Below are 49,059 nucleotides of genomic sequence, written 5' to 3'. Positions count from 1 at the left end.
TTGGGACGGTGAACGTCCCAAATCCTCCACACTCGAGGTGTACCGGGTTCAGGGGCATGCCCCTGAAGTTCTGTTGATCAAGCTTCGCAACCGGGTGCGGCCCCGTGTCTATGAAGGAATTGGGACACTCAACGTCCCAATTCCTTCATAGACGTCGGCCTGCGCCATGACGAAGAGGTCCCCGACCTGCAGCATCCCGACTTTGCCCTCACAGTGGGAAAGGGGGCCTTCACGTACTTGACGACCACTCGGGACGGACCCCCCGAGCTGCAGAAGAACTTAAGGCGCGAATTTCAGACGCAGGACGCTAGCGCAGTGAAGGGGGCCTTCACCCACTCGCGAAGGTGTGAACGTCGAGTCCCCTCGGCTGAGCCGAGGGAAGGGGTCCTTCACGCGCCGCCGTTGTGACTGGTGGTGCCACTGAGCTCCTGATGACCTTCCGCGAGGAGCGAGGGGAACTTTGGGGGACCCTGGGTCCCTTAAGGAGTCCTTCACGGACCGGCCGCTACCCCGGCTCACCCACAGTAGGTACCCACACCCTTGGCCAAAATTCCCCAAATCACTCACGACCAGCGCGACAGCAAGGGACCTTTGCTCTCGCCGGGCCCGCTGACCTGCGGAAAGAGAGCAAGGGACCTTTGCTATCGCCCCGGCAGGTCCTCTTCGGCGCCGAGCAGGAGCAGCCCGCGCCGCAGCAGGTCCGCTGCCTCCTCGGAGCGGCCCTGGTCGCGAAGCAGCTCTCCCGCCTTGTCCACCGAAGCGGCCAGGACGCCGCGAGCGTCGCGAAGGGCGGCGACGTCGATGGCGTGCGCGAAGCGCGCTTCGGCTGCTTCGAGGTCTCCGCGCGCCAGAGCCAGCGAGCCCTGCTGGAAGGTGAGTGACGCGGAGTGCGGCGAGTCCGTCGGGATGGCTTCGGCCGCTTCGGTGAGCAGTGCGGCGGCGTCGTCGAGGCGACCGAGTTCGCGGCAGAGGTCGGCGAGTTCCAGGGTGACGGCGTGGTCGGGGGCCGCGGCCCGTGACGCGCGAAGGTCGGCGAGGGCGCCTTCGAGGTCGTCGGTTCGCCGGACCAGCGCCCGTGCGAACAGGCACCGGGCCAGCACCGGCCGCAGGGCGCGTTCGTGGAGGAAATCGTGCAGCACCGATACGGCGGCGACGGCGTCGGTCACCCGTCCTTCGCCGAGGTAGGTCTCGGCCAGCCGGCGCTGGTTCTCGCTGAGTTCGGTCAGGATCTCCTCATCCCCGCGAGCCAGCCGTAGCGCCTCGCTCGCGTGCTGCGCGGCCTGTGCGGTCTCGCCGAGGCGGAGGTGCCCTTCGGCGAGGTACGCGTGCAGGGTCAGCAGGAGCACCGGATGCGGATGGCCGTCGATGCTCGCGTCGAGCGCGGTCCGGAGCAGGTGCATCGCGTGGTGCGGCTCGCCCCAGCTCATCAGGACGTGCGCCCGCAGCGCGACGGCCAGTTCGCGGTAGGTCGGGATGTCGTCGCTGAGCGCGGTTTCGGCGGCGGCGATCAGACGCGGCCGGGTGTCGCCCTCGCTGTACCGCGCGAGCCACAGCCAGGCGAGCCCGGCCTGGCGCGTGCGGCCGATCCGCTCCGCCCGCCGCGCCAGCCGCCGCATCTTCGGAGCCGAGCCGTGCCCGGTGAGGAAGTCCGCCGCGGCCGCCGCGATGTCCAGCTCGAGCCGGACGTCGTCGCGGGGCGAGGTCACGCCGAGCAATTCGCCGGTGTCGACCCCGAGCCGGGCGGCGAAGTGGCGCAACGCGTCACCGGACGGGGTCCGCGCTCCCGTCTCGACGGACGAAACGTACGCGGCGGTGTAGTGCGGCTCGGCGAGTTCGCGCTGCGTGAGGCCACGCTCGGCGCGCAGCCGTCGCAGTCGTCCACCGATTTCCTCACCCATATCCGAGAACGATACGGCCGATCACCTGACTCAGCGGCCCTGCAGCCCCTTCACGTTCTGCCCGAACGTCCAGTTCCGCGAGCCGTCCCAGTTGATCGACCAGGTCATCAGCCCCTTGAGTGACGGAATGCTGCGCCACGCCTGCGAAACCAGGCTGGGCGACATGTACCCGCCACCGGCACCGGCTTGCGCGGGCAGCCCCGGAGCCTGCTTGTCGTAGGGAACGCGGATCGTCTGGCCCTGGATCACCAGACCCTTGTCGAGGCAATTCGTCTGCGCGACGAAGCCCTGAACCGTCCCGGCCTGATACGAATCGCCCGAGCAGCCGTACATGCTTCCGTTGTAGTACTGCATGTTCAGCCACCACAGTTTGCCGTTGTCCGCGTATTTCTTGACGATCGGCAGGTACGCGCCCCAGATCGACCCGTAGACGACACTGCCGCCGGTGACGTACGCGGTCTCCGGCGCCATGGTGAGACCGAAGTTCGCAGGCATCTGGGCGAGTACGCCGTCGATGATGCGGATGAGGTTGCTCTGCGACGGCGAAAGCGAGTTGATGTTCCCGTTGCCCACGAGACCGGTCTCGATGTCGATGTCGATCCCGTCGAAGTTGTACTTCTTCAGGATCGGCACGATGGTCGAGACGAATTTGTCGGCGACCGCGGTGGAGTTCAGGTCGATTCCCGCGGCGGCGCCGCCGATCGACATCAGGATCGTCGCGCCCGCGTCCTTGGCGGCGCACATTTCGGCGGGCGTCGCGACCTTCACAGTCGCGTCCATCCCGTCCTCCCATTTGACCGTTCCGTCGGACAGGATGACCGGAAAGGCGGCGTTGATCACGTTGTACCCGTTGGCTTTGATCCGCGCGTCGGTGATCGGGATCCAGCCCATCGGCGGATGGACGCCGTTCGAAGCGCCGTCCCAGTTCTCCCAGTAACCCTGCAGGACCTTGCCCGCGGGTTTCGACTTGACCGGGCAGACATCGGCGTCCACCGAGGCCTGCGCCGGAGTCAAGACGACGAGTGTGGTGACGGCGAGTACCGCCGCGCCGGTGATTGCGAGCAGCCGTGAGACGCGACCGAACATACCCAGCTCCCATCTCGAAAGCGGTTGTGAACGAACAGGAAGCGGCCGTTCGGCCCAACATAGGTCGCGGTGCCCGCACACCGCTACCGACGATCGGGTGGTCTAGACCAGATATCGAAAGGTTGTCCGGAATTCTTCCCCGTGAAAGCGCGAGGGCCATCTCACGAGGCCGGGTGTCCTCGTGAGATGGCCCTGGCGATTCAGATGGTCAGACGGTGATCGACCAGCTGTCGAGCGTGCCGGTGTCCTGGGCGTAGGCGTCGTAGAGCACGAGCGTCCACGTGCCGGATGCGGCTTCGCCGGTCACCGGGACCGAGTAGTTCCGGGTGCCGAGATCGGTGCAGGGCAGGGAACCGGTGGCCTTGACCGAATACGTGCTGCCGTCGGGGGCCTTCAGACTGATCCTCAGGTCCTCGGAGCAGGTGTGCGTTCCGGTGATCGTCACCTTCACCGGCGACGTCGCGGTGCCCGTCGCGGTGGAAGTGATCGGGCTGTTGACCGTGGCGTAGTCGTTCAACGCGTAGTCGGTGCCGTTGCTGAACGTGCGCACGCCACCGGAGCCGACGGTCAGCGTGTACTGCGCCGTGCGGTCCACCGAGGCACCGTCACCGGTCACCGTGATCGTGCTGGTGCCGTTGGGGGTGCTCGCCGACGTCGCGATGGTGAGCGTCGAGGATCCGCCGGATTGGACGGAGGCCGGGTTGAACGTCGCGGTCGCCCCGGCGGGAAGACCACTGGCGCTCAGCGAAACCGACTGCGCCGAACCGGACGTCGTCGTGGTGTTGACCGTGACGGTCGTCGACTGTCCTGCTTGGACGGTGCCGGACGTCGGCGAGAGCCCCAGCGAGAAGTCGTTGCCCGTCGGCGCGCTGACGGCGAGCTTCCAGAGCGCGTAGGCGATCGCGTCGCTGTTCTTCTCCAGCGGGGTGTCCGGGATGTTGGACAGCGTGTCACAGGCGCGGTGGTAGCAGTTGTCGAACGCGGCACCCGCGGTGCCGCCCCATTTCGCCCGCTGCGCGGTGGTCTTGATGTCCCCGGCGCCGGTCGCGAGGCCGCCGACCGGGATCCCCGCGCTCTTGAACGACGCGTGGTCCGAACGGCCGTCGCCTTCGGAGTCCCCTTCGGTCTGGATGCCGATCGAGGTGAAGTATTCGTCGAACACCGCCTTGACCGAGGCGACGTCGTCGTAGACGAAGTAACCCCAGTTGCTGGAGCCGATCATGTCGAAGTTCAGATATGTCTTGATCTTCGTGCGCTCGGTCGAGGGCAGGTTGCTGACGTAGTACTTGGACCCGCGCAGGCCCGACTCCTCGTCGGCCCACCAGCCGAAGCGGACCCGCTTGGCCAGTGTGGGGTTCTCGCGCGCCAGGGTCAGCGCGACTTCGAGGATGGAAGCCGATCCCGAGCCGTTGTCGTTGATTCCGGGGCCGGCGCTCACACTGTCGAGGTGGGCGCCGAGCATGATGACCTGACTGGCATCACCCTGCGGCCATTCCGCGATCACGTTCTGGCTCGAACCCGCGCAGGTCGTGCAGGTCTGCAGGGTCACGTTGTACCCGGCGGCCCGCAGCTTCTGCTCCACATAGGACACGGACGCCGGATAGCCGGGACGGCCGGAGGCGCGGTTGCCGCCGTTCTGGTTGGCGATCGTCTGCAGCGCGCTCAGATGCGCCTTGACGTTGGCGAGCGAGATGTCCGGTGCGGCGGTGATGGTCGCGGCCGTGACCGCTTGCGCGGGCGCCGTCACGACACCCAGTACGGCGGCCATGCCGACCACGGCCGCTCCTAGTCGCTTTCCCCACTTCATTGCCGGGGGTTTCCTTCCGGTAGTGGTCCGTGAAGGCCACCTTGAGGGACTCAGGGTCCCTCAAGGTGGCCTTCACGGATTGTTGGTGCGGAGGAACTAGAGGGTGATGGTCCAGCTGTCGAGCGTGCCGGTGTCCTGGGCGTAGGCGTCGTAGATCACGAGCGTCCAGGTGCCGGCGGCGACCTCGTTGGTCACGTTCACCGAGTAGTTCCGCGTGCCGAGATCGGTGCAGGGCAGGGAACCGGTGGCCTTGACCGAATACGTGCTGCCGTCGGGGGCCTTCAGGCTGATGCGAAGGTCCTCGGAGCAGGTGTGCGTCCCGGTGAGGGAGACCTTCACCGGCGACACCGCGTTGCCCGTCGCGGTCGACGTGATCGGGCTGTTGACCGTGGCGTAGTCGTTCAACGCGTAGTCGGTGCCGTTGGTGTAGGTCCGTTCGCCGCCGCCGGTGCCGACGGTCAGCGTGTACTGCGCGGTGTGCGTGCCGCTGGCCGCCGTGCCGGTCACCGTGATCGTGCTGGTGCCGTTGGGCGTGCTCGCCGACGTCGCGATGGTGAGCGTCGAGGACGCGCCCGACTGGACCGAAGCCGGGTTGAACGTCGCGGTCGCCCCGGCGGGAAGACCACTGGCGCTCAGCGAAACCGACTGCGCCGAACCGTTGACGGTCGTGGTGTTCACCGTGACGGTCGCCGACTGTCCAGGCTGGACGGTGCCGGAGGTGGGGCTGACACCGACCGAGAAGTCGTTGCCCTGCGGGGTGCACGAGGTCGGCTCACCGGTCGCCGCGGTGACACTGATCGCTTCCCACGCCGCCTTGGTGGTGTTGAACTCGGTGCAGGAACCCGGGTACAGCGCGAGCGCCGCTTCGAGGGTCGCCTTGCGGGCGGCCTTGTGGTTCCAGCTGGAGGTCTTCTTCAGCAGGCCGTTGTAGAAGATCTTCGCGGCCTTCTGGATGCCGAGACCGGTGATCGAGGTGTTGTTGCAGGTCGGGCTGGCGGGCTTGCCCGCCGGCGCGGTCCCCTCGGCCAGCAGGTAGAACCAGTGGTTCTGCGGGCCCGCGGCCGCGTGCACCTCGGTGTTCGGGATGGACGACGAGTAGCAGTTGGGGTTCCCGGAGATCTTGCTCGGCTGGTACATGTAGCGGATCGGGCCCTGGCCGACCAGGTTCACGCCCTCGCCGACCTCGTAGTCCGGGGTGTCCTTGGCGTTGTTGGCGTAGTGCTCGGTGATGGCGCCGAAGATGTCACCGGTGGACTCGTTCAGCCCGCCGTTCTCGTTGCCGCTGCCCGCGCCGCCCGGCGTGGTCTGGAAGATGGCGTGGCCGTACTCGTGCGCGACGACGTCCATCGAGGTGGCCTGGCGCTGGTTGTCCTGCGAGTGGCCGAAGGTGGTCGAGGAACCGTCCCAGTAGGCGTTGACCTGGTTGAGGCCGACGGAGGCGGGGAAGCCGCCGCCGCTGCCGTTGATGCCGTTACGGCCCAGCCACTCGCCGAGCATCTTCCACTCGGTCTGGACGCCGAAGAGCGTGTCGACACAAGCGGTTTCGAGGTTGGTGCCGGAACCGTTGCCCCAGTTGTCGTCGGGGCCGCTGTACACCGCGCCGTTCTGCGGCTTACAGCTGATGTTGGTGCGCTGCGGGTCGCGCATGGAGTAGGTGCCGCCGGAGTTCGTCGTGTCGATGGTGACGTTGCCGACGTAGTAGCTGTTCCCGGCGCCCAGGGTGCTGACGTCGTTCGACGTGCCCTGCGCGTGCGTGGGGAAGTTGGACTGCTTGACGTCGTCACGGGTATCGATGATCCCGCCGGTGACGCCGTCCACGAAGACGTGCAGGTTGCTCGGCGCCGATGCCTTCGTACCGGCGACGACCACCTCGTAGGCGAGCTTGGGAGAGTTCCCCGCCAGCACGACCAGCTTCGGCGCGGTGACCTTGTCCACTGTGGACAGCTGGCCGCGGGCGACCTCGGTCGCCTTCGCCGCGGAGATCTTGGCCTTGGTGTCGACCGAGATCGTCGCGGTCTCCGCGGCGCTGGTGCCGCGGACGCGTCCGGCGCCGTCGGCGACCACGACCGCGTCCCCGCCGACCACGGGCAGGCCACGATAGGTTCGTTCGTAAGCGGCGTAGAAGAGTCCTCCGCCACCTTGGGTCAGCCCGACGCGGCGGAAGCCCTCCTGGGCACTCTTGCGCAGACTGTCCACACCGGCTGCGGCGGCCTGGTCGGCCGCGTTCGCGGCCACGGAATCGGGGCTCGCGGGTTGGATGGTGGTGGTGGTCGCGTTCGCCGGGGTCACCGGGAACGTCAAGCTCATGGCAAGGCCGGCGATGGCCGCCAACCCTGTTCTGAGCCCTCGTTGAACGGTCATGGGGAACCTTCCATGGGCAGGACCGTGTACCCGGACGGCCAACGGCGCGGCGGGGAATGAGACCGAAGCGGGAACACGGCGGGGACGGGGAGCGTGTCCGCCGAAGATAACTGGAGTTATCCCGATGGACACGTCCGAGTAAAGGAGCCGGTAACCGGGGGAGTCAATGGGCCGGATGGCCTAGCCGGACAGTCGAAGATCATTTCGCGGGGAATAAAATCCCTGTGTAGTAAGGATTTTCCCGCCAGTCGCGATATATGGCGACTTTCGTATGGTTTTCAGTCCAGCGGCCCGGAATCGGACATAGCGGCCGCGCGAATGCCGCGCCGATAGGCCACTGACGCCTCTTCGATCAGCCCGCGGGCGCGCAACGTGTCACCCAAATGCAGCGAGGTCGCCACGAGAGCGCCGCGCAATTCCGACTTTTCCTGTGCGGTGGCGGCTTCTTCGAGCAACGCGGTCGCCTGCGGCAGATCGCCGCGCGCGCGGGCGATGAGTCCCAGTAAGCGGAGAACCTCCGCCTTGGCCTCGATGTCGGGGGATCGATCCAGAAGCGGGCGGATTCCCGCGGCCAGTTCGGCTGCCTCGTCGAGCGCGCCTTGACGGCGGCGGACGTCGGCGAGTTCGATCGTCGCGCCGAGCACACCTTCCCGGGACCCGGCTTTGGCCAAGAGGTCGCGGGCGAGCAGCAGTTCGGCGTGCGCGTCGTCGAGTTTGCCCAGTCGCCGCCAGAGGAAGCCGCGGGCCCAGCGGCTCCGGGCGGCGTCGCGGTCGTAACCGATGGAGGTGAACAGCCGCAGTGCTCGCGAAAGATCCTTTTCGGCGCGGTCGACCAGGCCGATCGCCTGCCACAGTTGGGCGGCCTGCCGGTGGTAGCGCGCGGAGATGTCCTTGCGGTGGGCGGAGGAGAGCGCGCGCCGCCCCTCCTCGGCGGCCCGCCGCGCACGGCGGAGCGCGCCCATTTCGATGAGCGGGTGGATGAGCGCGGTCACCAAGGCCAGTTCGGCGTCGGGATCGACGGGGCCGGTGGCGCGGAGTTCGGCGAGTGCGGTTTCGACGAGTGCGACCGAAGCGCCAAGATCACCCGATAGTGCGCGACAGGCGGCGACCCGGTTGATGATCATCGCGCGCAACCGCGGCGAAGCGGCTTCGGCGAGTTCCATCGCGTGCGCGAACCCCTCGGCCGCCGACGGGATGTCGTACCGCTGCCACTGGACTTCGCCGAGATAGAACCGCGCGTGGCACTGGACGTCCGGCAGCCGGTACGCGGCCGCCCGGCCTTCGATTCGGGCGAACTCCCGCTCGGCGGCGTCGAGGCCACCCTGCTGAAGCTCCCGATACGCCGTCTCGAGCGCGGCGGTGAGTACCTCGGCCGCGCCCGGCGGCCTGCCGAAGCGGAGTTCGTCCTCGGTCAGTCCGAGCCGCAGCGCGAGATGGGCCAGGACGTCGTCGGAGGGCACGCGGCTGCCGGACTCGACTTTGGCGAGGAAACCGCGGTCGTACCGGGGCTCGGCGAGCTCACGCTGAGTCAGCCCGCGCGCCTTGCGCAACCGCCGGATCCGCGCGCCGAGTGGTTCGGCCTCGGTTCGCAGGGACGCCATCGGTACACGGTAGACGATTTCTCGACGAGGTTCCGGAGTCAGCCGGAGAGGTGGGTGAGGAGTGCGGTGAAGCCGGTCGCGGAGACCACGAGGACTGGCCTGACCTCGGCCGGGAGCTCGCGCTGTTTGGTGTCGCGGATGCCGACGTGAGCGCCGTCGGTGCCGACTTCGACGCAGGCGTTCTCTTCGAAATGCGTATAGCTCGACTTGTGCCAGCCGGACAATCGCTCGTGCCAGGTGAGGGTCATCGGAACTCCATTCGGTCATCGGTCGGATACCCGCGAACAGTGCTTCGAACCCTGTGGCTTTCCCACGGGCAACCAAACCCTCCCGTCGGGTGAAACGGACATATTGACTCGGGGTGTCCCGCGGGCTAGCGTCTTGCGCCATAAAAAGGAAACTTTCTTAACTAATTACGAGCGGGGCGCCGATGATGGTGAGTTCCTGGTCCCGGGCGGTGGCCGCGGTTTCGGCACTGGTCCTCGGGGGTTTGACGGTGCCGGCGGTTTCGGCCGCGGCGGCGGTGCGAGGTGAGGTCCGGGTCGATCAGGTCGGCTACGGCATCACCGAGACCAAATACGCCTATCTCCTCTCCAGTGCGCCGGGGTCGTTCTCGGTGATCGACGAACGCGGCCGGACCGTCCATCGTGGACGGACCGGCGCCTCGCTCGGCGCGTGGAACGCGAAGTACCCGGCGGTGTACCAGCTCGACCTGTCGAAGGTCTGGCTGCCGGGCAAGTACCGGATCGAGGTCAGCGGCGAGACCAAGGCGACGTCGCCGACGTTCCGGGTGGACACGAAGCAGCGGCTCTTCACCCCGCTCGTCCGTGCCACCAACGAGTTCTTCCAGGCGCAGCGCGACGGTGACGACATCGTCCCCGGCCGTCTCGACCGCAAACCCTCGCACCTGGCGGACAAGCAGGCCACGGTCTACGACTGGCCGGTGTTCGCCGGCGAGGGTGGCGACGAGATCGCCGAACCGCTGAAGCCGATCGGCGGGCCGATCGACGTCGAGGGCGGTTGGGTCGACGCGGGCGACTTCGTCAAGTTCACCTCGAACACGGCGTACTCGCTCGCGGAAATGGGTTACGTCCTGCGTGAGGACTACGATTCCGTGCTGGCCAAGGAGGTCACCCTCGGCCTCGACTGGCTCGACAAGATGTGGGACGAGCGGACCAAGACGCTCTACGCCCAGGTCGGGATCGGCACGGGCAGCGAGAAGTTCGGCTTCCTCGGCGACCACGACGTCTGGCGGAACCCGCACGACGACGACCGGCTCGACGTGAAACCCGGTGACCCCGCGTACTTCGTCAAGCACCGGCCCGTTTTCCCGGCGAACCCCGGCGGGGCGGGGCTCAGCCCGAACCTCGCCGGCCGGGTCGCCGCCGCGTTCGCGCTCGGCGCGCAGGTGGAGGCGAGGCGGAATCCTTCGCTGGCCAGGAAGTACCTCGGCGAGGCGGCGTCGGTCTTCGCACAGGCCAAGACCGAGAACGTCGGCGAACTCGTCACCGCCTTCCCGCACGCGTACTACCCGGAATCGTCCTGGCGGGACGACATGGAACTCGGCGCGGCTCAGCTCGCCTTGGCGGGTAAGGCCTTGCGGGATCCGCGGGCGGCGGAATGGACGCGGCAAGCGTCGCACTGGGCGAAGGCGTACATCGACCTCGAAGAGAAGAGCACGCTCAACCTGTACGACACCAGCGCGCTGGCGCACGCCGAACTGGCGAAGCTCCTGCGGCACGGCGTCCCGGGTGCGGCGCTCGGGCCGAAGGAGCTGATCGGCGATCTCCGGCGTCAGCTCGACGAAGGTGTCGCGAACGCGGCGAAGAGTCCTTTCCGGACTGCGGTATCGGTGAAGGACTTCGACGCGGCGAGCAAGAGCTTCGGGTTCGCCGCGACCGAGCGGCTGTACGCAGAGGTCACCGGTGACCGCCGGTACGCCGCGTTCGGTTCGCAGCAGCGGAACTTCACCCTCGGCGCGAACGCGTGGGGCGTCTCGCTGGTCGTCGGCGTCGGCACGACGTCGCCGAAGTGCCCGCACCACCAGGCGGCCAACCTCGCGGGTGAGGAGAAGGTGCTCTACGGCGCGGTCGTGAACGGGCCGAACGGGGCGGAGCACTTCGCGGACCTGCCCTTCCCGGCGGGAGCGAAGGAGTGCACGAAGCCGTACGACGCCTTCGACACGACCGAGTCCCGCTACACCGACGACCTCGCCTCGTGGCCGAGCAACGAGCCCGCCATCGACTTCACCTCGACGGCCATGCTCGCGTTCTCACTGGCAGGCCGGTCCTAGCCGCTTTCGCGGGGCCCGCTCGCCGAGCGGGTCCCGCGTTCGCGTAGCCGACAACTTCTGTTCGCGGCGATGCTGCCACTCCGGACCGTGACGACGTCGTAGTCTTGGCGGGGTGAGTGAGACAAGCGAGTTCCCCGACGGCCAGTACCCGGAACGTCCGATCGAGCGCCACAAGGGCCCGGTCGTGCTGCGGCGGGATCGCCGTGACCAGGGCAGCACCACCGACCAGCGCCTGCTGGACTCACGGGGGCCGAGCGACTGGGTGCACACCGACCCGTGGCGCGTGCTGCGGATCCAGGCCGAGTTCGTCGAGGGCTTCGGCGCGCTGGCCGAGGTGCCGCGCGCGGTGACGGTGTTCGGTTCGGCGCGGACCAAACGGGACCACCCGGAGTACGAACTCGGCCGCAAGATCGGCGGCGCGCTCGCCAACGCCGGGTTCGCGGTGATGACCGGCGGCGGCCCCGGCGCGATGGAGGCGGTGAACCGCGGCGCCAACGAGGCGGGCGGGTTCTCCGTCGGCCTCGGCATCGAGCTACCGTTCGAGCAGGGCCTGAACCCGTGGGTCGACCTCGGCGTCAACTTCCGGTACTTCTTCGCCCGCAAGACGATGTTCATCAAGTACTCGCAGGCGTTCATCTGCCTGCCCGGCGGCTTCGGCACCCTTGACGAGCTGTTCGAGGCGCTCACCCTGGTGCAGACGAAGAAGGTCACGAAGTTCCCGGTCGTGCTGTTCGGCAGCAAGTACTGGGGCGGCCTGTACGACTGGATCGCCAGTTCGCTGCTCGCCGAGGGCAAAATCGGCCAGAAGGACCTCGAACTGCTGCACGTCACCGACGACATCGACGACGCCGTGCGCGTCGTGCAGGAGTCGTACAAGGCGTGGGAGGACACCCACTGATGGCGGCACCGCGCAGGGTATGCGTCTTCTGCGGCTCGTCGATGGGCTTCGACTCGCGCTACGCGGCCGAGGCCCGCGCGCTGGGCACGTTGCTGGCCGAGCGGGGGATCGGGCTCGTCTACGGCGGCGCGTCGGTCGGCACCATGGGCGTCATCGCGGACGCCGCGCTGGCCGCGGGCGGCGAGGTGATCGGCGTGATCCCGGAGGCGCTGGGCAGCGTCGAGATCGCGCACGCCGGCCTGACCGAACTCCACGTCGTCGCCGACATGCACCAGCGGAAGGCGAAGATGGCCGCGCTGTCGGACGGCTTCCTCACACTGCCCGGCGGGGCCGGGACGCTGGAGGAACTGTTCGAGGTGTGGACGTGGGCCCAGCTCGGGCTGCACGAGAAGCCGATCGGACTGGTCGACGTCGGCGGGTACTACGCGCCGTTGCTGAAGTTCGCCGACCACATGGTGTCGGAGGGCTTCCTGTCGGCGGGGTACCGGGACATGCTGCTGATCGACTCGGACGCTTCGGTCCTGCTGGACGGCTTCGCGGACTACGTGCCTCCTCCACGGCCTAAGTGGGCTAAGTAGGGCTTGTTTGGCGACGCCTCGGTCCGTGAAGGCCTCCTTGCCTACCTTGAGGGCGGGGTCCCGGCAAAGTCGCAGAGTTGCTGGTCAGTGCGGCTCTTGGTGGTCCGGATGTGGCATCGCTGATGCCCGCGGGGTCCGAGTGTGGAGGATTTGGGACGGTGAACGTCCCCAATCCTCCACACTCGAGGTGTACCGGGTTCAGGGGCATGTCCCTGAAGTTCTGTTGATCAAGCTTCGCAACCGGGTGCGGCCCCGTGTCTATGAAGGAATTGGGACACTCAACGTCCTAATTCCTCCATAGACGTCGGCCTGCGCCATGACGAAGAGGGTCCCCGACCTGCACGATCCCGACTTTGCCGGGCCCCTGACCTTGAGGGTAGGGAAGGAGGCCTTCACGGCATCTCGCCCAGGCCAGTCACGCCCGGAATGCGCCTAGTGTTGCCAAAGTCCGAATCGCGCGTGCAAGGAAAGGACCTTTCATTGCAGCGGAGAGGGCGAGCGCAGGAGCAAAAGGGAGCAAGGGACCTTTGCTACCGCCTACCGCTCAGGCAGCGCTCTGATCAGGGCGTTTGTGGTACGAGTCGACGTACTCCTGCCCCGAAAGCTCCAGGATCGCGTACATGATCTCGTCGGTCACCGAGCGCCGGATCGCCGGCGACGAGTCCTGTCCCTCGTACCGCGAGAAGTCCAAAGGCGAGCCGTAGGTGACGGTGATCTTCGCCCGGCGCGGGATCCGCTTCCCGGCGGGCTGCAGGTGTTCGGTGCCGGAGAGCGCGACGGGGACGACCTTCGCGCCGGTCGCCAGCGCCAGTGCCGCGACGCCGGTGTGGCCGCGGTGCAGCCGCCCGTCCAGCGAGCGGGTGCCCTCGGGGTAGATGGCGAACGCGCCGCCCGCGTCGAGCACCTTCCGCGCCGCCTCCAACGCGGCGAGACCGGCCTGCGCGTTACCGCGTTCGACCGGGACGTAGCCGAGGCCGCCCAGGAAACCGGCCATCAGTTTGCCCTTGAGCCCGCGGCCGGTGAAGTACTCCGCCTTGCCGAGGAACTTGACCTGCCGCATCGCCGTGAAAGTGATCACGCCGGTGTCCAGCGCCGCCCGGTGGTTGGGTGCCAGCAGCACCGGGCCCTCGGCGGGGATGTTCTCCACGCCGCGGATGTCGGGGCGGTACAGAGCCCTGACCAGCGGGCCCAGCACGAATCGGACGAGTAGCGGTAGCAAGGTTCCTCCATCGACAGGGTGTCGGACTCCAGCATGGCACGATCACTACTCATGAGTTGGTTCGAGCGGCGTACGTGGCAGAATCCCGATTGGACGCTCGACGACATCGTCGCTGCGAAGGGTGACCGGACGGTTTCGGTCGTGCTACCGGCACTCGACGAAGAGGACACCGTCGCCGAGGTCGTCGGCACGGTCCGGCCTCTGCTGGGCACGGTCGTCGACGAGCTGATCGTGATGGACTCCGGCTCCACCGACGCCACCGTCGAGCTCGCCGAACGCGCCGGCGCGCGGGTGGTGCACCGCGAGGACGTGCTGTCTGAGCTGCCACCGGTGCCGGGCAAGGGCGAGGTGCTGTGGCGGTCGCTGGCCGCGACGACCGGCGACGTCGTCGTGTTCCTCGACTCCGATCTCGTCGACCCGGATCCGGCGTTCGTGCCGACGTTGCTCGGTCCGCTGCTTTGCGAGGACGGCGTCCACCTGGTCAAGGGTTTCTACCGCCGACCCCTGCGCTTGGAGAGCAGCGGCGGCGGCCGGGTCACCGAGTTGCTGGCGCGACCGGTCCTGTCGGCGCTGCGCCCCTCGCTGTCCGGGCTCATCCAGCCTCTCGGCGGCGAGTACGCCGCGACGCGCGAGTTCCTCGAGTCGGTGCCCTTCGCGGCAGGGTACGGCGTCGAGATCGGGCTCATCCTCGACGCCGAAGCGCGCTACGGCCTCGAAGGGCTCGCGCAGGTCAACCTCGGCGTACGCAAGCATCGCAACCGTTCGCTGCTTCAGCTGGGCGTCATGGCGCGGCAGATCCTCGGGACGGCGCTGGCGCGTTGCGGCATCAAGTCCGACGACCCGGCCCAGCTCACCCAGTTCGTGCAATTAGAGGACGAATGGTTGCCGGAGGTCGCCGAGGTGTCGATCAGCGACCGGCCGCCGATGCGGGAAGTGCGCGGCCTAGAGGCGTAGGACCTCGTCGAACCCGGCCACCTGCGACTCACGATGCGTCACGAGGACGACGGTGCCGCGTGCGGCCGCGAGAACGTCGGCCAGGACGGCGTCGCCGTGTTCCGGGTCCAGTCCCTCGACGGGCTCGTCCAGCACCAGGATCGGCGGCGCGGCCAGCACCGCTCTGGCGAGCACGAGCCGCTGGCGCTGCCCGCCCGACAGAGCGTCACCGTCCGAGCCGACCTCACGGTCCAGCGGCAGGTCGAAACCCGCCGTCGCGCAGGCTTCGAGCAGTTCGGCGTCCGCGGCGCCGGGTTTCGCGAGCAGCAGGTTCTCCCGGACTGTCGTGTGGAAGACGTGCGCGTCCGCGAGCGCGCCCGAAACCACCGACGGCAGCAGCGCGGGGTCGTACTCGTCGAGCGGCTTCCCGTTCAGCTCGACCCTCCCGGACGTCGGCGCCACGAACCCGAGGAGCACGTTCAGCATCGTCGTCTTCCCGGCGCCGCTCGGCCCCAGGATCCCGACGCGCTTCCCCGGCGGAAGGTCGAGGTCGACCCCTTCCAGCGCCGGAGCTCGGCCCGGGAACCGCACACCGACGCCTTCGAGCCGCAGGTGTCCCGGTTCGGGCACCGAAGTTCCGCGTGCGGGAACGGGTTTGGTCAGCAGCGCGCGCATCCGTTTCGCCGAAGCCTGGACCTCGACCCAGCGCTGAGCCGCCGCGGTCAGGGGGAGGAACAGCTCGAACACGGTCAGCGCGCCGAGCGCCAGTGCCGCCGTCAGCGGCGTCGAAACCCCGGCGGTCAGCGCGATCGTGACGCAGGTCAGCAGCTGGACCAGCATCCCGGCGGCGGAGAGCAGGCTGGTCCGGTTCGCCGTGGCCCGGTCACGCGCGGCGAGGGCGTCGACGGCGGTGTGTGCCGCGTCCACAGTGGACTCGTGGACGCCGTACGCGATCAGCTCACGTCGTCCGGTGATCAGCTCGACCGCCCGTTCGGCGAGGTCGGCCCGTGCCGGAGCGCTCTTCTCCGCCGCCACGCGAGTGATCCGCACGCACAGCCACGGCAGCCCGATTCCCGCGACGGCGAGACCGAGCGCCAGCACCAGGCCCGCCATCGGGCTGACGATCAGCGCGACCGTGGTCGAGGCCAGTCCGACGAACGCGGCGACCCCGGCGGGCAGGAGACAGCGCAGGATCGCGTCCTGCACCGCGTCCACATCGGACACCAGCCGGGTCACCAGGTCGCCGCCGGAGTGCCGGGAGACCCGATGCGGCAGCAAGGAGGTGTACACCCGGGTCCGCAACGCGCCGAGGTAGCGCAGGACGACTTCGTGCCCGGCGAGCCGCTCGGCGTACCGCAGTCCGCCGCGCAGCAACGCCAGCGTGCGGACGGCGACGATCGCCACGGTCAGCGACGCCAGCGGCGGCTGCTCGGCCGCCTTCAGCAGCAGCCACGCGGCGGTGGCCATCAGCGCGAGCCCGGCTAGTTCGGCACCGGACGCGATCAGCCCGGCGCGGATCAGCCGGACCACATCCTTTGTGGACACTCCCCAGACGTTCACACCAGTTCCCGATCTCTTACGGTGCCGCCGCGGACTTCGACGACGCGGGTGGCCAGCGCGGCCATCGCGGGCCGGTGGGCCACGAGTACCGCCGTCCGGCCGACGAGCAGTTCACGGGTCGCGCCGAGCACGGCGGCTTCGGCCTCCGCGTCGAGCCGCGCGGTCGGCTCGTCGAGCAGCACCAGGCCCGCTTCGGTGCGGGCGAGCGCCCGCGCGAGGCCGAGCCGTTGCCGTTGCCCCGCCGAAAGCGGCGCGCCCAGCTCCCCGATCCGCGTCCGGTAGCCGTCCGGCAGGCCGCGCACGACGTCGTCGAACGCCGCCGCGTGCGCCGCCGCCTGGACGTCCGGCAGCCGGCCCATGGCGATGTTCTCCTCGACGGTCCCCGCGAACAACGTCGGCCGCTGCGGCACCCACGCCGTCCCCGCCCGCCACGGTCCGGGATCCAGTTCCCGCAGGTCTACGCCGTCGACCAGGACCCGGCCGGACGTCGGCGTGACGAACCCCAGCAGTACCGCCAGCAGTGTGCTCTTCCCGGAACCGCTCGGTCCGACGAGTGCGACCTGCTCGCCCGCCTCGATCGTCATGTCCACTTCGGACAGCACGACGTGATCGCCGTACGCCACGCTGACCTTCTCCAGCACGATCTCCGGCGCGCCGCACCGGGTGACCTGGGAATCACGGACGACCTCCGTCGAACGGACGGCGAGTGCCTCCCGCAGGGTCGCGAGTCCCTCCGCGCTGGCGTGGAATTTCGCCCCGGCCGCCCGCAACGGCAGGTAGGCCTCGGGGGCGAGCAGCAACACCAGCACCGCGGTGTGCACGGCCATTCCGCCTTCCAGCAACCGGAAGCCGATCGGCACCGCGACCAGCGCCACCGACAGCGTCGCCACCAGTTCCAGTACCAGCGCGGACAGGAACGCGACCCGCAGCGTGCGCATCGTCGCGTCCGTATGCGCGTCCGCCATCGCCCGCACCGTCATCGCCTGCGCCTCCGCCCGCCCGAACACCTTGAGCGTGCCGAGCCCGCGTACGACGTCGAGGAAATGCCCGCCCAGCCGGGAAAGCAGCCGCCACTGCTTGGCCGTCTCGGCCTTCGTGTGCTGGCCGACCAGGATCGCGAACACCGGGATCAACGGCAGGGTCGCGGTGATGATCAGCGCCGAAGCCAGATCCGCGGCGAACAGCCGGACGAGCACCGCGACCGGCACGATCGCCGACAGCACCAGCGTCGGCAGATAGCCGGTCAGATACGCGTCACCGGCGTCGATCCCTTTGGTCACCAAGGTCGCGACCTCACCGGGATTCTCCGCCTCCGCACCGAGAAGCCGTTTGCGCAGCCCGGCTTTGACCGTCGCCGCGAACCGGCCGCCGACGGAACCTTGGACGCCCGCGAGCAGCGCCCGGACCGCGATGGCGGCCACGAGCGTCCAGGTCACACCGCCGCCGGTGAGCAGCGTCGCGAGACCGTCCGCCTGGGCGAGAATCGCCACCGCGGTCAGCGTGCCGAGGACGGCCAAGACGCCGAAGTGGCGCCGCAGTCCGGGAAGGGGAGGCATCACAGGCTCCTAGAAGTGCAGCAGCGAGCGCTGGTCGACCCGACCGGCGTTGCGCCGCCAGGTCACCCACTGCACGGCGGCGATCACCACCAGCGCGGGCGGCAAGACGAAGGTGAGCAGGCCGAGCGTCTCGGTGCCGGTAGCGGCTTCGGTCAGGCTCAAGGAGAATCCGCCGTCCACAGAGGACACCAGTGCGTCCGGCAGGCGCAGTGTCCCGACGGCGAGCACCGGCGACGCCGACAGGACCATCGTGGCGACCAACGCCGACCTGTGCCGCCCCGCGCGCAAAGCCGCGGCCGCGGCCCCCAACGCGCCGAACGCCAGGACGATCGCGGGCAGCACGGTCCACGACGCGGTGGTCTCGAAGGTACCCCAGCCGACCGCCACGACCAGGAACGCGAACGCGGGCGCGAGCAGCGCCTTGGCCGTCCGGTTCGCGCGGGCGGTGAATTCGGACGGGGCCCGGACGGCGAGGAAAGCCGCACCCTGCAAGGCGAACAGCGCGACGAACCCGGCGCCCCACAGCAGCGCGTACGGTTCGAAGGCGGCGAGGACACCGCCGGTCGGCAGCCCCGCGGCGTCGAGCGGGAGCCCGAGGACGAGGTTGCCGAGGAACACTCCCCAGGACACCGCCGTCACCCAGGCGCCGACGGTGATCGCCAGCGTCCAGGTGCCGCGTCCGGCGTCCGGCCGCCTGCTGCGCAGCTGCACCGCCGCGGTGAACGTGACCAGCCCGAGCAGCAGGGTGACGACCGGTACGTACGCCCCGGAGAACACTTTTCCTTCCAGATGCGGGAAAGCGCCGAACAGGACGCCGACCGCGGCCACCAGCCAGACCTCGTTGGCCAGGAAGAACGGGCCGAACGCGCCGAGCACCCGCCGTCGTTCGCCCTCGTCACGGCTGAGCCTGCCGAGCAGCATCCCGACGCCGTAGTCGTAGCCGGCGAGCGCGAAATAGCCCGCCGTCAGGAAACCGAGCACACACCACCACAGGATCACCATGGGTCAGACTCCGCTCAGGACGGGAAGTGCGGTACGAGGCGCCGCCGCCTCTTCTTCGGGTTCCGGGCCGCGTTTGGCGACCCGTGACATCAGCACCCAGTCGGCGATCGCGAGTACCGCGAACAGCACCGTGAAAGCGATGAAGGAGAACAGGATCTGGCCCGCGGGAATCCCCGCGACGGCGTCGGCGGTGGTCAGCCGCCCGCGGATCAGCCAAGGCTGACGGCCGAACTCCCGCACCAGCCAGCCGAAGATGGCGGCGATGAACGGCAGCGGGATGGCCAGCACCATCACGTACAGCAGGGGCCGCACCTTGGTGATCCAGTTCCGGTACAGCAACAGCGTTCCGAGGATCGAGGCGAGGAAGGCGATGAACCCGATCTGGATCATGAATCCCAGCGGGGCACCGACCAGCGGCCCCGGTGACTTGAGCTTGTCGGGATGGTATTCACCGAGCGGCCCGAACTGCGCGAAGCCGAAGCCGATCACCATCGTGCTGCCGACCAGCGAGGTCAGCACACCGATCCGCATCGACCGCCGGAAGAACTCGATCTCCTTGGTGCGCTTGATGAAGTGGTACGCGCTGACGCCGACCACGAAGAAACCGCCGGTCATGAGCGCGGCGCTCAGCACATGCGGCAGCGACATCGCCAGCGCCGGGTTGGTGAACAGCGCGCCGAAGTCGTCGAGTTTCAGCACCCCGTTCTCGGCGTGCGTCCCGACCGGGTTCTGCAGGAACGAATTGGCCACCATGATGAACAGCGCCGAGGCGTACGCGGTCAGCGTGATCAGCCAGATCAGCGCGAGGTGGACCCATTTGTTCAGCCGCCCCCAGCCGAAGATCCACAGGCCGAGGAAGGTCGATTCGGCGAAGAACGCCACCAGCGTCTCGATGGCCAGCGGTGCACCGAAGACGTCGCCCGCGACCGTGGACAAACCGGTCCAGGTCAGTCCGAACTGGAATTCCATCACGATTCCGGTGACGATTCCCAGCGCGTAATTGATCACATAAAGCCTGCCCCAGAAACGTGTCATCCGCATCAGCTCGGGCTTGCCGCCGAGCGCGGAGCGTGTCTGCATCACCGCGACGAGTGTCACGAGCCCCAGTGTGAGCAGCACGAACAGGAAGTGGAACGAGGTCGTCGTCGCGAACTGGAGTCTCGCGATCGGGAGTGCGTCCATGTCGAGGCACTGTATACGTAGGCTGGCTACATGTAGCCACTAAATCTATGAAATCGGGGTGATCTAGGGGACATTCCCTGAGGTGCTTCCGGGTAGAACCCCAGTACCCTGATGATCGATGATGTGTAGACTGTCTATCTATGAAGGCCGACAGTCTGCGCGGGCACCTCGACGCGCTGCTCCTCGCCGTCCTCGACGGCCGGAAGCTGCACGGATACGCCATCATCGAGGCGCTCCAGCTGCGCAGCGACGGCGCGCTCGACCTGCCGACGGGGACCGTGTATCCGGCGCTCCGCCGGTTGGAGCGCGCCGGATACCTTGCCAGCGAGTGGGATGTGGTGTCCGGTCGCAAACGGCGTACGTACAAGCTGACCCGCTCCGGGCAGAAGGCGCTCGCCGCGGAACGGGCGGAGTGGCAGGAGTTCACCACCGTCATTGGTGGTGTCCTCGGGGGGAGCACGGCATGAGCGCGATCGAGCCTTACCTCTCGGAGCTGGACAGACGGTTGAGCGGGTCGGCAAGGGCAAAGGCCGATCTGCTCACCGAAGCGAGGGACGGTCTGCACGACGCGGCCGAGGCGTATCGCGAGGGCGGTGTCGAAGCGGCGGAAGCCGAACGACGGGCGGTCGCCGATTTCGGCCCGGTCGACCTGATCGCTCCCGCCTACCAGGCCGAGCTGGGACTTCGTCGCGACATCCGCGTGCTGTGGGAGCTGATTGTCGGTGTGCCCGTGCTGAGCCTCGCCTGGGATTTCGCCAGGGCGCTGAGCTTCGGTGACTGGTCGCGGTTCGGCGCCCCGCCGCCGTCGTGGTACCACCGCGTGATCGACGCGGCCGACATCTTGGTGGCGCTGTCCCCGGCCGTCGCGATCGCCGGGGTGATCGCGGCACGGTCGCTCTCCCGGCGCGGCGACGGCGCGCCAGCCGCCCGCGTGGTTTCGCTGGCGATGGCCGGGGCGGTGGGGGCGAACCTGCTCGCCGTCACGATGTACGGCGGCGCGACCGGGGTGCTTGAGCCAGCCCGGCTGGTCGTCAGCGTGCCGTGCGTGGTGATGTCCGCGGCGTGGATCCTGTTCAGCTTGCGGCTCACGGTCGCCGCGCGTCGCCACCGGCGGCCGGAAATGGCGATCGCGGCCTGACCGCGCGGAGTTTCGGGAGAACTACGGCATGACTGTGATCGAGGCCTATCTCGGTGACCTGCGCACGCGGCTTGACGGCCCGGCGTCGGCGAAGCGGGACCTGCTGCGCGAAGCGCGGGACGGGCTCAACGACGCCGCCGACGCCTACCGCGAGGGCGGCTGGAGCGAACAAGAGGCGCAGAAGCGCGCCGTCGACGATTTCGGGCCGGTGCACCTGATCGCGCAGGGCTACCAGGCCGAACTCGGGATGCACAGCGGCACCCGCACGCTCTGGAAACTGATCCTCGGCGTGCCGTTGATGCAGCTCACCTGGGATTTCGCCCGCAAGTGGACCTTCGGTGACTGGTCGCAGCTCGCGACGCCGACACCGGCTTGGTACAAGTACATCGCCCAGCTCACCCATGGTTCGGTGTTCCTCGTGCCGGTGCTCGGCCTCTTCGCGCTCGTCTGCATGCGCTGGCTCTCGCGGCGGATGGACGGCGTCCGGCTGGTCCGTACCGCCGGCGTGCTGATCGGCGAGGCCGTCGGACTGAACCTGCTTTCGGTGGCACTACTGGTGTTCGCCACCGGGTTCATCGACGCGTCGCGGCTGTTCCTGTCCGTGCCGTGCGGGATCCTGATGGTCCTCTGGGTGGTGCTCAGCGTGCGACTCGCCTTGCTGGCGAGACGATCGTGGCGTTCGTGTGCCACGATCGTCGCGTGACGACCGCCCTGATCTACCTCGTAGTCATGCTGCTGGTGGCCGCAGTGGTGTTTCTGCTGGCCGCCGTGGTGTTCGGCCGGGGTGAGGAACTGGCCCCGCTGCCGCCCGGCAGCTCGCCGACCAGGCTGCCCGCCGAGGACATCACCGCCGAGGACGTCGACGCCGTCCGCTATCAGATGGTGCTGCGCGGGTACAAGATGTCCGAAGTGGACTGGGTGATGCGGCGGCTCGGTGTCGAGATCGACGAGTTGCGGTCAAGGGTGGCCGAGCTGGAAGCCGAGCGCGAGGGCGCCAAGTGACCGATGTCGTCGTCTCCGTCGACGTCGCGGTACCGGCCGGGACGGCTTGGCTCGCGCTGACCGACTGGGAGCGCCAGGGCGAGTGGATGCTCGGCACCGACGTCAAGGTCGTCGAGGGCAACGGGCGCAGCGTCGGCTCGAAGCTGTCGGCCTTCACCGGCGTCGCGGGGATCGGGTTCACCGACACCATGGAGATCACCAGCTGGGAACCGCCGCTGCGCTGCGTCGTGCGGCATCTCGGCAAGATCGTGCAGGGCACCGGGGTCTTCCAGGTGATCGAGAAGGGGCCGCATTCGTCGACCTTCGTCTGGGCGGAGCATCTGCGGCCGCCGTTCGGCGTCGTCGGGCGGCTGGGCTGGCCGGTCGCGAAACCGGGATTCGAGCTGGGACTGAGGCTGAGTTTGCAAAGGTTCGCGAAATACGCGGAGGGGTACCGGGTTGGCTGAGGCGGGTCTGCTGGGTTCGGACGGGGTCAAGCGGTGTTCGTGGGGGAACTCCGCCCCGGACTACGTCGAATACCACGACACCGAATGGGGCGTCGAACTCCACGGCGACGAGGAGTTGTACGAGCGCCTGTGCCTGGAGTCTTTCCAGTCCGGGCTGTCCTGGATCACGATCCTGCGGAAGCGGGAGTCGTTCCGGAAGGCGTTCAAGCGGTTCAAGCCGAAGAAGGTCGCGGCATTCACCGACGACGACGTTTCCCGGCTCATGGAGGACGCGTCGATCGTGCGGAACCGGGCGAAGATCCTGGCGGCGATCAACAACGCGCGGGCGATCGAGGAGCTCGACGGTTCGCTGGACGACCTGCTGTGGTCGTTCGCGCCTGAGTCGCATGTCCGGCCTCGCACGATGGCGGACGTCCCGGCGATCACCGACGAGTCGAAGGCGATGGCGAAGGAACTCAAGAAGCGCGGCTTCGTCTTCCTGGGGCCGACGACGTGTTACGCGCTGATGCAGGCGACCGGGATGGTCGACGACCACGTGAAGGACTGCTTCCGGGCGAAGGGTTAGGAGCTGCTTCGGTGGTGGAGGTCGTCGGCCAGCCGCTCCAGCTTTCGGTAGCTGCCGTCGAGTTCGATCACGCCACCGTCACGCAGGTCGATGGCGCATCTCGCGACGTACGCGAGGGGGATGACGTGGCTGAACCGCAACTCGGTGCCCTGGTAACGCACTGAGCGGATTTCGGCCCACGTGATCGCGTGCCGGACCTTGCGTCCGTAGACCTCCGCGAAACCGCCGGTGAAGACGTAGAGGCCGCCGTCGAGACGTTTTCGCGTCGACACACACCACCACAGGAAGAGCGGCGGCCACACGAACAGCACTATGGCCAGCGCTCCCGTCAGGTCACCTTCGCGGATCCCGAGCGCCAGAGCGCCCGCGAGTGGCGCGAAGGCGAAGAAGGTGCTGAGCACCCCCGGCCGATGGCGGTAGCGACGAAGGCAGTCGCCAAGGTCGTGTTCCGCGGCTTTCGCCTTGAGATGGGGCGGGGTCGGGATCACGCCAGGACGCTAGCCGCTCCTGTCCGGTATCGGTCCCGAGAGTGCTAGGAAAGGTCCTTTCCTCGCAAATTTTGCAAGGAAAGGACCTTTCATTGCACGCCGTGAGGGGTTACTTGCCCTGGAAGTTCGGCTTGCGCTTACCCACGAACGCCTCGACGGCCTCCGTGTGGTCGGCCGTCGCGCCGAGCGCGGTCTGGGCCTCGTCCTCGGCGGCCAGCGCGGCTTCGAGGGACGACTCGGCCGCCACCGACAGGACGTTCTTGATCTTCGCGTACGCGACCGTCGGGCCCGCCGCGAGCTTCGCGGCGACCTTCTGCGCGCGAGCCGCCAGTTCCTCGTCGGGGACTACCTCGCCGACCAGGCCCAGCGTCAGCGCCTCGGCCGAGTCGACCGTGCGCGCCAGCAGCATCAGCTCGGCCGCGCGGCCGAGGCCGATCAGCCGCTGCAGCGTCCACGACGCGCCCGAGTCCGGGCCTAGGCCGACGTTCGCGAACGCCATCAGGAAGTTCGCCGACGTCGCCGCGATCCGGAGGTCGCTCGCGTAGGCGAAGGCCGCGCCAGCGCCCGCCGCGGGACCGTTCACCGCCGCGATCACCGGCTTCGGCATCCCCACGATCGTCTTGACGATCGGGTTGTAGTGCTCCTTGACCGTGTGTAGCGGGGCGGGATCACCCGCTTGCAGCAGCCCGACGTGCTCCTTCAGATCCTGCCCGGCGCAGAACGCCTTGCCCGAACCGGTCAGCACGACCGCGCGGACGCTGTCGTCGGCCGCGGCTTCGGTCAGGCCCGCCAGCAGCAGCTCCTTGAGTTCGACGGTCAGCGAGTTGTACGCCTGCGGCCGGTTCAGCGTGAAGGTGCGCACGCCATCGGCGTCGGCGGTCAGCAGAACGTCGGATGTGGTCACGGGATCTCCTAGTCGGCGAAACTGCGGTCTGGGGGAAGTCTTTCAGCCTCGCGAGCCGCATACCAGCACCGATACGGCGGCAAAAGATCGGTCCGCGTTCGCGCTCGGCCGCTGATGAGGGACAATGGACAGTAGACCCGGCTGGCTTTGACGAGCGCGACCCGGGCGCGCCGGTTGAGACGGAGGGAGCACGCTATGGCGGCCATGAAGCCCCGGACCGGAGATGGTCCCCTCGAAGTGACTAAGGAGGGGCGGGGCCTCGTGATGCGCGTACCACTCGAGGGTGGTGGGCGCCTCGTCGTCGAACTCTCCGCGGAAGAAGCGAAGGATCTCGGCGCGGCCCTGCAGGAGGTCACCGGCTGAGCCGGACCGCACCTACGTTCAACCACCCGCACCCCGGTCTCCCTTCGGAGGCCGGGGTCGCGGTTCATCTGCGCCCGGAGGTCGCTCACTGTGCGTAACCCGCTACCCCCCGTTCCGGGGAAGCTGCTCGAACTCGAGGTCTCGGCCGATCCGCGGCGCGGTACCCCGCTGGCCACGCTGATCGCGGCGCCGTCCGAAGAGGACGGTGACGCCGGCCTCGAGGAGATCGGCGGCGTGCGGCCCACCGGCAAGGCCGGTGACGTGCAGACCGTGCCGACCGGCGGCACCCGCTGGCTGGCCGGCGTCGGCGAGGGCGAACCGCGCCACTACCGCAAGGCCGGTGCCGCGCTGGTCCGCGCCGTCTCGGCGGCGCTGGACGAAGACGTCAAGGCGGGGCAGAAGGCGTTCCGCGCCTTCGCCGTCGAACTGCCCGAAGACGCCGGTGCCGAGCACGTCGAGGAGTTGGCGTTCGGGCTGCTGCTCGGCGGCTACCGGTTCGCGGTGACGGCCGACGAACCGAAGCCGAGCCCGCGGACAGTCCGGTTGCTCACCCGCCACGAGCGCGCCGTGCCCGCGTACGAGAAGGCACTGGAGCGGGTCCGCGAACTCGCCGCGGCCGCCTCGTTCGCGCGCGATCTGGCGAACGCGCCTTCGAACGTCAAGACGCCCGCCTGGCTCGCCGACACCACCGCCCGCGTGGCGGGCGGCATACCGAACCTGACCGTTTCCGTGCGGGACGAGAAGTGGCTGGCGGAGCAGGGCTTCGGCGGCGTCCTGGCCGTCGGTGGCGGCTCGGCCGCGCCGCCCCGGCTGATCGAGCTGGAGTACCGGCCGCGCGGGGCGACGACGCATCTGCTGCTGGTCGGCAAGGGCATCACCTTCGACACCGGCGGTCTCTCGATCAAACCTGCCGACGGCATGCACCTCATGCGCACCGACATGGCGGGCGGCGCGGCGATCATCGCCGCCGTCCGCGCGATCGCCGCGCTGCGCCTGCCGGTCAAGGTGACCGGGCTGGTGCCCGCCGCGGAGAACCACGTGTCCGGCTCGTCGTACCGGCCCGGCGACATCGTCCGGCATTACGGCGGCAAGACGACCGAAGTGGGCAACACCGACGCCGAGGGCCGCATGGTGCTGGCCGACGCGCTCGTCTACGGCATCAAGAAGCACAAGCCGGACGCCGTGATCGACGCGGCGACGCTGACCGGTGCGATGAAGGTTTCGCTCGGCGTCCGCACCGGCGGCGTGTTCGCCACCGACGACGCGCTCGCGGAGCGGGTCACGAAGGCGGGCGAGCGGGTCGGCGAGGCGTGGTGGCGGATGCCGCTGCTGGAGGACCTGGCCGAGACCGTGCAGGGCTCGCTCGGCGACGTCCGGCAGGCGCCCGGTGGCCCCGGCGGCATCGTCGCGGCGCTGTTCCTGCGGGAGTTCGTCGGTGACGTGCCGTGGGCGCATCTCGACATCGCCGGACCCGCGCGGGCCGACAAGACCTACGCGGACGTCGTGCCCGGAGCCACCGGTTTCGCGGCGCGGACGCTGGTCGAACTGGTCGCTTCCTACGCCTGACCTGCGGTTACCTGCGGGGCGGGAGCAAGGGACCTTTGCTATCGCCCCGCACCGGCACCCGCGGTATGGGCTGGGTCGGGGCGTCACCCGCGTGCGCGGTGAGGCGGCGGGCGAGCCCGGTCGCGGGGCCGGTCAGGAACCGGATCACGAGCCACGCCGTCACCGCGCCGAGCGCGAATCCGGCGAGGACGTCGTGCGGATAGTGCGCGCCGACGAACACCCGGCTGAAGCCCATCAGCAGGGCGCCCGAGAGCACCCACGGCGCGAGGCGCCGCCAGGTCAGTGCCAGTCCGACGGCGGCGGCCGCGGCGATCGTGGAGTGATTGCTGGGGAACGACCAGTCGTCGAGCGGCGGGCAGTGGACGAGCGTGACGAGGTTCCGGCAGGGCCGGTCCTCCTGGAGCACGCTCTTCACCCCTTCGCTGATCAGGTACGCGATCGCGGTCGCGGCAGGCGGCAGCAGCGCCACGGCGATCCGCACAGGCGAAGTGCGCGCCCTCCACGACATCCAGGCGAAGAGCGCCACGAAGGCGAGCAGTCCTGCTTCGGTGAACAGGATCGCCGCCGCCTTGAGCCAGCTGGGGCTCTCACCCGCCAACTCCACGATGTCGTCGTACATTCACCCGAAGTTAGCGAAAACGTCGCGCCCACGGGATGGACGAACGGCAACCATCGACCCTGACGATCGTCACCGGGGCTGAGCGCGGACCCGCTCCCGGAATCGCGCGACCGCCGGTGGCAGGACGACGTCCTTGCGCCACGCCAGTCCGATGGTCCGTCCGACCGGCGGCACCAGCGGGACCTCGGCGACGCCCGCCGGGCTGCCGGGTTCGAAGCGGGGGAGCAACGCCACCCCGAGCCCGGCCGCGACCAGTCCGCGCACGGTGTCGGACTCCTGCCCTTCGAAGGCGATCTTCGGTTCGAAACCGGCCGCGGCGCACAGGTCGTCGGTGATCGTCCGAAGGCCGTAGCCGGTCTCGAGGAGGACGAATTCCTCGTCCTTGAGGTCTTCGATGGCGGCGCTCGGCTGGTCGGCGAGACGGTGCGACGTCGGAACGGAGAGGAAGATCTCCTGCTCGGCGAGTACGGCGGTGTCGAGGAGCGGGTCGTCGACGGGGGCGGGCGCGAGCAGCGCGAGGTCGAGTTCGCCGCTGGTCAGCCTGTCGACCATGTCCTGCCGTGAGCCTTGGACCAGTGTGAAGCGCACGTGCGGGTGGTCCGCGCGGTAGCCGCGGAGCAGCGTGGGGACCAGCGACCGGCCGAGCAGGTGCAGGAAGCCGAGGACGATGTGGCCCGATTCGGGGTCGACCTCTTCCCGGGCTTGGCGGACTCCGGTGTCGACGGCGGCGAGGGCACGTTCGGCGGCGTCGGCCAGCAGTTCCGCGGCGCGGGTGAGCCGGATGCCGCGGCCGTCGGGGACGGTCAGCGGGGCGCCGAGCGCGTCGCCGAGCGCCGAGATCCGGCGGCTCACGGTGGGCTGCGGGACGCCGAGCAGTTCGGCCGCGCGTGTGACGTTCGTCGTGCGGCGGAGTGCGGTGAGGAGCGCGAGCTGAGGAGCTAGCTGGGCAGTCATCCTTTCATTCAGCATGGTATCGATTGTGACAGATGAACGTATTAGACGTATTGGTTAGCAAGACTTAGCTTCGGGAACGTGCCTGCAACCGGAACCACACGCCGCGTGACGATCGCCGTCGCCGCGGCCGGGATCTCCTCGTTCGCCCTGCTCTACGCGCCACAGCCGGTGCTGCCGCAGCTGGCCGAGCAGTACCACCTCGATCCCGGCGGCGCTTCGCTCGCGGTGAGCGTCGCGACCGGCGCGCTCGCGATCGCCGTGCTGCCCATCGCGGCGCTTTCCGAGGTCGTGGGGCGGCGTCCGGTGATCATCGCTTCGGTGGTCGCTTCGGTCGTGTTCGGTTTTCTGCTTCCGCTGGCGCCCAGCTATCCGGCGCTGCTAGTGCTGCGGGCGCTTCAGGGCGTCGCCATCGCGGGGTTCCCCGGAGTGGCCGCGGCCTACCTCGCGGAACGGCTCGGCAAGGCCGGGCTCGCGGCGGCCGTGGGCGCGATGATCGCCGGGAACACCGTCGGCGGGATGGTCGGCAGGCTCGCGGCGGGGTTCACGGCCGGGCCCTTCGGCTACCACGGCGCGCTGATCGTCGTCGCGGTGATCGGGCTGATCTGCACGGTGGTCACGGTGCTGGCCCTGCCGCCGGGGGAGCAAGGGACCTTTGCTATCACTTCTGGGGATCGTCGCAGGTCAGCGGTGCTGCGCGAGCAGGGCAGGACGGTCCTGGCCGGGCTCGGCGCGGCCGTTCGCAGGCCGGTCCTCCTGGTCCAGTACGCCGTCGCGCTCCTGGCGATGGGCTCGTTCGTCGCGCTCTACAACGCCGCCGGATTCCGGCTGACCGGCGAGCCGCTGGACCTCTCACCCGCGATCGCGTCGCTGGTCTTCCTCGCCTACGCGATGGGCTCGGTCTCGTCGGCGACCGCGGGCAAGCTCGTCGGCCGCTTCGGACGTCGCCGGTCGCTCGCGGGCGCTTTGCTGCTCACGATCGCCGGAGCGGCGCTGACGCTGCCCGATTCGCTGCCGCTCGTCATCGCCGGGTTCGTCGTGCTGACCGGTGCCTTCTTCGCCGCTCACGCCGTCGCCAACGGCTGGGCCGCCGCGGAGGCGCCCGAGAACGCCCGCGGTCAGGTCGGCGGGCTCTACACGCTTTCGTACTACCTCGGCAGCAGCGTCGGCGGTGCGGCCGGGGCGACCGTCTACGGGCACGCGGGCTGGACCTGGCTGATCGCCCTCACCGCCTGCTGGCTGGCGCTCGCGGTGGCCGCCGTGGTCGTGGCGGTCCCCAGGTCCGTGAAGGCCTCCTTCCCTACCCTCAAAGTCAGGGTCTCGGCAAAGTCGCGGTCTTGCAGGTCAGGCGACTATTCCTGCACTGTCACGGGCCGCGCACCAGTGGCGGAGCTTGATCAACGGAAGATCAGGGACACTCGATGTCCCCGATCTTCCGTTGATCAAGGTCGAGCCGGGGTAGGGCAGGCCTGATCCTGGACACTAGCGGGCTTCAGTGTCCACAAGGGACACCGCCAGCCGATCGACTGTCCGATTGATGCCGCTATATACGTTTCCGTGCGGAGTCGTGAGTGTTAATGAGGGTTATTGAGGGGTAAGGCAAAGGTGGCGTGGTGGGTGGTAAGTCCGTGAAGGCCTCCTTGAGGGACTCTGGGTCCCTCAAGGAGGCCTTCACGGACTTCAAGACGGGACGTTGATGTCACAGCCGTCCCACTGTCACCAGGGATCACGCCTGACGGTAGTGAAGGGCTCCTTCACTACCGTCAGCGTAGGCAAGGAAGCCTTCACCACCAGGGAAACGCGTAGGCAGCAGCGACCACAGCCCGCGACACGACACGTTTGACTTACCCCTCAATAGAACGACCCACATCACTCACGACCCCCTCGTCAAACCCCGCAACTCGCCCAAATCGGGCACGTTTGTCCCGAGAAGTGTCCCTTATGGACAGTCGGGAGCCAGGTGAGGCCCCTTTTACGTGAACCCGCTCCCGCCGGGTCCACCACGACACGTTCGCCTTGACCCGCGCTAGTAATGGAGCCGACCAGCAGTTATGCGACTTTGCCGGGACCCTGCCTTGATAGTAGGGAAGGAGGCCTTCACGGAACGCGTCTGAGGGCGATAGCAAAGGTCCCTTGCTACGCGATCGCGGCGACCAGCAGCCCGCCGCCGACCGGCAACAGCGCCGGAACCAGCCGCTCGTCCTCCCGGAAGGCCCGCGCGACCTCGCGCAGCGCCAGCGTGTCCGGATCGCGCCGTGAGGGATCCGTCACCCTGGTACCCGAGACGTTGTGGAACGCCAGTATCCCGCCGGGCCGAAGCAGCGCGACGGCCTTCTCGTAGCAACTCGGGTACTCGATCGGCGCCGAGTCGACGAACACCAGGTCGTAGCCGCCGGGGGTGAGCCGGGGCAGGACGTCGAGCGCGCGGCCCATGATCAGCCGCGTCCGCCCCGGCGGATAGCCCGCCTCACGGAACGCCGCCCTCGCCGCCCGGTGGTACTCCGGTTCGATGTCGATCGAGGTCAGGATCCCGTCGTCGACCATGCCCCTGAGCAGGCACAACCCGCTCACTCCCGCCCCGGTCCCGACCTCGACGACGGCCTTCGCGCGCAACGTCGTGGCGAGGAAACGCAAGGTCGCGCCGGCGCCCGCGCTCAGCGGACCGCACCCCAGATCGGCCGACCGCGCCCGCGCGGTGGCCAGAACCTCGTCGTCGGGGTGGTACCCATCGACGATGAGGCCGACGTCGGCGGTCTCGGCAGGCGAGCCCGCATGCGTCCCGGAATTCACACGCGGAGGTTAGCGCTGCTTATCGACAAAAGAGCGAAGACTCCCTGGTACCGACTTCTCAGCCTCCTCTCAGTCCAGTCTCACTAGAAACATAAGCAGGCCGGACAGACTGGTCCTCGACAACGGGAACACCGTGCACATCGCCCGCGTTGGGTGGAGTAGTTGGGAGAGACGCTGATGGAGGTGCCTACTTCCCCGATGCAGGAAACGATGCAGGACCAGCACGCGGACCAGGTCACACCGGTGACCGTGGACGAGGCCGCATGGACGCCGCCGTCGTGGGACGAGGTCGTGCGTGAGCACGCCGACCGCGTGTACCGGCTGGCGTACCGCCTGACCGGTAACGCCCACGACGCCGAGGACCTGACGCAGGAGACCTTCATCCGGGTCTTCCGCTCCCTCGCGTCCTACAAGCCCGGCACGTTCGAAGGCTGGCTGCACCGCATCACCACGAACCTCTTCCTCGACATGGCCCGCCGCCGCTCGCGCGTGCGGATGGAAGGCCTCCCCGAGGACACCGACCGCATCGTCGGTGACGACCCGAGCCCCGAGCAGGTCTACTCGGACACGCACCTCGACCCGGACCTGCAGGCCGCGCTCGACGAGTTGCCGCCCGAGTTCCGTGCCGCGGTCGTGCTGTGCGACGTCGAAGGTCTCTCGTACGAGGAGATCGGCGCCACCCTCGGTGTCAAGCTCGGCACCGTGCGCAGCCGGATCCACCGTGGCCGCCAGGCGCTTCGCGCTTCTTTGGAGCGTCGTCGCGCCGCGGCGCAGGAGTCTGCGAAGGTGGGGGTATGACCGCACCGCGAGGTTGGGGGCTCCCCGAGTCGCATCTGCTTCCTGACGCCATCGTCGCCTTCGTCGACGGCGAGCTGTCCCTCGGCGCCCAGGACAGGGCGTCGGCACATATCGCCCGCTGCCAGTCGTGCGCGGCCGAAGTCGCGGCGCAGCGGCAGGCCGTCACCGCCGTGCGACAGGCCGGCGCCCCGTCGATGTCGGCGGGTTTCCTGGCGAGCCTGTGCTCCATCCCGCAGAACACCGAACTTCCCAGCGCGCCGGACAATCTGGCGATGACCGCGGACGGTCAGCTGGTGGCCATCCAGCGGCCCGACAGGGTCGCCGGGCTGCGCGACACCGGCGCATTGGGCGGCGGCGGGGTCTTGGGAGGCAGTGGGGTTTTGGGAGGCCGAGCGCCGTTGGGATCATCGGCCCCACTGGGCCAGTCGCCGAACGTCCTCGGCGGCGGGCGTTTCGGCCTCGCGCGGCGCAAGTACGCGCAAGGCGCCGGCGTCGTCGTTTCGGGTCTGGTGCTGAGCGCCCTGGCCCTGGTCGCGACGTCGGGTGACGGCACCGAAGACCAGCAGGGTCCCTCACCGGTGCCCCCGCAGGGCGTCAACGCCGGTCTGCTGCCCGCGCAGCTGGGCGGCGGCCGCTCCGAACCGCCGCGCAGCCCCTCGCCGAGCCCGAGCACGTCGACCGCACCCGTGCCTGTGTCAGCCCGCTGATCTGCTTCGTCAGGGTTTGACGAAGCAGATCGTCGCGCTCTTGAACTGCGTAGTCCCGTAGCTGGCGTAGGAGATGACCTCCTTGGTGCCTTCCGCGCACGGACTGGTCGCCACGCTCATCTTCGGGAAGACCTCGCTGATCCTCAGTCGCGCCGAGCCACAGTCCTTCAGCGGCGGCGGTGTCTTGGTGTTGATGTCGTCGAAACACAATCCGACCTTGGCGTTGATCGCCAGGCACAGGGCGACGCCGTCCCCGCGCACCGGCCTCGGGACGGCGTACTTGTAGAAACCGTCCTTACAGTCCCAATCGCCCTTGTCGATGCCGGTGAGGCTCACCGCGTAGGGCGCTTGCGGCGAGTCACACGGTGTCTTGACCGCGTCGGCCTCCTTGCCGGATCCGGTCAGCACGACGCAATCGCCCTCGGTGAGGCTTTTGGCCTGCTTCTCCGGTCCGGCAGCCGCCTTCATCACCAGGATGAGGCCGATCCCGCCGCCGACCACGACGAGCGCGGCGACGAGCAGCAACACTTTCACCTTGGTGGACAAGCCCTTTTTCTTGGGCGGCTGCTGCGGCCAGCCCTGCTGCTGGGGCCATTGCTGCTGCTGTTGCCACTGCTGTTGAGGCGGGAATTGTCCCCCGTGATTCTCCGACATGCCCGTTAGACTGCCAGACGTGGGACACGGTTGCCTAAAGTGTCACACTTGTTGGCCGATCCGGGGAATCAACGCGCACTTCACCGTGGTCACGGCAGAATCAAGGGCGAGGCTTGGCGTACTCTCGCGTCCGGCCAACCAGATCTCAGCCCCGGGGAATGATGACCGAGCAGCCGAACGCGAATCCGCAGCAGCCTGGTGACCCGGCGGGGGATCGGCTGGCGCCGCGCCCGCTGGCCCGGCCCGCCGTCGATCCGGCGCAGGCGGCCACGTTCGGCAGGCCGCACGGCGTCGACGGTGCCTTCGACAAGCTGTATCAGCCCGGAACGAACGGGCAGGCCACGCCGGGCCTGAACCTGGCGCCGCCCACCCCGGAATCGCTCGCCGAGGCCTTCCGCCGCCCACCGGGCGCCGAAGGTGTCGTGCTGGAGCGGCCGCACGGGTCCAATGGCTCCGAACCGTCCGGCAACGTCGCTGAAGGCCCGCTCTGGACCACTACGTCGGATCCGTGGCGTGACCCCACCTCCGGCGCGGTACTCGCCGGTCCCGCCGTGCAGGCGGACTCGGAGGAGGAGAAGGACGCGAAGCGCCCGCAAGGCGCGCTGTTGAGCCTGCCGGAAGTCCTCTTCGGGCGGCGGGTGCAGACGAAGGCGCTGGCGATGCTCGCGGCCGTCGCGCTGGTCATCGGCGCCGCCGGCGGGCTGATCGGCTGGTGGTTCGCCGACACCGGCACCGAATTGACCGGTGAGGCCAGTATTTCCGAGGCCGACGCCGCCAAGGAGCGTCCGGCGGGCTCGATCGCGGACATCGCCCACCGGGTGGCGCCCGCGGTGGTCTCGCTCGAGGTGTTCAAACCCGGCGCCGACGCCGGTCAGCAGGGCTCCGGCGTCGTCATCGACACCCAGGGTTACGTGCTCACGAACGAACATGTCATCTCGGCCGCGACGGCCGACTCGGCCACCAAGATCACCGCCGTCTTCGTCGACGGCAAACGCGTCGAGGCGAAGGTCGTGGGCTCCGACCCGAAAACCGACCTGGCCGTGGTGAAGGTCAACGTCGAGAACCTGACGGCGCTGCAGGTCGGGAAGTCGTCCGACCTGGCCGTCGGCGATGCGGTGATCGCCGTCGGTTCGCCGCTGGCGCTGCAGAACTCGGTCACCGCCGGCATCGTGAGCGCGCTCAACCGCCCGGTGACCGCGGGTGGCGACGGCGGCAGCGCGCCGGTGATCTACGAGGCCATCCAGACCGACGCCGCGATCAACCACGGCAACTCGGGCGGCGCGCTCGTCGACGCGACCGGTGCGCTGGTCGGGATCAACTCGGCGATCCGCTCGTCCAGCGCCGAGGGCGGCAGCATCGGCATCGGCTTCGCGATCCCGAGCGACTACGCGGTGAAGATCGCGAAAACACTGATCAGGGACGGAAAGGTCGTCCATCCCGACATCGGCATCAACGCTTCGTCGACCGTCGCGGGGTCCAACACCATGGGCGCCCAGGTCCGCAACGTCGCCCCCGGCGGCCCCGCCGCGGCGGCCGGGATCAAGGAAGGCGACGTGATCACCGAGGTCGGCGGGCGGCTCGTCCGCGACTCGGCGGAACTGCTCGTCGCGGTCCGCGCGCGCGATGTCGGCGAAGTGGTCCCTGTCCGGCTTGTCCGGGATGGGTCGTCACTCGTGGTGGACGTGAAACTGGCCTCGGACTAGCCGGTCCAGCCGGGTACCCTGAACGGGGAAGACGCCGAGGCGGAGGTTCACACAGGTGTTCGAGAGTGTCGGCTGGGGCGAGATCCTCATCATCGTCGTCGCGGGTCTTTTCATCCTCGGTCCGGAACGGCTGCCCGAAGCGGCGTCGTGGCTGGCCAAGAGTGTCCGCAAGGTCCGTGATTTCGCGACCGGGGCCAAGACGCAACTGCGTGAGGAAATGGGCCCGGAGTTCGACCAGTTGCGCAAGCCGCTGGAGGATCTGCGAGGCCTGCGGAACTTCGACCCGAAGCGGGTCGTCACCCAGCACCTGTTCGACGGTGACCCTGATCCGTTGGGGCTCAAGGACGTCAACGGCACCAACGGCACCGCCAATGGCGCGAACGGTGCCAACGGCGCCGCCAAGCCCAACGGCTACCCGGCGACCACCGCGCAACCCGAGCCGCTGAAGCCGGGAGAGCGCCCGCCGGTCGACCCCGACGCCACCTGACCCTGACGCCCTACTTTCCGCGTTTAGTCCTCTAAATGCGTTCCTTGCACGCGCAACTACCGCAGTTAGTCCTCTACTCGCGTGGCTTGCGCCCGCAAGTAGAGGACTAAACGCGTGAAGAGGGGTCAGCGGCCGGCGGGAGTGACGTTCAGCATCATCCCGGCCAGCCCGCGTGCCCGGACGGTGAGCTTCTTCGCCGTCTCCTTGAGCACGAGAGACGCCGGGGCGTCCGGCTCCGCCAGCACGATCGGCGTTCCCCCGTCGCCGTGGGTCACCACGCGCGGGTCCATCGGCACCTGGCCGAGCAGCGGCACGGGCGAACCGACCGACTTCGACAGCGAGTCGGCGACGGACTGCCCGCCACCGGAGCCGAAGATCTCCATCCGCCCGCCGTCGGGCGTTTCGAGCCACGACATGTTCTCGATGACGCCCGCGATCCGCTGCCGCGTCTGCAGCGCGATCGCGCCCGCGCGTTCGGCCACCTCGGCGGCCGCCTGCTGCGGGGTGGTGACGACCAGGATCTCCGCGTTCGGGATCAGCTGCGCCACCGAGATCGCGATGTCGCCGGTGCCCGGCGGCAGGTCAAGCAGCAGGATGTCCAGATCGCCCCAGAACACGTCGGCGAGGAACTGCTGCAGCGCGCGGTGCAGCATCGGCCCGCGCCACACGACCGGCGTGTTGCCCGGGGTGAACATGCCGATCGAGATGACCTTCACGCCGTGCGCCTGCGGCGGCATGATCATGGTGTCGACCTTGGTCGGCTTCTCGTGTGTGCCCAGCATCCGCGGCACCGAGTGGCCGTAGATGTCCGCGTCCACCACGCCGACGGAAAGCCCGCGCTCGGCCATCGCCGCCGCGAGGTTCACCGTCACCGACGACTTGCCGACGCCGCCCTTGCCGGACGCGACGCAGTAGACCCGCGTCAGCGAACCCGGCTGCGCGAAGGGGATCACCGGTTCCGTGGCGTCACCACGCAGTGATTTTCGCAGTTCCGTGCGTTGCTCGTCGTTCATCACGTCGAGCTCGACCCGGACGTCGTTGACGCCGGGGAGCTTCGCGACGGCGTCGGTCGTGTCCTTGGTCAGCGTCGCCTTCAACGGGCAGCCGGCGACCGTCAGGTAGATCCCGACGGTGACCACACCGTCCGAGCCCACCTCCACGCCCTTGACCATGCCGAGGTCGGTGATCGGTTTCTTGATCTCCGGGTCGTACACGGCCTTCAGCGCGGTGCGGACATCGTCGACGCTGGGGAGTTGCTGCGTACTGGTCACACGTCCATGTTACGTACCGGTAGGGCGCGGTCGGGTTTGGCCTTGCGCGGCTTGGCGTCAAGATCCTGTCGGAGACGGTCGAGTTCGCCCCGCAGGAAGTCGCGGGTGGCGACCTCGCCGAGCGCGATCCGCAGCGACGCCAGCTCCCGCGCGAGGTATTCGGTGTCCGCCTTGGTCTGCTCCGCCCGATTCCGGTCTTCCTCCAGCGAGACGCGGTCGCGGTCGTCCTGCCGGTTCTGCGCCAGCAGGATGAGCGGCGCGGCGTAGGCGGCCTGCGTCGAGAACGCCAAGTTCAGGAGGATGAACGGATACGGGTCCCAGCGCAGTGACACCGCCGCGATGTTCAGCACGATCCAGACGATGACGGTCAGTGTCTGCCAGAACAGGTATTTGCCGGTGCCGAGGAACCGCGCGACCCGTTCGGTGAGCCTGCCGAAGGTGTCCGGGTCGATGTTGACCCTGAACCGGCCTTGGCCGCGGGGCTGGTCCAGCCGTCGCCCGGACGTCAGTTCAGGCACGTTCGGCCTCCTCGCTTTCTTCGATGGTCTCGCCGGTGACGTCGTGCAGCCCGGTCTCGCGCCAGTCCTCCGGCAGCAGGTGATCGAGCACGTCGTCGACGGTGACCGCGCCGAGCAGGTGGTCCTCGGCGTCCACGACCGGGCCGCAGGTGAGGTTGTAGGCGGCGAAGTAGCGGGTGACCTCGGACAACGTCGCCTTCGGCCGCAACGCGGGCAACTGGGTGTCGACAGCGCTCGCCACCATCTCCGCGGGTGGTTCGCGCAGTAGCCGCTGGAAGTGGACGACGCCGACGAAGCGCCCGGTCGGCGTCTCCGTCGGCGGACGGCTCACGAAGACCATGCTCGCCAGCGCGGCGGGCAGGTCCGCGTTGCGGATGTGCGCGAGCGCCTCCGCGACCGTGGCGTCCGGCGTCAGTACCACCGGCTCGGGTGTCATCAACCCGCCCGCGGTGTCGGAGGAGTACTCCAGCAGCCGTTTCACCGGCGCGGACTCCTCGGGTTCCATCAGCTCCAGGAACCGGCTCTGCTCGGCGGGCGCCAGTTCGGCCAGCAGGTCGGCGGCGTCGTCGGGGTCCATCGCTTCGAGGATGTCGGCGGCCCGTTCCTCGGCGAGGTAACCGAGCAGTTCCTTCTGGTCGTCCTCGGGGAGTTCCTCGATGACGTCGGCGAGGTGCTCGTCGTCCATCGCGTCGGCGACCTCGTGCCGCCGTTTCAACGGCAGATCCCGGACGGTGGCGGCGACGTCCGCCGCGCGCATGGTGTCGAACAGCATCAGCAGCTGCGCCGCGCCCTGGGTCTGGCCGGTCAGGTCGGTGAGCCCCAGCCCGGACACCTCCGCCCACGGCAGCACCTGCATCGGCGCGCGACGCCTGCCGAGACCGAGCCTGCTCGACCGCTCGCGGATCGCGAGCTTCGCGAGCACCCAGTCCCGGGTCCGCGTCGGCTCCATGGCGGCGTCGACGACGGTGACGCGGGTTTCCGAGCCCGCGAGCGTGGCGTGCGCGTCGAACAGCTGCCCGACCACCAGTACTTCGTTGGGGCGCTGATGGAACCGGCGCATGTTGACCGACCCGGTGGCGAGCGTGATGGCGGTGGGCTCGATCGAGGTCACGCGCAACATCGGCACGAACACGCGCCGTCGCGTCGTCAGCTCGACCACGATGCCCAGGATCCGCGGCGGCTGCTGGTCGAGCCGGAGGCCCGCCACCAGATCCCGTACCTTGCCGATCGATTCGCCGTCAGGTCCGAAAACCGGCAAACCGGCCAGCTGAGCTGCGAATACCCTGTTCACGGCTGCCATGTCCGAAGGTTATCGGCTCCCGGGCCGGGGGACGATTCGTGTGATCATCGCAATGCCCACGCGGCGATCTCCGGGACGGTGGCGTAGGCCGGATCTTCGGCGATGCTCTCCGGCGGGGTGCCCTCGGCGAGGTCTTCGTGCAGCCAGATCCAGTTCTGCACCGCGCGGACGAGCGTCCACGCCCGCGTGCGTTCGGCGTCCAGGCCGGCCGCCGCGGTGAACCAGCTGATCTTGTCGTCCATTGTGGACTCGTTCGCGCGGTTCCAGAGTATCGAGATCGCGCCGAATTCGAGGTCGCCCGAGAGCGGCTTCGGGTCGATCACCAGCCACGGCTCGCGTTCGCCCGCCAGGACGTTCTCGAAGTGCAGGTCCTCGTTCACCATCAGCTCACCGGCGTCCGGCCCGAGGTTCACGCAGATCTCCACCGCCGCGTCGAGGAACTTCCGCTCGAACGGCTCGCCGAGTTCGCTCCAGGTCTTCGGGAGTTCGGTCACCAGTTCCTCGGCTTCTGCGCGAAGGGATCGCCGCAGCGCTTCGGGGGCCGGGACGGCCAGCCGTCGCGCGAGCGCGCCGACGGTCTCGACGGCCTCCTGGATCGGCTCGGTTTCGAGTGAGCGGGTGGCGTCGAGCCGCTCCAGGAGCAGGACGCCGTCCTCGGGAACGTTGTCGTACATCAGCACGGCACCCCGACCGGCCCATGTGGACAGTGCGAGCGGTTCGTCGTCGGATTCCTCGTGCGGCCAGCCGAGTTTGAGGATCGCGGGGCTGCCGTCGGGCCGCCGGACGGGCTGGGCAACGCCGACGAAGCCGTGCATGGCCTCGCCGTCGTAGCCGAGCTCCCATTTGCGGGTGTACTTCTCGGCGAGGAAGGGCAGGGAGTCGAGCCATTCGGCGGCTCCGGGGCCGAGGTCGGCGGCGCGGTCGAGGAACTTGGGCGGGATCTTGAAACCGGTCACGGACTCACCTTGGCAGGCCTGTCCAGCCTGTTTCTTCTGTGACCTGCCGGGCGTACCGTGAAGAGCGAGAACAACCCCGGGAGCAGCCATGGTGGTGGAGATTCTCAGTGCGGTCGTCGTCGCGGGCGGTGCGTGGCTCGCGGCCAGCCTTCGTGTGGTGAAACAGTACGAACGCGGCCTCGTGTACCGGTTCGGGCGGGTGCGCCCGAACCTCCGGCAGCCGGGGCTCGCGCTGCTGGTGCCGTTCGCGGACAGACTGCAGAAGGTCAACATGCAGATAATCACCATGCCGATCCCCGCGCAGGACGGCATCACCCGCGACAACGTCAGCGTGCGGGTCGACGCGGTCGTGTACTTCAAGGTGATCGATCCGGTGCTGGCCGCGGTGAACGTGCAGGACTACCGCTCGGCCGTCGGCCAGGTCGCGCAGACTTCGCTGCGGTCCATCATCGGCAAGAGCGAGCTGGACGACCTGCTGTCCAACCGCGAACGGCTCAACGAGGGCCTGGAGCTGATGATCGACAGCCCGGCGCTGGACTGGGGTATCCACATCGACCGCGTCGAGATCAAGGACGTCGCGCTGCCCGAATCGATGAAACGCTCGATGTCACGCCAGGCCGAAGCCGAACGCGAGCGGCGTGCGCGGGTCATCTCGGCCGATGGTGAACTACAGGCGTCGTACAAGCTCTCGCAAGCGGCCGCGACCATGGCCGACACCCCGGCGGCGATGCAGTTGAGGCTGCTGGAGACGGTCGTGCAGGTCTCGGCGGAGAAGAACTCGACGCTGGTCCTGCCGTTCCCGGTGGAGCTGCTGCGCTTCCTCGACGCGAACACGCCGAAGCAGGGGGCGCCGCCTTCGGCCGCTTCAGGTGCTTCGGCTTCGGAGGCCAACGGTCAGGTCGCGCCGGCGCCTCGCGAACCGGACGACGCGGCACCGCGCCCCTGAGGCGATAGCAAAGGTCCCTTGCTCTCTTCCCGCGGGTCCGCCGCGGTCAGTCCAGCTGGCCGTTCATGCCGAGGATGATCAAAGTGCCGAAGAAGCCCGCGTACAGCGCGATGACGACGTAGGCGATGATCACCGCCGCGAGCGCCATTCCGCGTCCGCCCGCCTCGCCGCGGTTCGCCTTCGCCAGCCCGATGTGTCCCAGGATCAGCCCGACGATCACGGTCACGAACGAGCAGATCCCGACGAGCGAGCACACCAGCCCGGCGATCGCCATGCCGTTGTCCTGCGAGCGGCGGGGCATCGATGCCGCATACGGGTTGTACGGCGGGTAAGAGACCATCGGCGGAGGCGCGGGCGCGTACTGAGGCACAGGCGCGTACACCGGAGAAGCCGAAGTGTCCGGAGCCGCGAAGGCGGGCTGGACCGGTTCGGCGGTCAGCGGGTCGATGGCCTGCGCGTACGGCTCCGGCGGAGCGGGAGGCGGTTCTTCGGCGGGCTTGGCCTCGAACGGTGCGGGCGGCTCGAACGGCGGGGGCAGCTCGAAGGGCGCGGGCGGCTGGAACCGCTGTGGTTCCGCGGACGACGGGCTCGACACCGTTTCGGACGCGGAAGTCGGATCCGAGAACGCGGTCGAGTCGGTGTAGGACGACGTCGAGTCGTTCGTCGACGGAGTGTCCTGCGAGTCGGAACTGCTCATCCGGTTGGCCCCCTGGTTCGTGCGGGACACCACCGTATCCGGGAACGGCTCACGAGACGCCCGCGGCACCGATCGCCAGCACCACGAAAACGAACCACAGGATGACCGGGATCAGCCACAGCGCGGTGACCACGTAACCGACGACCATCCCGGCCTGCGCCAGGCCCTGGCCGCCCGCTTCACCGCGCTTGGCCTTCGACAGCGCGATGTGCCCGAAGACGATCCCCAGTATCGCCGGGAAGCACATGACCAGCCCGATCAGCGAGCACACCAGCGACGCCACCGCCATGCCCTGGTCCGGCGGCCGCAGTGCGCCGTAGGGCTGCCCGTAGTACTGCTGCGGAGGCTGATACGGCTGGAGACCGTAGGGCTGCTGCTGCCCATACGGGTCGTGTGGATTCGTCATGCGGGTCCCCTCGTCGGCTCCGGACCGTACCGTCAGGGGAACAGACGCCTGGAAGCGCGCGGGCGTTTCCTGTTCAGCGGAAAGCCCCGTGCTTCGCGGTAGTGCCATGGCCACGGATGGCGTACGCGTGACTGCGCTCATAGCGAGGTCCCCGGCCAGGCGTCATACTCACCGGTAACCCAGCGCCGGGAGCCCGGTGCGCGCGAATTTTAGGGAGCAGCGATGGCTCGCCTCGCCCAGACCGCCGGCTTGACCGACGTGCAGTCCGAAATCCTGGCCACGGTCCGCCAGTTCGTGGACAAGGAGGTCATCCCGCGCGCGCAGGAGCTCGAGCATTCCGACACCTATCCCACCGACATCGTCGAGGGGATGAAGGAGATGGGCCTGTTCGGGCTCACCATCCCGGAGGAGTACGGCGGCCTCGGCGAATCGCTGCTGACCTACGCGCTCGTGGTCGAGGAGATCGCGCGCGGCTGGATGAGCGTTTCCGGGGTGATCAACACGCACTTCATCGTGGCGCACATGATCTCCCGGCACGGGACGCCGGAGCAGAAGCAGCACTTCCTGCCGCGGATGGCGACCGGTGAGGTCCGCGGTTCGTTCTCGATGTCCGAGCCGGATCTCGGTTCCGACGTCGCCGCGATCAAGACCCGCGCCCGCAAGACCGACGACGGCTACGTCATCGACGGCTCGAAGATGTGGCTGACCAACGGCGGCAGCTCCAACCTGATCGCGCTGCTCGTCAAGACCGACGAAGGCGCCGAGAAGGCCCACCAGAACCTGACCACGTTCCTGGTCGAGAAGCCCGAGGGCTTCGGCGAGGTCGCTCCCGGCCTCACCATCCCCGGCAAGATCGACAAGATGGGGTACAAGGGCGTCGACACCACCGAAGCCGTTTTCGACGGCTTCAAGATCGGCGCGGACAAGGTCCTCGGCGAGGCCCCTGGCAAGGGCTTCGCGTACATGATGGACGGTGTCGAGGTCGGCCGGGTCAACGTCGCCGCGCGCGCCTGCGGGATCGCGATCCGCGCGTTCGAACTGGCGGTGGAGTACGCCCAGCAGCGCAAGACCTTCGGCAAGGCGATCGCCGAACACCAGGCGGTGGCGTTCAAACTCGCGGAGATGGCCACCAAGGTCGAGGCCGCGCACCTGATGATGGTCAACGCCGCCCGGCTCAAGGACTCCGGGGAGCGCAACGACGTCGAAGCGGGTATGGCGAAGCTGATCGCGAGCGAATACTGCGCCGAGGTCACCCAGGACTCGTTCCGCATCCACGGCGGCTACGGCTATTCGAAGGAATACGAGATCGAGCGCTTGATGCGCGAGGCGCCGTTCCTCCTCATCGGCGAGGGCACCAGCGAGATCCAGAAGACCATCATCAGCCGAGGTCTGCTGCGGGAGTACAAGAGCCGCAGTTAGCCCCTCGGCTGGGGTAACCCGGACCGGCGAAGAATCATTCAAGATTTCCGGGGCCGGTTCAGCGCGCTCGAGTGCTTTTGTTCACCCAAGGTGTCATTCGCGTCGTGGTGACGAACTGATCGTGGGGTTTGAACCGGGATGACACCGGACCGGGACACCCGGGGTGACATTTCCCGGTCTTCCCCGTCTTGTCCTGCGCCTTTTCCCGATTTTCGCCGCCCTCGCGTCCGGCGTACGTTCCGGCTGAACGTGCTTACGGAGGAGGGAAAGTGAATCGACGGACAAGGATCAGTGGAATCGCCCTCGCGGCTTTCGCGATTCTGACCGTCGCCGGATGCGGCGACGACAACAAGGACAATGGCGCCGCGGCGGCATCGTCCGCGGCGAGTTCCGCGGCGTCCGGCCAGAACGGCATGCCGGGCGACGGGGCCCAGAACGGCGACGGGGCCCAGAACGGCGATGGCAAGAACGGTGACGGCCAGAACGGCCAGAACGGTGATGGCCAGAACGGGCAGCCGGACGCCGCGGCCGTGCAGGGACTGCAGACCAAACTCGACGAGGTCCTCAAGGCCTCGCCGGTGCGGTTCTCGCCGCAAAGCGCCGAGCTGACCGACGAGGCGAAGGCGACGCTCAAGAAGGTCGCCGAAGCCGCCGCCGCGGTGCCCGCGGTCAAGGTCGCGGTCGACACGCACGCGGGCTATCCCGACGCCGCCAAGGCGACCGAGCTGTCGCAGCAGCGGGCCGACGCCGTCAAGAAGGAACTCGCCGACGGCGGGCTCGCGGCCGACCGGATCAAGGCCGAAGCGAAGGGCAGTGAGGGCGTCGACGGTGACGACGCCAAGGCCATGACCGTGGAGGTCAAGGCCGCTCAGTAGCCCCGCCGTCAAAGCCCGGCCCCCTTCGGACGTTACACCCGTCCGGAGGGGGCCTTCTCTCGCCCGATCAGCTGGTTCGCGCCGCGCGCCCGTCCTTGAGAAGATGGACCGGGACGGGCGAGAGGTGATTACTTGAGTGCTCCCTTTGGCGGAGGTGGCGGGGCGGCGGGTGGGCTGCCCAGGCTGCCGACACCGCCTTCCGGCTGGCCGATCGGTTCCTACGCGACGTACGGCGAAGCCCAGCAAGCCGTCGGATTCCTCGCGGAGAAGGAGTTCGGGGTCACCGACGTGACCATCGTCGGCGTCGACCTGATGCTCGTGGAGCGCGTCGTCGGCAGGCTGAGCTGGGGCCGGGTGCTGGGCACCGGCGCGGTGTCGGGCGCGTGGTTCGGCCTGATCATCGGGCTGCTGCTCGGCATGTTCAACAACCAGGGTTTCGCCTGGCAGCCCATGATCGGCGGGGTCGTGCTCGGTGTTCTGGCGTGGACGGTCTTCGCGGCCATCAGTTACAGCATGTCCCGCCGCGACTTCTCCTCCGCGAGCCAGCTGGTCGCCGGCCGCTACGACGTGCTCTGCCAGCCACGTTCGGCCGAACGCGGCCGCGAACTCCTCGCCCAGCTCGCGTTGGGCGGCCGTTCCACCGGGTGACCCGGGAACCGGACCACGGACATTCGGCGGTACTGATTCACCTGTTCGCCGCGCGATCCGCTGAATCGTTACCGATACTGCTTGCGGGCGGTGATCGCCCGGAATAGGTTGCACAACACCAGTCGGGCGGTCGCGTACTCCAGCGTGTCCGCCCGAGCACTAGCACGTCGGGGTGCTGGCGCGCGGCTTCTTCAACGCGTCCTAGTGCCGCCACATCCCGGGCGTGCGCGCGGGTGAGGGAGGCCCTCATGGGGAAGAGGATGAGCGCGAGCCGGAGGGGCCGCTCACCGGGCCGCGCCGGCGCGCTGCTCGGCGCGACAGCGCTGACGGCGGGCCTGTTGGCGGGCTGCGGGGCACCAGCCGGGCTCAAGATCAATGTCTATTACGCGCCCGAAGACAACTTTCAGTCCGTTGTGGACGATTGCACCAAGGCCTCGGGCGGGCGCTACGAGGTCGTCTACAACAAACTCCCGCGACCGGCCGACGGCCAGCGGGAGCAGATGGTCCGCCGACTGGCGGCTGGGGATGATTCACTCGACGTACTGGGGTTGGACGTCACCTGGGTCTCCGAGTTCGCCGAGGCGGGCTGGGCCGAGGAATGGACGGGCCAGGCGAAGGCCGAAGCGACCGCCGGTGTCCTGCCGGGGCCGCTCGAAACCGCCACGTGGAACGGAAAGCTCTACGCGGCGACCAAGAACACCAACGTCCAGCTGCTCTGGTACGACGACAGGCTGACGCCGAATCCGCCGAAGACCTGGGACGAGATGATCCAGCAGGCCCAGGCGCTCAAGGCACAGGGCAAACCGGCGAACGTCGTGTTCACCGGCGCGCAGTACGAAGGCCTCGTCGTCATCTACAACACCCTCGTCGAGTCGGCGGGCGGCAAGATCCTTTCCGACGACGGCAAATCGGTCGTGATGGACGAGGGCGCGGTCAAGGCGCTCGAGATGCTCAAGAAGGTCACCACGGCCGGGATCACCGACGCGTCGCTGACCAACTCGAAGGAGGACGAGGTCCGCCAGTCGTTCCAGCGCGGGAACGCCGCCTTCGAACTGAACTGGCCGTTCGTCTACGCCTCCTACGCCAAGGAGAAGAAGAACGACCTGCAGCACTTCAAGTGGACCACCTATCCGGAGCTCGAACCGGGCAAGCCCGCCAAGACCACGATCGGTGGCTACAACCTGGCGGTCAGCTCGGCCTCGAAGCACAAGGCCGAGGCCTACGAAGTCGCGCTGTGCCTGCGCAACGAGAAGAACCAGAAGTTCTCCGCGCTCAAGGACGGTGTCCCGCCGACGCTCGAATCGCTCTACACCGACACGGCCCCGCTCGACCCGACCGCGGCCGTCGGCGACGACAACCCGAGCATGGACACGAAGTACCCGATGCGGGAGACGATCCTGGACGCGCTCAAGGACGCCGCGGTGCGCCCCTTGACCCCCGCGTACCAGAACACTTCGACCGTGTTGTCGAAGGTGCTTTCCCCGCCTTCTGAAATCGATCCGCAGAAGACGGCGGAGAAGCTGCGGGAGCAGCTCGCCGAAGCGCTCCAGTCGAAGGGAGTGATCCCGTGACCGTGCAGGAAACCGCCGGTTCGGCGACCAAGGCCGAACCGGGCAAGAAGACCAAACCGGTGCTCAGCGAAGGAAAGAAGGCCGAGCGCAGGCTCGGGCTCTGGCTGTGCGCTCCGGCGGCGTTCGTGATGATCGCCGTCACCGGGTACCCGATCGTCTACTCGATCTGGCTTTCCCTGCAGCGCTATGACCTCCGATTCCCGGCGCGGCAGGAGTTCGTCGGCCTCGAGAACTACGTCTCGGTGCTGTCCAACGAATACTGGTGGACCGCGTTCGGGACGACGATGGGCTTGACCGTCGTTTCGGTCGCGATCGAGCTCGTCCTCGGGATGGGTCTCGCGCTGATCATGCATCGGACGCTGGTCGGCCGGGGTCTCGTGCGGACGGTCGCCTTGATCCCGTACGGCATCGTGACCGTGGCCGCGGCGTTCTCCTGGTACTACGCCTGGACACCGGACACGGGCTATCTCGCCAATCTGTTCGCGCCGGATTCCGCGCCGTTGACCCAGTACTGGCCGTCGCTGGCGATCATCGTGCTGGCCGAGGTGTGGAAGACGACACCGTTCATGGCGTTGCTGCTGATGGCGGGGCTGGCGCTGGTGCCGGACGATCTGCTGAAGGCGGCGGCGATGGACGGCGCGACGGCGTGGCAGCGGTTCACCAAGGTGATGCTGCCGGTGATGAAGCCGGCGATCCTGGTGGCTTTGCTGTTCCGCACCCTGGACGCGTTCCGCATCTTCGACAACATCTTCGTGCTCACCAATGGCGCGCAGGACACGTCGTCGGTCTCGATGCAGACCTACAACAACCTGGTCAAGGGGCTGAACCTCGGGATCGGGTCGACGATGGCGGTGCTGATCTTCATCACGGTGGCGATCATCGCGTTCATCTTCATCAAGGTGTTCGGCACGGCCGCACCCGGCAGTGAAAATGGGGGTAAGCGCTGATGGTGATGGGTGGAGCGGTCACTTCCGGCCGCAAACTCAAGTGGGGCCTGGTCGACATCCTGGTCCTCGTCTTCGCGCTGTTCCCGGTGCTCTGGGTGGTTTCGCTTTCGTTCAAGACCAAGGAGACCTTGGACGACGGGAACTTCATCCCGTCGGAGTGGACGTGGCAGAACTACGCGGACATCTTCGCGACCACGGAGTTCATCCGGGCACTGGTGAACTCGATCGGGATCGCGATCATCGCGACGGTGATCGCGGTCGTCCTCGGCACGATGGCGGCGTACGCGATCGCGCGGCTGGACTTCCCCGGAAAGCAGCTGCTGGTCGGGATGTCGCTGCTGATCGCGATGTTCCCGCAGGTGTCGCTGGTGACGCCGTTGTTCAACATCGAACGTGAGCTGGGGCTGTTCGACACCTGGCCAGGGTTGATCCTGCCGTACATCACGTTCGCGCTGCCGCTGTCCATCTACACGCTTTCCGCGTTCTTCCGCGAAATCCCGTGGGAGCTGGAGAAGGCGGCGAAGATGGACGGCGCGACCCCGGGGCAGGCGTTCCGGAAGGTGATCGCGCCCTTGGCGGCGCCAGGGGTGTTCACCACCGCGATCCTGGTGTTCATCTTCTGCTGGAACGACTTCCTGTTCGCGATCTCGCTGACCTCGACCGAGTCCTCGCGGACGGTCCCGGCGGCGTTGTCGTTCTTCACGGGGTCCTCGCAGTTCGAAGACCCCACCGGGACGATCTCCGCGGCCGCCGTGGTGATCACCGTCCCGATCATCTTGTTCGTGTTGTTCTTCCAGCGTCGCATCGTGGCGGGGCTGACGTCCGGTGCGGTGAAGGGCTGACCCATGGCTGAAATTGTTCTCGAGAAGGTGTCGAAGAAGTACCCGGACGGCGCCCTCGCGGTGTCCGAAGTGGACATCACGATCGCCGACGGTGAGTTCATCATCCTGGTCGGTCCCTCCGGCTGCGGGAAGTCGACCACGCTGAACATGGTCGCCGGGCTGGAGGACATCTCCTCCGGCGAGCTGCGGATCGACGGCGAGCGCGTCAACGAACGGGCGCCGAAGGACCGTGACATCGCGATGGTGTTCCAGTCCTACGCCCTCTATCCGCATATGAGCGTGCGGGAGAACATGGCGTTCCCGCTGCGGCTGGCCAAGGTCGACGACAAGATCGTGCGCGCGAAGGTCGAAGAAGCCGCGCAGATCCTCGACCTGACCGGGCATCTGGACCGCAAACCGGCGAACCTCTCCGGTGGGCAGCGGCAGCGTGTCGCGATGGGGCGCGCGATCGTCCGTAACCCCAAGGCGTTCCTGATGGACGAACCACTGTCCAATCTGGACGCTAAGCTGCGCGGTCAGATGCGGACCTCGGTGTCCAAGATCCAGAAGCAACTGGGCACGACGACGCTCTACGTCACGCACGACCAGACCGAGGCGATGACCCTCGGCGACCGGGTCGTCGTGCTGCGGGGTGGCCACGTACAGCAGATCGGGTCGCCGCAGTTCCTTTACGACAACCCGGCGAACCTGTTCGTGGCCGGGTTCATCGGCAGCCCGTCGATGAACTTCGTGCCGGCGACGCTGGAGAACGGCATCGCGCGCAGCGCGCTGGGCGACATCCCGCTCACCGACCGGGTGCGACGGCTGGCCGAGGCCGCCGACGCGCCGCGCGAGGTCATCGTCGGCATCCGGCCGGAGCATTTCGAGGACGCCGCGCTGATCGAAGCCGCCGCTCGCGAGGGCGGGACGACGTTCACCGCCCACGTCGACGTCCTCGAGTCGATGGGTTCGGAGAAGTTCGCGCACTTCTCGGTCGAGGGGGAGGTCGCGTCGTCGGCCGACCTCGCGGATCTCGCCGCCGACAGCGGCTCCGCGGACGTCCCGGGTGCCGAGTCGCAGATCGTGGCCCGGCTCTCCGCGTCGTCCTCGGCCGCGGAGAACCAGAATGTCGAGCTCTGGTTCGACGCGGACAAGATCAAGCTCTTCGACGGGGCCAGCGGCAAGAACCTGACCTACACCGAGTAGGCCGCCTCTCCTGGAAGCGCGTGAAGGCCCCCTTCCTTGCGTCTAGCGCAAGGAAGGGGGCCTTCACGTAACCAAAGCACGCGAGTCACGCCTTGCCGAAGTACATGAAGGCACTCTTCCTTGTGTCTAGCGCCAGGGGCCCGGCAAAGTCGAGTGTCCGATTGATGCTGATATGTACGTTTCTGCGTGGGGTCGTGAGTGTTAATGAGGGTTATTGAGGGGTAAGTCTGAACCGCCCCGGGTTTGATGGAGGCTCCATCGTGTGAGTGAGGATGGAGTTATGGGCCGGTCTTCGAGGCATCCGCGTGAGGTGCGTGAGCGTG

Annotated in this window: 48 protein-coding genes; 25 read left to right on the top strand and 23 right to left on the bottom strand. The window is 68.2% G+C overall.

The window, feature by feature from the left end; translation table 11 throughout:
* Positions 1 to 641: 641 nt before the first annotated feature.
* From ACZ7KI_RS13725 to ACZ7KI_RS13700, 6 genes are all read right to left on the bottom strand, one after another.
* The gene (locus ACZ7KI_RS13725; protein WP_470273474.1) at positions 642 to 1,898 is read right to left on the bottom strand and encodes a helix-turn-helix domain-containing protein; all 1,257 of its coding nucleotides are present in this window, start codon (positions 1,896 to 1,898) and stop codon (positions 642 to 644) included.
* A gap of 30 nt (positions 1,899 to 1,928) precedes the next feature.
* Positions 1,929 to 2,984, bottom strand: a complete 1,056-nt coding sequence (locus tag ACZ7KI_RS13720; RefSeq protein ID WP_470273473.1) for a chitinase — start codon at positions 2,982 to 2,984, stop codon at positions 1,929 to 1,931.
* Positions 2,985 to 3,192: 208 nt separating this feature from the next.
* The gene (locus ACZ7KI_RS13715; RefSeq protein ID WP_470273472.1) at positions 3,193 to 4,791 is read right to left on the bottom strand and encodes a M28 family peptidase; all 1,599 of its coding nucleotides are present in this window, start codon (positions 4,789 to 4,791) and stop codon (positions 3,193 to 3,195) included.
* A gap of 96 nt (positions 4,792 to 4,887) precedes the next feature.
* Positions 4,888 to 7,152, bottom strand: a complete 2,265-nt coding sequence (locus ACZ7KI_RS13710) for a M4 family metallopeptidase (protein ID WP_470273471.1) — start codon at positions 7,150 to 7,152, stop codon at positions 4,888 to 4,890.
* A 278-nt stretch (positions 7,153 to 7,430) separates the two neighbouring features.
* Positions 7,431 to 8,753, bottom strand: coding sequence for a helix-turn-helix domain-containing protein (locus ACZ7KI_RS13705; RefSeq protein ID WP_470273470.1), 1,323 nt, complete (start codon positions 8,751 to 8,753; stop codon positions 7,431 to 7,433).
* Between the two features lie 38 nt (positions 8,754 to 8,791).
* A complete protein-coding gene (locus tag ACZ7KI_RS13700; protein WP_470273469.1) occupies positions 8,792 to 9,001 on the bottom strand; it encodes a DUF397 domain-containing protein in 210 nt (69 codons plus the stop codon).
* Positions 9,002 to 9,183: 182 nt separating this feature from the next.
* On the opposite strand from ACZ7KI_RS13700, the gene ACZ7KI_RS13695 reads away from it, so the two are divergent.
* The 3 genes from ACZ7KI_RS13695 (at position 9,184) to ACZ7KI_RS13685 (ending at position 12,522) form a co-directional block, all read left to right on the top strand.
* Positions 9,184 to 11,046 carry a glycoside hydrolase family 9 protein gene (locus tag ACZ7KI_RS13695; protein WP_470273468.1) on the top strand — a complete coding sequence of 621 codons (1,863 nt, stop codon included), beginning with the start codon at positions 9,184 to 9,186 and terminating at the stop codon, positions 11,044 to 11,046.
* Between the two features lie 112 nt (positions 11,047 to 11,158).
* Positions 11,159 to 11,944 (top strand): LOG family protein, encoded by a 786-nt coding sequence (locus ACZ7KI_RS13690; RefSeq protein WP_465504747.1) that lies wholly within the window; start codon positions 11,159 to 11,161, stop codon positions 11,942 to 11,944.
* Positions 11,944 to 12,522, top strand: a complete 579-nt coding sequence (locus tag ACZ7KI_RS13685) for an LOG family protein (protein WP_470273467.1) — start codon at positions 11,944 to 11,946, stop codon at positions 12,520 to 12,522. The genes ACZ7KI_RS13690 and ACZ7KI_RS13685 overlap by 1 nt, the downstream gene beginning before the upstream one ends.
* Before the next feature lie 544 nt (positions 12,523 to 13,066).
* Here ACZ7KI_RS13685 and ACZ7KI_RS13680 read toward each other — a convergent pair.
* Complete coding sequence (locus tag ACZ7KI_RS13680; RefSeq protein WP_465504749.1) at positions 13,067 to 13,741, bottom strand: lysophospholipid acyltransferase family protein; 675 nt, start codon at positions 13,739 to 13,741, stop codon at positions 13,067 to 13,069.
* Between the two features lie 51 nt (positions 13,742 to 13,792).
* Between ACZ7KI_RS13680 and ACZ7KI_RS13675 the strand changes: the two genes are divergently transcribed.
* On the top strand, positions 13,793 to 14,695 hold the full coding sequence (locus ACZ7KI_RS13675; RefSeq protein WP_470273466.1) for a glucosyl-3-phosphoglycerate synthase: 903 nt from the start codon (positions 13,793 to 13,795) through the stop codon (positions 14,693 to 14,695).
* Here the strand turns inward: ACZ7KI_RS13675 and cydC are convergent.
* The 4 genes from cydC to ACZ7KI_RS13655 are packed head-to-tail and all read right to left on the bottom strand — an operon-like array spanning position 14,684 to position 19,974.
* Positions 14,684 to 16,234: a thiol reductant ABC exporter subunit CydC gene (cydC, locus tag ACZ7KI_RS13670; protein WP_470273465.1), complete on the bottom strand. Its 1,551-nt coding sequence runs from the start codon at positions 16,232 to 16,234 to the stop codon at positions 14,684 to 14,686. The two genes, ACZ7KI_RS13675 and cydC, sit on opposite strands and share 12 nt — an antisense overlap.
* Complete coding sequence (gene cydD, locus ACZ7KI_RS13665) at positions 16,231 to 17,790, bottom strand: thiol reductant ABC exporter subunit CydD (RefSeq protein ID WP_470273464.1); 1,560 nt, start codon at positions 17,788 to 17,790, stop codon at positions 16,231 to 16,233. Before cydD ends, cydC begins: the two co-directional genes overlap by 4 nt.
* Before the next feature lie 9 nt (positions 17,791 to 17,799).
* Positions 17,800 to 18,792 carry a cytochrome d ubiquinol oxidase subunit II gene (locus ACZ7KI_RS13660; RefSeq protein ID WP_470273463.1) on the bottom strand — a complete coding sequence of 331 codons (993 nt, stop codon included), beginning with the start codon at positions 18,790 to 18,792 and terminating at the stop codon, positions 17,800 to 17,802.
* 3 nt (positions 18,793 to 18,795) lie between these two features.
* Positions 18,796 to 19,974, bottom strand: coding sequence for a cytochrome ubiquinol oxidase subunit I (locus ACZ7KI_RS13655; protein WP_470273462.1), 1,179 nt, complete (start codon positions 19,972 to 19,974; stop codon positions 18,796 to 18,798).
* A 140-nt stretch (positions 19,975 to 20,114) separates the two neighbouring features.
* On the opposite strand from ACZ7KI_RS13655, the gene ACZ7KI_RS13650 reads away from it, so the two are divergent.
* Genes ACZ7KI_RS13650 through ACZ7KI_RS13625 form a run of 6 tightly spaced genes read left to right on the top strand, consistent with a single transcriptional unit; the run spans position 20,115 to position 23,125 of the window.
* Positions 20,115 to 20,441 (top strand): helix-turn-helix transcriptional regulator, encoded by a 327-nt coding sequence (locus ACZ7KI_RS13650; protein WP_016331437.1) that lies wholly within the window; start codon positions 20,115 to 20,117, stop codon positions 20,439 to 20,441.
* On the top strand, positions 20,438 to 21,112 hold the full coding sequence (locus ACZ7KI_RS13645; RefSeq protein WP_470273461.1) for a permease prefix domain 1-containing protein: 675 nt from the start codon (positions 20,438 to 20,440) through the stop codon (positions 21,110 to 21,112). The genes ACZ7KI_RS13650 and ACZ7KI_RS13645 overlap by 4 nt, the downstream gene beginning before the upstream one ends.
* Positions 21,113 to 21,140: 28 nt before the next feature.
* Positions 21,141 to 21,815 (top strand): permease prefix domain 1-containing protein, encoded by a 675-nt coding sequence (locus ACZ7KI_RS13640; protein ID WP_470273460.1) that lies wholly within the window; start codon positions 21,141 to 21,143, stop codon positions 21,813 to 21,815.
* Complete coding sequence (locus tag ACZ7KI_RS13635; RefSeq protein ID WP_470273459.1) at positions 21,812 to 22,114, top strand: DivIVA domain-containing protein; 303 nt, start codon at positions 21,812 to 21,814, stop codon at positions 22,112 to 22,114. Before ACZ7KI_RS13640 ends, ACZ7KI_RS13635 begins: the two co-directional genes overlap by 4 nt.
* The gene (locus ACZ7KI_RS13630; RefSeq protein WP_465504760.1) at positions 22,111 to 22,560 is read left to right on the top strand and encodes an SRPBCC family protein; all 450 of its coding nucleotides are present in this window, start codon (positions 22,111 to 22,113) and stop codon (positions 22,558 to 22,560) included. The genes ACZ7KI_RS13635 and ACZ7KI_RS13630 overlap by 4 nt, the downstream gene beginning before the upstream one ends.
* Complete coding sequence (locus ACZ7KI_RS13625; protein WP_470273458.1) at positions 22,553 to 23,125, top strand: DNA-3-methyladenine glycosylase I; 573 nt, start codon at positions 22,553 to 22,555, stop codon at positions 23,123 to 23,125. The genes ACZ7KI_RS13630 and ACZ7KI_RS13625 overlap by 8 nt, the downstream gene beginning before the upstream one ends.
* Here ACZ7KI_RS13625 and ACZ7KI_RS13620 read toward each other — a convergent pair.
* Both ACZ7KI_RS13620 and ACZ7KI_RS13615 read right to left on the bottom strand, forming a co-directional pair.
* A complete protein-coding gene (locus ACZ7KI_RS13620) occupies positions 23,122 to 23,613 on the bottom strand; it encodes a hypothetical protein (protein ID WP_470273457.1) in 492 nt (163 codons plus the stop codon). The genes ACZ7KI_RS13625 and ACZ7KI_RS13620 overlap by 4 nt on opposite strands.
* A 109-nt stretch (positions 23,614 to 23,722) precedes the next feature.
* Positions 23,723 to 24,517: an enoyl-CoA hydratase-related protein gene (locus ACZ7KI_RS13615; protein ID WP_465504762.1), complete on the bottom strand. Its 795-nt coding sequence runs from the start codon at positions 24,515 to 24,517 to the stop codon at positions 23,723 to 23,725.
* A 195-nt stretch (positions 24,518 to 24,712) separates the two neighbouring features.
* On the opposite strand from ACZ7KI_RS13615, the gene ACZ7KI_RS13610 reads away from it, so the two are divergent.
* Positions 24,713 to 24,880 carry a DUF3117 domain-containing protein gene (locus tag ACZ7KI_RS13610; protein ID WP_005155393.1) on the top strand — a complete coding sequence of 56 codons (168 nt, stop codon included), beginning with the start codon at positions 24,713 to 24,715 and terminating at the stop codon, positions 24,878 to 24,880.
* Positions 24,881 to 24,970: 90 nt separating this feature from the next.
* Positions 24,971 to 26,446, top strand: coding sequence for a leucyl aminopeptidase family protein (locus tag ACZ7KI_RS13605; protein ID WP_470273456.1), 1,476 nt, complete (start codon positions 24,971 to 24,973; stop codon positions 26,444 to 26,446).
* A 7-nt stretch (positions 26,447 to 26,453) separates the two neighbouring features.
* Here ACZ7KI_RS13605 and ACZ7KI_RS13600 read toward each other — a convergent pair whose 3' ends face one another.
* Together ACZ7KI_RS13600 and ACZ7KI_RS13595 are read right to left on the bottom strand one after the other, a co-directional pair.
* Entirely contained in the window at positions 26,454 to 27,065 is a 612-nt protein-coding gene (locus ACZ7KI_RS13600) for a phosphatase PAP2 family protein (RefSeq protein WP_470273455.1), read from the bottom strand.
* A 69-nt stretch (positions 27,066 to 27,134) separates the two neighbouring features.
* Positions 27,135 to 28,019 (bottom strand): LysR family transcriptional regulator, encoded by an 885-nt coding sequence (locus ACZ7KI_RS13595; RefSeq protein ID WP_470273660.1) that lies wholly within the window; start codon positions 28,017 to 28,019, stop codon positions 27,135 to 27,137.
* Positions 28,020 to 28,124: 105 nt separating this feature from the next.
* On the opposite strand from ACZ7KI_RS13595, the gene ACZ7KI_RS13590 reads away from it, so the two are divergent.
* Positions 28,125 to 29,489, top strand: coding sequence for an MFS transporter (locus ACZ7KI_RS13590; RefSeq protein WP_470273659.1), 1,365 nt, complete (start codon positions 28,125 to 28,127; stop codon positions 29,487 to 29,489).
* 663 nt (positions 29,490 to 30,152) lie between these two features.
* On the opposite strand, the gene ACZ7KI_RS13585 is transcribed toward ACZ7KI_RS13590, so the two are convergent.
* On the bottom strand, positions 30,153 to 30,806 hold the full coding sequence (locus ACZ7KI_RS13585) for an O-methyltransferase (RefSeq protein ID WP_465504766.1): 654 nt from the start codon (positions 30,804 to 30,806) through the stop codon (positions 30,153 to 30,155).
* Positions 30,807 to 31,004: 198 nt separating this feature from the next.
* On the opposite strand from ACZ7KI_RS13585, the gene sigE reads away from it, so the two are divergent.
* On the top strand, positions 31,005 to 31,604 hold the full coding sequence (gene sigE, locus ACZ7KI_RS13580; RefSeq protein WP_016331450.1) for an RNA polymerase sigma factor SigE: 600 nt from the start codon (positions 31,005 to 31,007) through the stop codon (positions 31,602 to 31,604).
* Positions 31,601 to 32,311 carry an anti-sigma factor family protein gene (locus ACZ7KI_RS13575; protein WP_470273454.1) on the top strand — a complete coding sequence of 237 codons (711 nt, stop codon included), beginning with the start codon at positions 31,601 to 31,603 and terminating at the stop codon, positions 32,309 to 32,311. Before sigE ends, ACZ7KI_RS13575 begins: the two co-directional genes overlap by 4 nt.
* A 9-nt stretch (positions 32,312 to 32,320) precedes the next feature.
* Here the strand turns inward: ACZ7KI_RS13575 and ACZ7KI_RS13570 are convergent, their stop codons facing one another.
* A complete protein-coding gene (locus ACZ7KI_RS13570) occupies positions 32,321 to 32,965 on the bottom strand; it encodes an LppU/SCO3897 family protein (protein WP_470273453.1) in 645 nt (214 codons plus the stop codon).
* Positions 32,966 to 33,126: 161 nt separating this feature from the next.
* Between ACZ7KI_RS13570 and ACZ7KI_RS13565 the strand changes: the two genes are divergently transcribed.
* Complete coding sequence (locus ACZ7KI_RS13565; RefSeq protein ID WP_470273658.1) at positions 33,127 to 34,668, top strand: S1C family serine protease; 1,542 nt, start codon at positions 33,127 to 33,129, stop codon at positions 34,666 to 34,668.
* A 55-nt stretch (positions 34,669 to 34,723) separates the two neighbouring features.
* A complete protein-coding gene (gene tatB, locus ACZ7KI_RS13560) occupies positions 34,724 to 35,155 on the top strand; it encodes a Sec-independent protein translocase protein TatB (RefSeq protein ID WP_470273452.1) in 432 nt (143 codons plus the stop codon).
* A gap of 125 nt (positions 35,156 to 35,280) precedes the next feature.
* On the opposite strand, the gene ACZ7KI_RS13555 is transcribed toward tatB, so the two are convergent.
* Genes ACZ7KI_RS13555 through ACZ7KI_RS13540 form a run of 4 tightly spaced genes read right to left on the bottom strand, consistent with a single transcriptional unit; the run spans position 35,281 to position 39,200 of the window.
* On the bottom strand, positions 35,281 to 36,426 hold the full coding sequence (locus ACZ7KI_RS13555) for an Mrp/NBP35 family ATP-binding protein (RefSeq protein WP_470273451.1): 1,146 nt from the start codon (positions 36,424 to 36,426) through the stop codon (positions 35,281 to 35,283).
* Positions 36,423 to 36,944 carry a DUF1003 domain-containing protein gene (locus tag ACZ7KI_RS13550; RefSeq protein ID WP_470273450.1) on the bottom strand — a complete coding sequence of 174 codons (522 nt, stop codon included), beginning with the start codon at positions 36,942 to 36,944 and terminating at the stop codon, positions 36,423 to 36,425. The genes ACZ7KI_RS13555 and ACZ7KI_RS13550 overlap by 4 nt, the downstream gene beginning before the upstream one ends.
* On the bottom strand, positions 36,937 to 38,244 hold the full coding sequence (locus ACZ7KI_RS13545) for a magnesium transporter MgtE N-terminal domain-containing protein (protein ID WP_470273449.1): 1,308 nt from the start codon (positions 38,242 to 38,244) through the stop codon (positions 36,937 to 36,939). Before ACZ7KI_RS13545 ends, ACZ7KI_RS13550 begins: the two co-directional genes overlap by 8 nt.
* Before the next feature lie 44 nt (positions 38,245 to 38,288).
* Positions 38,289 to 39,200 (bottom strand): aminoglycoside phosphotransferase family protein, encoded by a 912-nt coding sequence (locus ACZ7KI_RS13540; RefSeq protein ID WP_470273448.1) that lies wholly within the window; start codon positions 39,198 to 39,200, stop codon positions 38,289 to 38,291.
* An 88-nt stretch (positions 39,201 to 39,288) separates the two neighbouring features.
* Here ACZ7KI_RS13540 and ACZ7KI_RS13535 point away from each other — a divergent pair, with 88 nt between their 5' ends.
* A complete protein-coding gene (locus tag ACZ7KI_RS13535) occupies positions 39,289 to 40,146 on the top strand; it encodes a slipin family protein (protein WP_470273447.1) in 858 nt (285 codons plus the stop codon).
* Positions 40,147 to 40,192: 46 nt separating this feature from the next.
* Here ACZ7KI_RS13535 and ACZ7KI_RS13530 read toward each other — a convergent pair whose 3' ends face one another.
* Both ACZ7KI_RS13530 and ACZ7KI_RS13525 read right to left on the bottom strand, forming a co-directional pair.
* Positions 40,193 to 40,843 carry a DUF4190 domain-containing protein gene (locus ACZ7KI_RS13530; RefSeq protein ID WP_470273446.1) on the bottom strand — a complete coding sequence of 217 codons (651 nt, stop codon included), beginning with the start codon at positions 40,841 to 40,843 and terminating at the stop codon, positions 40,193 to 40,195.
* Between the two features lie 49 nt (positions 40,844 to 40,892).
* Positions 40,893 to 41,249 (bottom strand): DUF4190 domain-containing protein, encoded by a 357-nt coding sequence (locus tag ACZ7KI_RS13525; protein ID WP_465504777.1) that lies wholly within the window; start codon positions 41,247 to 41,249, stop codon positions 40,893 to 40,895.
* A 222-nt stretch (positions 41,250 to 41,471) separates the two neighbouring features.
* Between ACZ7KI_RS13525 and ACZ7KI_RS13520 the strand changes: the two genes are divergently transcribed.
* The 7 genes from ACZ7KI_RS13520 (at position 41,472) to ACZ7KI_RS13490 (ending at position 48,736) form a co-directional block, all read left to right on the top strand.
* Positions 41,472 to 42,668, top strand: a complete 1,197-nt coding sequence (locus ACZ7KI_RS13520) for an acyl-CoA dehydrogenase family protein (protein ID WP_410605431.1) — start codon at positions 41,472 to 41,474, stop codon at positions 42,666 to 42,668.
* A 269-nt stretch (positions 42,669 to 42,937) separates the two neighbouring features.
* Positions 42,938 to 43,543 carry an OmpA family protein gene (locus tag ACZ7KI_RS13515; RefSeq protein WP_470273445.1) on the top strand — a complete coding sequence of 202 codons (606 nt, stop codon included), beginning with the start codon at positions 42,938 to 42,940 and terminating at the stop codon, positions 43,541 to 43,543.
* A gap of 132 nt (positions 43,544 to 43,675) precedes the next feature.
* Entirely contained in the window at positions 43,676 to 44,191 is a 516-nt protein-coding gene (locus ACZ7KI_RS13510; protein WP_470273444.1) for a YflT domain-containing protein, read from the top strand.
* Positions 44,192 to 44,439: 248 nt separating this feature from the next.
* Positions 44,440 to 45,762, top strand: a complete 1,323-nt coding sequence (locus ACZ7KI_RS13505; RefSeq protein WP_470273443.1) for an ABC transporter substrate-binding protein — start codon at positions 44,440 to 44,442, stop codon at positions 45,760 to 45,762.
* Positions 45,759 to 46,709 carry a carbohydrate ABC transporter permease gene (locus ACZ7KI_RS13500; RefSeq protein ID WP_470273442.1) on the top strand — a complete coding sequence of 317 codons (951 nt, stop codon included), beginning with the start codon at positions 45,759 to 45,761 and terminating at the stop codon, positions 46,707 to 46,709. Before ACZ7KI_RS13505 ends, ACZ7KI_RS13500 begins: the two co-directional genes overlap by 4 nt.
* Positions 46,709 to 47,551, top strand: a complete 843-nt coding sequence (locus ACZ7KI_RS13495) for a carbohydrate ABC transporter permease (RefSeq protein ID WP_470273441.1) — start codon at positions 46,709 to 46,711, stop codon at positions 47,549 to 47,551. Before ACZ7KI_RS13500 ends, ACZ7KI_RS13495 begins: the two co-directional genes overlap by 1 nt.
* A gap of 3 nt (positions 47,552 to 47,554) precedes the next feature.
* The gene (locus tag ACZ7KI_RS13490) at positions 47,555 to 48,736 is read left to right on the top strand and encodes an ABC transporter ATP-binding protein (protein ID WP_470273440.1); all 1,182 of its coding nucleotides are present in this window, start codon (positions 47,555 to 47,557) and stop codon (positions 48,734 to 48,736) included.
* Positions 48,737 to 49,059 lie beyond the last annotated feature (323 nt).

It is taken from the genome of Amycolatopsis sp. NPDC039088, from assembly GCF_055598845.1.
Note: the sequence above shows the minus strand (reverse complement) of the source record. Positions and strands in the feature narration are given on the sequence as shown.

Bases quoted from the DNA above. Each gene is read 5' to 3' on its own strand.
- ACZ7KI_RS13725 (WP_470273474.1), bottom strand. From the start codon at position 1,898: ATGGGTGAGGAAATCGGTGGACGACTGCGACGGCTGCGCGCCGAGCGT.
- ACZ7KI_RS13720 (WP_470273473.1), bottom strand. From the start codon at position 2,984: ATGTTCGGTCGCGTCTCACGGCTGCTCGCAATCACCGGCGCGGCGGTA.
- ACZ7KI_RS13715 (WP_470273472.1), bottom strand. From the start codon at position 4,791: ATGAAGTGGGGAAAGCGACTAGGAGCGGCCGTGGTCGGCATGGCCGCC.
- ACZ7KI_RS13710 (WP_470273471.1), bottom strand. From the start codon at position 7,152: ATGACCGTTCAACGAGGGCTCAGAACAGGGTTGGCGGCCATCGCCGGC.
- ACZ7KI_RS13705 (WP_470273470.1), bottom strand. From the start codon at position 8,753: ATGGCGTCCCTGCGAACCGAGGCCGAACCACTCGGCGCGCGGATCCGG.
- ACZ7KI_RS13700 (WP_470273469.1), bottom strand. From the start codon at position 9,001: ATGACCCTCACCTGGCACGAGCGATTGTCCGGCTGGCACAAGTCGAGC.
- ACZ7KI_RS13695 (WP_470273468.1), top strand. From the start codon at position 9,184: ATGATGGTGAGTTCCTGGTCCCGGGCGGTGGCCGCGGTTTCGGCACTG.
- ACZ7KI_RS13685 (WP_470273467.1), top strand. From the start codon at position 11,944: ATGGCGGCACCGCGCAGGGTATGCGTCTTCTGCGGCTCGTCGATGGGC.
- ACZ7KI_RS13675 (WP_470273466.1), top strand. From the start codon at position 13,793: ATGAGTTGGTTCGAGCGGCGTACGTGGCAGAATCCCGATTGGACGCTC.
- cydD (WP_470273464.1), bottom strand. From the start codon at position 17,790: ATGCCTCCCCTTCCCGGACTGCGGCGCCACTTCGGCGTCTTGGCCGTC.
- ACZ7KI_RS13660 (WP_470273463.1), bottom strand. From the start codon at position 18,792: ATGGTGATCCTGTGGTGGTGTGTGCTCGGTTTCCTGACGGCGGGCTAT.
- ACZ7KI_RS13655 (WP_470273462.1), bottom strand. From the start codon at position 19,974: ATGGACGCACTCCCGATCGCGAGACTCCAGTTCGCGACGACGACCTCG.
- ACZ7KI_RS13650 (WP_016331437.1), top strand. From the start codon at position 20,115: ATGAAGGCCGACAGTCTGCGCGGGCACCTCGACGCGCTGCTCCTCGCC.
- ACZ7KI_RS13645 (WP_470273461.1), top strand. From the start codon at position 20,438: ATGAGCGCGATCGAGCCTTACCTCTCGGAGCTGGACAGACGGTTGAGC.
- ACZ7KI_RS13640 (WP_470273460.1), top strand. From the start codon at position 21,141: ATGACTGTGATCGAGGCCTATCTCGGTGACCTGCGCACGCGGCTTGAC.
- ACZ7KI_RS13610 (WP_005155393.1), top strand. From the start codon at position 24,713: ATGGCGGCCATGAAGCCCCGGACCGGAGATGGTCCCCTCGAAGTGACT.
- ACZ7KI_RS13600 (WP_470273455.1), bottom strand. From the start codon at position 27,065: ATGTACGACGACATCGTGGAGTTGGCGGGTGAGAGCCCCAGCTGGCTC.
- ACZ7KI_RS13595 (WP_470273660.1), bottom strand. From the start codon at position 28,019: ATGACTGCCCAGCTAGCTCCTCAGCTCGCGCTCCTCACCGCACTCCGC.
- sigE (WP_016331450.1), top strand. From the start codon at position 31,005: ATGCAGGAAACGATGCAGGACCAGCACGCGGACCAGGTCACACCGGTG.
- ACZ7KI_RS13575 (WP_470273454.1), top strand. From the start codon at position 31,601: ATGACCGCACCGCGAGGTTGGGGGCTCCCCGAGTCGCATCTGCTTCCT.
- ACZ7KI_RS13570 (WP_470273453.1), bottom strand. From the start codon at position 32,965: ATGTCGGAGAATCACGGGGGACAATTCCCGCCTCAACAGCAGTGGCAA.
- ACZ7KI_RS13565 (WP_470273658.1), top strand. From the start codon at position 33,127: ATGACCGAGCAGCCGAACGCGAATCCGCAGCAGCCTGGTGACCCGGCG.
- ACZ7KI_RS13545 (WP_470273449.1), bottom strand. From the start codon at position 38,244: ATGGCAGCCGTGAACAGGGTATTCGCAGCTCAGCTGGCCGGTTTGCCG.
- ACZ7KI_RS13535 (WP_470273447.1), top strand. From the start codon at position 39,289: ATGGTGGTGGAGATTCTCAGTGCGGTCGTCGTCGCGGGCGGTGCGTGG.
- ACZ7KI_RS13530 (WP_470273446.1), bottom strand. From the start codon at position 40,843: ATGAGCAGTTCCGACTCGCAGGACACTCCGTCGACGAACGACTCGACG.
- ACZ7KI_RS13525 (WP_465504777.1), bottom strand. From the start codon at position 41,249: ATGACGAATCCACACGACCCGTATGGGCAGCAGCAGCCCTACGGTCTC.
- ACZ7KI_RS13520 (WP_410605431.1), top strand. From the start codon at position 41,472: ATGGCTCGCCTCGCCCAGACCGCCGGCTTGACCGACGTGCAGTCCGAA.
- ACZ7KI_RS13505 (WP_470273443.1), top strand. From the start codon at position 44,440: ATGGGGAAGAGGATGAGCGCGAGCCGGAGGGGCCGCTCACCGGGCCGC.
- ACZ7KI_RS13495 (WP_470273441.1), top strand. From the start codon at position 46,709: ATGGTGATGGGTGGAGCGGTCACTTCCGGCCGCAAACTCAAGTGGGGC.
- ACZ7KI_RS13490 (WP_470273440.1), top strand. From the start codon at position 47,555: ATGGCTGAAATTGTTCTCGAGAAGGTGTCGAAGAAGTACCCGGACGGC.